Origin of the sequence: Geomonas silvestris (genome assembly GCF_014193515.1) — a bacterium.
In the GTDB taxonomy this organism is placed as follows: Bacteria; Desulfobacterota; Desulfuromonadia; order Geobacterales; family Geobacteraceae; genus Geomonas; species Geomonas silvestris.
This window is the reverse complement of the sequence record NZ_BLXX01000013.1, coordinates 115343-160778: the sequence shown is the minus strand read 5'-3', so window position 1 is coordinate 160778 and position 45436 is coordinate 115343. Positions and strand designations below refer to the sequence as shown.

Here is a 45436-nt window from a genome sequence, read left to right as displayed (position 1 = left end):
GATGAGCTTAACCGTTTCAACCTTGAATTCCCTGGAATACGTCTTCCTCTTCTTTGCCATGACAGTCCCTCCGTGCTGCCGGTTTTAGCAGCTTTTCGGACTGTCCACAAGATCGGGGAAGATCCAGTTTAGCGGGAAACTGCGGGGGAGGGCGGGAGGCTCCAACAAAAATGCCGCACCGAAAAGCGGTGCGGCACCATGTGACGCCGGGGCGATGGGAAGCCCCTAGGCGAGCCTGAACTGCCCGACCAGCTTTTGCTGCTCGTCGGCGAGCTGGGAGAGCTTGAGCGCCGAGGACGCCGATTCCTGGGCGCTCGCCGCGGTCTCCTGGACCACCTCGCTTATGGTCTGGATGTTCCCGGTGATCTCGCCGGTGGTGGCGGTCTGCTCCTCGGCCGCCGTCGCGATCTGGTTCACCTGCATGGTGAGTGCGCCGATCTGCTGCAGGATCTCCTCGAGGGCGCCTCCCGACTGCTCCGCCTCGGCGCTTCCCTGTTCCACCTCGCGCACCCCCGCCTCCATGACCTTGATCGCCTCCCGGGTCTCCGACTGGACCGCCTTGATCAGCTCGCCGATCTCCTTGGTGGCGCTGGCGGTGCGCTGCGCCAGGGCGCGCACCTCGTCGGCCACCACCGCGAAGCCACGCCCGTGCTCGCCGGCGCGCGCCGCCTCGATGGCGGCGTTCAGGGCGAGCAGGTTGGTCTGGTCGGCGATGTCGTTTATGGTGCACACGATGCCGCCGATCTGCTCGGACTTGGTACCCAGGCTCCCGATGCTGGCCGCCGATTTCCGGACGTTCTCCGCGATCTGGGTCATGCCGCGCACCGTCCCCTTGACCACCTCGGCCCCGGCTGCCGCCGCTTGGTTTGCCTGCTGCGAGCTCGACGCCGCCGAGGTGCAGTTCTGGGCGATCTCGTTGGAGGTGGCGGCCATCTCTTCGCTGGCGGTCGCGACCGTGTCCGCCTGGCCGGCCACCCGGGCGGACCCCGTCGCCATCTGCTCCGCGGCAAGCGAGAGCTGGGTCGAGGCGGAGGCGACCTGGCGGGTGTTCTCGGCAACCCGCGAGATGACCTCGTGGAAGTGCACCACGATGTTGTTGATGCTGCTGCAGATCGCGCCGATCTCGTCGTTGCCCGCGGAAGCGATCCGCCTGGTGAGGTCTCCCTGGGCGATCCCCCGGGTTGCCACCATGGCGTGCGCCAAGGGTTTCGTGATCGAGGCGATGATGCGCAGGCTGATCAGCAGCGAGATAAGGGCGACCAGGAGCGACACGCCAATCATCACGAAGGAGAGGGTGGTGGCGTTACGGACCGCCTGGCGCACCCCGGCGAGGATCTGCTGCTGGTTCTCGCCGATGCTCTTCACCTGCTCCTCACTCTTAAGTGCCTGCTCGCGCGAGATTCCCCGCGCCGAGTCGAGCGCCTTCTGCATGGCGGCGTTACTCTTGATGACGCTCAGCTTGGTCGCCTCGATCCGCCCGATGGAGGCGGCGGCGTGCTTGATGATGCCCGAGACCTGCCCGATGTTGTTGGCGAGCGCGGTCTGGCCGGACTGCTGCAACAGCTTGCGCGCCAGGGCGATGTTACCGTCGATGCGCTTCTCGGTCTGGGTAAGGGCCCCGGCGATTCGAGCGACCTCCGCCTCGCCGGAGCTCAGCATGATCTGGCGTACCCCGGAGTTGAGTTCCTTCACGTCCACGCTGATCGCCGAGCCCGCCTCCATGACCGCGGAGGCCGCGTTCTGGAAGCCGAGCGAAGCCACCACGTTGTTGCGGTCCTTGACGATCTGCAGCTCGAGGGTGTCGATGGTATTGAAGATCTTTCGGCTGTTCTCCTCGAGCGGCTTCACGATCTCCTGGATCTTGGCGGCGTACTGCTCGGTCTCGGTCTTCTCCGGGGTGCTCAGGATCTCCAGCCTGAAGGGGATGAGCCCTCCCTCGTCGGCGCCGATCTTGTTCAAAAGGTCGAGCGCCACCCCCTTCACCTCCTTGATGGCCGGGTTGTCGCCGTTTTCCACCTCGATGCTGCGGGTGAGCTCGACGGCGTTTTTCAGGCGCTCCCGCAAGGGGCCGATCTTGAACTTGTTCTTGATCAGCTCTAGGTCGCTCAAGATGATGCTGATGTCCTTGAGCCGGCTTTGCAAGGTGAGCAGTTTCTTGATGCTCGAGTTCACCTGCAGGTTCGCCGCCTGCGAGGAGTTGATAGCGCCCAGGGCCGAGCTCCCCAGCTGGCTGATGCTCTTGCGCATCTCTGCCACCCCGGCCTCGGCCCGGGTCAGCTCGCTGTTCACCGTGGCGATCTCCCCCCTGAAGAGCGCCATGTCCTTCAGGCGCTGCGAGGCGACCTGGACCACCGTCTGCTCGATCCCCCGCAGTACGGCGGTATCCACCCCCGAGGAGTCCGCGCCGCCCTCCCGGATCTCCTCGTTCAGGGCCTCCATGCGGCGGATCCGGCCGGTGATGGTGTCGGAGAGCTTCGCCACCTCCGCCGGTTCGGTGGTCATCTCCAGGCGCATGAAGTCGGCGGAGACCTTCTCGACGGTCTGCTGCAATTCCAGCATCTTCAGGTGCAGCGGGGTCGACTTGCCGGTGAGGATTTCGATGCTCGAACGCACCTTGCCGATGGAGAAGAGCCCGATGCCGGCGATGATGGCGATGCCGATGATGGTCAAGGCGACGTTGCTGAGCAGCTTGCTTTTGACGGTCATGGTGCCTCTCCTGCTGCTAGTTCTTGAAGGAGTTGAAGGGGACCAGCTTGCCGCCCCGGACGATCTCCAGGTAGACGTTACTCTGCCCCTGGTGGTTTCCCGGCGAGAAGTTCAGCTTGATCCCCCCCAGGTCGACGTCCTTCATCGCCTCGTAGGCCTTGAGGAGCCCTTCCCGGGTGGGCGGGGTGCCGGCCTTTTCCAGCGCGAGCACCATCGACTTCGCGGTCAGGCACCCCTCCAGGGTCACCGCGTTGAAGCTGACGTCCTCCGGGTTCTTCTCGATCGCCTCCTTGCACTCCTTGGTGACCGGGAGGCTCAAGTCGTCCAGGTGGGGGACCACTTGGGACATGAGGAGCCCTTCGGCGGCTTCCCCGGCCGCCTGGACCAGGTTGGAGCCGCCGGCGAAGGAACCGGTGGCGAGGTAGCTCTTGAGCCCTTCTTTGCGGGCTGCCTTGGCGAACTCGGCACCCGGCCCGTAGATGGAGCCCAGGATGATGGCGTCCGGCTTGGCGGCGATGATGGAGGCGAGAGCCGCGGTGACCGCTTGCGTCCCGCGCTCGAAGGCCCCTTTGGCGACCAGGGTCAGGTTGTGCCGCTTCAGCGCGTTCTCGGTGCAGTTGAGGACGTCGGTGCCGAAGGTGTCGTTCTGGTAGAAGATGGCGAAGCGCTTGGCGCCCCCTTCCTTGACCAGGAGATCGACCAGCTTGTCGAGTTCTTCCTGGTGGCTTGCGCGGATGTTGATCACCTCGCGCAGCACCGGGGAGCGGAAGTTGGAGGCGCCGGAGCGCGGTGCCACGAAGGGGAGCTTGTACTCCTTGACGATGGGGAGGATGGAGACGCCGTTGGAGGTGCCGATGGTGCCGATCACGGCGAAGATCTTCTGCTCCTCGATCAGCTTGAGCAGCCCGTCTACCGTCTTGTCCGGCACGTACTGGTCGTTGGCGTTCACCAGCTCGATCTTCCTGCCGTTCACGCCACCTTTCTCGTTGACCGCCTTGAAGTAGGCGTGGACCCCGACCTTCATGGATTTGCCGGCTCCCTTGTTCGGGCCGCTCTGGTCGTTTACCATGCCGATCTTGATGACTTCCCCTGCGGGTTCCGCCGCGAGTGCGGTGCCGGCTCCCATGGCCAGCAGTGAAACGAGCGTGATGATCGTCTTCATAGGTGCCTCCTTTTAATGTGACGGCTGCGGCTACACTGAGGTTCGACTGGCAGAATTTGTCAGGTAGCTGTTTTTACATAGGTGGACCGAGGTGGTAGCCCATGGTTATTGGTATCGGGACCCATCGGAGGAAACTTTAATTGATTTTAAATAAAACAAAATAATTGAAGCGCAAGGCAGACAGGTGCTCTCACGTCCTCCCCTTGCGAAGGGGGGAACGAGAGTTCGGCCGATCGGCGCATGACGGACTCAAACGGCTGCTTGAGCTAGATCATGTGGGAGCATTTTCGTTGGGGAGCAATCAAGATCTTGAAAAGGTGAGGCAAAGGTTTGTCGGATCGGTGGGGATGAGAGCCCGAGAGAAAACGTGGAAAAAGAGGAATGGAGAGGAATGGAGAAGAATGGAGAGGAATGGAGAGGAATGGAGAGGAATGGAGAGGAATGGAGAGGAATGGGCGCGGGCTAGCCGAAGATGCGCTTGAAGAGCCCCTTCTTCTCGGCTTCGCGGCGCTCGTTGATGAGCCGCATCCCGGCCTGGGCCAGGCGCTCGCGGCTGTTCAGCCTGAGGGCCTTCTGGAATTCGGACTCGGCGAGCCCGTCGCGCCCCTCGTCCAGGAGCATCCAGCCGCGGAACGAGAAGGCCTCGGCGCAGCGCCCCATCTGCAGGCTCTTGGAGAGGAGCATCCGGCACTTGTCCAAGCTGGTGCGGGAGCCGGTGTTTGCCGGGTTCTTGTAGATGGCCCAGGCCAAAAAGGCGCAGGTCGGGGCATCGTTGGGATCGAGGGTGTAGGCGTCCTGCAGCGCGCGCTCGGCGTTGGGGTAGTCCTCCATCTCAAGGAACACCTTACCGGACTGGAACTGGATACGGGCCTGCAATTCGTCGTCGCGCTGTCCGCCGACCCCCACGCTGTTCGCGTTCAGGATCTCGTCGTAGCGCTCCTTGGCGATCACGCTGGAGAGGGTGTTGTAGGCGTTGGCGTAGTGGGACAGGACGTCTTGGGCCCGTGAGAGGGTCGCCCCGGAGAGCTCCATGAACTTCTCCGCCGAGTACTGCCTGGTCTTCGAGAAGTAGGCCTCCTTGAGGGCGCCGAAGCTGAAGGAACCCTGGGAGAGCCCGAAGATCTCGTAGTAGTTCTTGTCCTGGATCGCGGCGTAGTCGCGCTGCACCTCCTGCTCGAAGTCGATCTCGCCCGCGGAGAGCGGCGCGGCCATCCCTTCTTCGCCTACCACGAGTTCCACCGATCCCGAGACCTCGTCCACCAGGTCCTCGAAGCTCAGCGGCGCGGCGTCGGCCTCGCGCACCTCCTCGATGGGGCGGTTGAAGAGCCGCTTCTGGGGGAAGTCGGGTCCCTGGTCGGCAACCGGCGTGGGGTGCAGGGCGAGCATCCCCAGGCGCACCAGGAAGTTTAAAAACGACGCGGCAGCGTTGCGGTCGGCGCTCGCCGTCACGATCTCCTCGACGCGGCGCCCGCAGGAGAGCAGCTCCAAAAGGTCGATGTCGTCGCGCCCCAGGGTTAACAGGTTGCTGCGCCGGAAATAGTGCGCCGTCTTCGCCGGAAAGAGCCGGCCGTACTGTGCGAGGTACTCCGCACCGGAAAAGCGTGCCGCGCTGGAGCGGGAGGCCTGGTAGAGGAGCCGGGGGAGGGAGACCGGGCAAAGCGGCAGCTCGGGGGGGAAGAGCTCGTTGCTGAAGTGTGCCTGGTTCCCCGCTTCCAGCGCGTCGCTCAGCCGCTTGGTGAGGAAGAGGCGGGACTGCTCGACCAATTCGTCGTAACTTAAGAGGCCCGCCTCGGTGAGCGTCAGCCGGGGCGCGCCGTCGGGGAAGAACTTCCCGCGGTCGGCGGCACCCAGGTGCCCGGTGGCCACCAGGTAGTTGATGAACTCCCCGGAGACAAAGGAGACCGGCTCCCCCTGGACGAAGGTGATTCGGGTCCGGTCGGCGAGTAAGAGGGTACCGGTGGCGCGGCCGGTGTGGAGTTCCACCAAAAGCCCGGCCAGGTCCTCCCCCGTCGGGGGCGCGGGAAGAGAGGAGCGCACCGCTTCCAGGAAGGCCTCGCGGGTGAACGGTTTTTCCAGGTACGCCTTCACACCGAGCTTTTCGGCCGCGGCGGCGTACCCCGCCCCGCGGTAGACGCCGGTCATCACGACGACGGGGAGCTCCCGCAAGGCCGGCGTGGTGCGCAGCTTTTTCAGGATTTCGACCCCGCCGATACCGGGGAGCTTCAGATCCAAAAGGACCAGGTCGATCCCGCCGCGCTCCAGGGCTGCCAGCGCGCTGATCCCGTCCGCTGCGGCGACCACCTGGTGCCCCTGCGCAACCAGGAAGGTCTGCAGCATCCCGGCAAGCCGCTGGTTATCCTCCGCGAGCAGGATCCGGGCCGCCATCAGGGAGCCTCTGCGCTGACGGTACTGGATCTGAGAAACTTGTGCACCGCGGCGTTGTGGGCGGTAAGGTCGCTGCTGAACTGGTGGCTACCGTCGCCGCGCGCCACGAAGTAGAGATAGGGGACCGTGGGGTGGCTCAGGACCGCCTCGATGGCGTCGCTGCCGGGGTTGCCGATCGGGCCGGGGGGGAGGCCGGCGATGAGGTAGGTGTTGTAGGGGGTCGGCTTCAGGATGTCCTGGCGCGAGACCTTCCCCGCGAAGGCGCGGATCCCGTACAGGGCGGTAGGATCACTCTGCAGGCGCATCCTCAGCTTGAGGCGGTTCTCGAACACCGCTGCAATGGTCGGCTTCTCTTCGGCGCGGACCGCTTCCTTCTCGACCATCGAGGCCAGGGTGAGCAGCTTCCCGAGAGAGAGGCCGGCCTTTTCGGCACGGGCCTGGTAGCCGCTTTTCAGCACCTTCAGCTGGCGCTCGACCATCTCGCGCACCACCTGGTGCTCGGTCCGCCCGGGAAGGATGTTGTAGCTCCCCGGGAAGAGGTACCCTTCCACGCTCGAGCCGTCGATGCCGAGCTGGTCCAGCAGGGTGCGGTCCCGGCAGGCGGCCAGGAACGCCTCCTTGCGGAAGATGGCGTGCTTCTCGAGGATCTCGGCAACCTGGTACATGGAATAGCCGGGAGGGAGGGCGAAGATGCGCTGGTAGACGTCGCCGGCCAGCATCTTGTCCAGGATCTCGAAGGGGCGCATGCCGTCGCTCAACTGGTAGTAACCCGCCTTGACCCGCGCGTCCCCACCCTTGATGCGGGCGTAGAGCGCGAAGAGCCGGGCGCTGGAGACGATGCCGCGCGACTCGAGTACCCCGGCGAAGCTGCGCAGCGAGGTCCCTTTGGCAAGCTCGACGATCTCCAGCTTCTTGCCCTTTCCGGCAGGGGCCTGGATGAACAGGTAGAAGCGCCCCAGGGGGATCATAATGAGGATGATAAGGACGAGGAGGGCGGCGCGGCGCCGCCGGCGGAGCTTACGGTAAAGACGTGTGAAGGCGGAGAGTGCGATGGGAGTACCCTGTTTAAAAACGGTGCTTTAGCGAGACGCTACCGCTAGCTTTAGGGCAAATCTCGAATGATGTCAAGGGTAAATGCCTCAATGGGGTAAGGAAAAGCGTGGAAAATTCTAGCACGTTAATAATAATTTTTTTAGAGACAGCCGGAAAAATACCATGTATTATTGCCGACTGGTGCACGCCGGCAAGCGGTGCGCCTGAGCCAGTGCCAATCCCCGCGAGGTGTCTTCATGAAGCAACGGCTGATTAACTCGGATTATTTTCCTTTCGATATCCCCATTTCCGCCCGCTGTGGCGAGCGGGTCGAGCTGCGCACCCTCCTCGAGCAGTTGGGGAGCGCTCCCGGCATCATTTACGCACGGCGTCTGGCGGCGCAACTGAACCGGCAGCTTATTTCCGGGGAGCCTGCGGTGCCGCCGGGCCTTTTGCATCTCTACTCGGTGTTCAACAAGGTGTACCGTTTCCTGGTAGCCGAGTACTGCCGGCAGCAGCCCGGGGTGCTCAACGCGGCCATGGCCCAGGCGGGCTACCCCGGGTACCGCGGCGACGCGGCGCAGGCGCTCGCCCGCTTCACCGAGCTGTTCCCCTCGCAGGAGATGGTGCAGGGGAGGCAGGCCCCGCAGCGCTACCTCTCCGGCGACGATGCCTCGCTTTCCCGCCGCTCTGGACTGGCCGCCGAACTCTTTCTGCTGCGCCTGGGGGACGAGAACCGCGCCCTGGACGGGCTGCGCCGCATCTTCGACAGCGTGGAGCTGGCCGCCAGCTCGCCGTACCCGACGGTCTCCGGGAAGCTCGACGAGCGCCTGGCCCAAGGGCCCGGGTTCCAGCCGCTCAACGTGCCGCTCCCCGAGCTGTTGCGCGCCCCCCTGAAGGCCTCGCCCACCTCTCTTGCCGGGCAGATCGCCTACATAAAGGAGCACTGGGCCGGCCTGCTGCCCGGCGAGATCCTCACCGAACTCATCACCGCCATGGACATCGTGGCCCAGGAGGAGCGCTCCTTTGCCCAAGGGCACGGTCCCGGCGAGGCGAAGGTCCTCTTCGGCAAGGGGTGGCTCAGGCGCACGGGGGGGGACGAGTATCCGGAGTACGAGCGTTTCTCGCAGGATGCCGACTGGATGGCCAACGTGGTGATGATCGCCAAGATGGTCTACGTCTGGCTCGGCCAGCTCTCGCGCACCTACGGCCGCGAGATCCGCACCCTGGACCAGATCCCGGACGCCGAGCTGGACAAGCTGGCGCGCTGGGGCTTCTCCGGGCTGTGGCTGATCGGCATCTGGGAGCGCTCCCCCTCTTCGCAGCGCATCAAGCACATCATGGGTAACCACGAGGCGATCTCCTCGGCCTACTCGCTCTTCGACTATGTCATCGCGCAGGACCTGGGTGGGGACTGGGCGCTCGACAACCTGCGCCAGCGCTGCGCCGCGCGCGGCATCCGGCTCGCCAGCGACATGGTCCCCAACCACACCGGCCTCTTCTCGAAGTGGACCCTGGAGCACCCGGACTGGTTCGTCCAGCTCGACTACCCGCCCTACCCAAACTACCAGTTCAACGGCCCCGACCTCTCCTTCGATGGCCGCATCGGGCTCTTCATCGAGGACGGCTACTGGGACAAACGCGACGCTGCGGTGGTCTTCAAGCACGTCGACCGGGACACCGGGCGGGCGCGCTACATCTACCATGGCAACGACGGCACCTCGACCCCCTGGAACGACACGGCTCAGCTCAACTACCTGATCCCCGAGGTGCGCGAGGCGGTGATTCAGACCATCCTCCACGTGGCGCGCCAGTTCCCCATCATCCGCTTCGATGCCGCCATGACGCTTGCCAAGAAGCACTACCAGCGCCTGTGGTACCCGCTCCCGGGACACGGCTCCGGCGTCCCCTCGCGCGCCGAGCACGGCATGGACCGCCCCTCCTTCGACGCCGTCTTCCCCAACGAGTTCTGGCGCGAGGTGGTGGACCGGGTGGCGGTGGAAGCGCCGGACACCCTGCTTTTGGCCGAGGCATTCTGGCTCATGGAGGGGTACTTCGTGCGTACCCTGGGGATGCACCGGGTCTACAACTCCGCCTTCATGAACATGCTCAAGATGGAGGAGAACGCCAAGTACCGCCAGACCCTGAAAAACGTCCTGGAGTTCGAGCCCGAGATCCTGAAGCGTTTCGTGAACTTCATGAACAACCCCGACGAGCGGACCGCCGTGGAGCAGTTCGGCAAGGAAGGGAAGTACTTCGGCGCCACCGTGCTCTTGGTGACCATGCCCGGGCTTCCCATGATCGGCCACGGCCAGGTCGAGGGGTTCCACGAGAAGTACGGCATGGAGTACAAGCAGGCGCTGTGGGACGAGCCGGTGGACCAGGCGCTGGTGGCGCGCCACGAGTCGAACATCTTCCCGCTCATGCGCCGGCGCCACATCTTCTCGGGGAGCGAGAACTTCGTGCTCTACGACTTCTACGCCGGTTCCAACGTGGACGAGAACGTCTTCGCCTACTCGAACCGCTACGGCAACGAGCGCGGCCTCATCCTGTTCCACAACCGCTACGCCAACACGGCGGGGTGGATCCGCTACTCCTGTGCGGCCACCCGGAAAAACGGCGACGGCAGCGCGGCGCTGGTGCAGCACAGCCTGGGCGAGGCGCTCGATTTCAACGGCGACGGGCGGCACTACTACTCCTTCAGGGACTACGCGACGGGGCTCTCTTACCTGAGAAACGGGCGCGAGCTCTGCGAGCAGGGGCTCTTCGTGGAGCTGGCGGGGTACGAGTACCACGCCTTCCTCGACTTCAAGGAGATCTGGGACGACGACTTCGGCACCTGGGGGAGCCTCTGCTACAAGCTGAACGGGGCGCCGGTGGAAAGCCTTGAGGAAGAGGTGAAGCAGGTGCGCTGGGCCGGGGCCAACGACGCCCTGAGGGCGCTGCTTGCCAAGGTGATCGCCGCGACCGACGAGCCCGAAGCCGAGGCACTCATGATGGTGCCGCTTTTGGAGCCGCTGGTGGCCGCCTTCTACAAGACGCTGGCACTCCAGGCCAAGGAGAGTTCCCTCCGCTCGCTGCTGGTCACTTTCGGTGCCGAGATGAACCAGGCCCTGAAGGCTCCGGCTCCCGAGTTGACCCTCGATCCCAGAAACCACCTGCTGCTCTGCGCCTTCCTCGCCCTGCACCGCATCGGCGAGCTGACCGAGGTCGAGTCGGCACCCCTGTTCGACCACTTCGGCCTGGCGCGCCCCGTGGTGGAGGCCTTTGCCCTGCTCCCCGATGCGGAGGAGGCCGGCGAGACCCTGCAGCCCTGGGCGTGGGGAGACCTGCTGCGGGTGCTTCTGCGCCACGAGTCCCTCCTGGATGAGTTCGAAGAGAAGGGGGCGTTGGTGAGTCTGACCGGGCTCTTCGCCGACCAGGCGGCGGCCGACTTCCTGCAGCTGCACGAAAGCGGCGGCGTGGAGTGGTTCAACAAGGAGCGCCTGGAACTCGTACTTACCTGGCTGTCGCGTATCGCCCCGTACGGTGCGGGCGGGGTGCCGCAGCCCCAGGCAGCCGTGCAGCGCTCCTGCGCGCTGGTGCTGAGGGCCGCTGAGCAGGCCGGCTACCGCCTGGAGCTCCTTTTGAGAAGCTTCGACACCTCACAGCCGGAGTAAGCGCCGGCATTCCAAGATGACGGGGTGGGGATCTCTCCACCCCGTTTCCTTTTCTCCGCACACTCAGGTCCTAGCTGCTTCCTCACCGGTGACACCCGCCACTGTTTCGGCGAGCTGCACTCCTATGCATCCTTCCCCTTCTGTCTTACCAGGGCGGGGCTTCGGCCTGGTCGAGCCCGCGCCTGTCCTCCGAGAGATCCGCCACTCCTCCCACCGCGTTCGTTGCTTGTTCAAGTCGCCTTGCTATACTTGGCTGTGGATTAAATTCAGCTAATGTCTCGAGCCGGCCCGCTGTTGACTTGGCCCGGTCGGCGCTGGAGCTTTCAGCCGCCCATTCCCTGCAGCACAGAGCAAAGTGGTGAAGCCATGGTACAGACGCTCATAGAGAATCCTCTGCTGCTCCTCTTTCTGGTCGCCGCGGTTGGCTATCCGTTGGGTCGCGTGAAGGTCTGCGGCATGAGTCTCGGTGTCGGGGCAGTGCTCTTCGTCGGCATCGCGGTCGGTTCCCTGCATCCGGACCTCAAGTCCCCTGAGATCGTCTACGTGCTGGGGCAGGCGTTGTTCGTCTATACGGTCGGCCTGGCCGCGGGCCCGGCGTTCGTGGCTTCGCTTCGGCGTGACGGGATGCGCAACAACGTGCTGATCGCCTGCGCGCTCCTCGGCGCGGGGATCCTCTGCCTGGTGCTCAAGAAGACCCTGGGGCTGAGCGCCGGCGTGGCGGCCGGGATGTTCGCCGGCAGCCTCACCACCTCGCCGGCCCTGGCGGCGGTCCTCGACACCATCAAGCAGACCGCGATGTCCGAGCAGCTGGACCGGCTTCTGGCCGAACCGGTGGTCGGCTTCTCGGTCACCTACCCGATCGGGGTGATCGGCGTGGTCCTCGCCATCATGCTGGCGCAAAGGATCTGGAAGGTCGACTACCAGGCCGAGGCCGCGAGCCTGCGCGGCCACGAGGACGACACCAGCAAGAACGTCACCTGCACCTTCAAGATCCACCAGCTCGCCCCTCCCGGCTCCACGGTGGCCGAGCTGGGCGCGCTGCACAGCTGGAAGGTACTCTTCGGCCGCATCAAGCGCGGCGACGAGTTCTTCATGGCGACGCCGCACACCAAACTCGCCGACGGTGACCTCGTCATGGCGGTGGGGGACCCCGAGGAGCTGGCCCTGGTCGCCAAGGCCTTCGGCGAAAGGCGCCGGGACATCCGTATCGACCGCACCGAGTACGAGTACCGGCGCATCTTCGTCTCCAACCCGACCGTGGTGGGGCAGACCATCGGGCAGCTGAACCTGAAGGAGCGCTTCGGCGAGGTGGTGACCGAGGTGAGGCGCGGCGATGACGCCTACCAGCCCCGCGCCGAGATGGTGCTGGAACTGGGGGACCTGGTGCGCGTACTGGCCCACCGGGACCACATGGAGGAGGTCTCCGCCTTCTTCGGGAACTCCTACCGCAAGGTGAGCGAGGTCGACATCATGACCTTCAGCTTCGGCCTGGTCTTGGGGCTCTGCGTCGGCTTGATCCCGTTCCCCTTCCCCGGCGGCGGCACTCTTAAGCTCGGCTTCGCCGGAGGCCCGCTCATCGTGGCGCTTATCCTGGGGACCTACGGCCGCATGGGGGGGATGGTCTGGACGCTTCCCTACAGCGTCAACATGACCGTGCGCCAGATCGGGCTCACCCTCTTTCTGGCGAGCATCGGCACCCGGGCCGGCTACACCTTCTTCCAGACCTTGAGCCGCGGCGGCGGGCTCTCCATCTTCCTGGCCGGCGCCGCCATCACCTTCCTCGCCTCTCTCACCGTGCTCTTCATCGGCTATCGGTTCATGAAGATACCGATGAGCTACCTCTCGGGGATGATCGCCGGCATGCACACCCAGATAGCGGTTCTCGGGTACGCCAAGGACCAGACCGGCAACGACTTCCCGGACCAGGGGTACGCCTCGGTGTACCCGGTCGCCACCATCGGGAAGATCATCCTGGTGCACATCATCGTAAGCTCCCCCTGGTAACGGCGCCAGACGGCGCTGCAGGTTCAGGCTGAAACGGCACTGAAGAGCCTGCCGGAGAAAACCTGGTACACTTTGTGGCGGCTCTAAAAGAGAACGTCTGCTCAGCTGTCCGGAAGGTTTTCTTGCGCCGTAAGAAATACAACTACACTTGCGGCGCTTCCGACCGATACGTTGACACCGGAGCCCTGTTCCCGAGCCTCACTTCGTCAACCAAGGAGAACCTTCCAGATGGCACTCATAACTACCCAGCTGCAGGACAATATAGGAACCATCACCTTCAACAACCCAAAGCACCGCAACGTGCTGAGCAGCGCCGCCATCTCCGAGATGATCCAGGCGATCGCCGCCTTGCAGAAAGGGAAGATGCGGGTGCTGATCCTGCGGGCCCCGAAAGGATCCAAGGTCTGGTCCGCCGGCCACGACGTCCATGAGCTCCCCATGCCGGGGCGCGACCCGCTCGCCTACAACGACCCGCTGGTCACCATCCTGCGCTCGATCCAGAGCCTTCCCATCCCGGTCATCGCCATGCTCGAGGGGAGCGTCTGGGGCGGCGCCTGCGACCTGGCGCTTTCTTGCGACATCCTGATCGGCTGCCAGAGCTCCTCGTTCTGCATGACGCCCGCGAAGATCGGGGTACCCTACAACGTCTCCGGCATCCTGCACTTCATCAACATCATGGGGGTGAACTTCGCCAAGGAGATGTTCTTCACCGCCGAGCCGCTCTCGGCCGAGCAGGCCGCCAAGGCCGGGCTCTTGAACCACCTGGTGGACGTGGAGAGCCTCGAGGACTTCACCTACGAGATGGCGGCCAAGATCACCCGCAACAGCCCGCTCAGCATCGGCGTCATCAAGGAGCAGATCCGGCTTCTGGCGAGCGCCCACCCCTTGAGCCCGCTCACCTTCGAGCGCATCCAGGGGCTGCGCCGCACCGTGTACGACAGTAAGGACTACGGCGAGGGAATCACGGCCTTCCTGGAGAAACGCACGCCGGTCTTTACCGGGGAATAGCGCGCGAAGACGCACTCGCACCTGATGCCTGCAATTTTTCAATGCACGATGAAATACACTAGAACGTCCCCTCTCCCCTTGCGGGACAGGGTGAGGGGGAATGGGCCATCTCGTTGCAGCTGGCGGCTTCACCCACACCCTATCCCCCTCCCGTCAAGGGAGGGGAGACCTGAGGATGCCGCGAGGCTCCACCACAAAAAGACCTCTCACCGTCGGTGAGAGGTCTTTTTGTATCTGCGCACTGTCTCGCTTGCAGGATCCGGCGGCTGGTTCTTACTCGGTCTTCTCGAAGTTCCCCTTCTCCTGGCACTGGGGGCACTTCTGGGGTTTGCATCTTCCTTCCTTGGTGAAGCCGCAGCTGCTGCATTTCCAGGTTGCCATCTTTTCCCTCCTATTGGTTGTTGTTCAGCGTGATATTCTGCACGGTCCCGAAGACCGAGAGCGGCTGGTCGAACTTCTTGGCATCGCCGACCACCACGAGCTTCATGGCGTCGGGATGCAGGTACTTCTTCGCGACCCGCAACACGTCCGCCTTGGTCACCTTGGCGATGCTGTCGCGGTAGTTCTCCAAATACCCTTCCGGGTAGCCGTAGAACTCGAGGCGGGCCCGCTGGTTCACCACGGCGTCCGAGCGGGCGAAGCCGAAGATGAACGAGTTGATGATGGCGTCCTTGGCGAGCTTCAGTTCGCGGTCCGAGACCTCCGCCTTGGTCATCCCGGCGATGATGGAGCGCATCAGGGTGGTCGCCTTCACCGTGGTCTCCGACTTCGTCTCGGTCTCGGCGACGAAGGGGGCGCGGAAGCGGCGCCCGGTCTCGAAGTAGCTGTCCACGTTGTAGGCGAGCCCCTGGTTGGAGCGGATCTCCTGGGTGAGCCGCGAGGTGAAGCCGCCCCCCAGGATGAAGTCCATCACCTTGAGGGCGTAGAGGTCCGGGTTGTTCTTGTCGATCCCCAGGTGCCCCATGCGGATCACCGACTGGTTCACGTCCTTCTGCACGAACAAGACGGCCGGAGTGGGATCGTCCTTGGGTGCCGGCACGCTGGGAAAGATCTTGGGCTGGTTCTGCCAACCGGCGAAAATCTGCTCCAGGGTCGCTAAAAGCTTGGTGCGGTCGAAGTCGCCGGCCACTGCGATGATCGTGTTGGCCGGGTAGAAGTAGCGCCTCTGGAAGTCGATCATCTCCTGACGGGTCACCGAACTCACCGAGGCGATGGTGGGGACGCTGCTCAAGGGGCTGTTGGGGTAGATGGCGCGGCTCAGCTCGCGGTTGGCGATCGACTTCGGGTCGTCGTTCATGCGGCGCACCCCTTCGATCGTCTGCAGCCGGGCGAGCTCGACGCGGGACGGGTCGAAGGCCGGCTGGGTCATCACCTGCCCGAAGAGCTCCAGGGTGCGCTCCAGGTTCCGGGCCAGCGTCGAGACCGATACGCTGGCGTGGTCGGTGTTGATGCTCGACTCGATGGACGACGCCATGAACTCGAGCTCGCTGTCCAGCCGGTCCGGCGGCGTGGAGAGCGTGCCGCCGCTGCGCATAACCGCGCCGGTCATCCCGGCGAGCCCCACCTTGTCGTCGGGTTCGTAGATGCTGCCGGCGTTAAGATAGGCGGTCAGGTTCACGATGGGGAGTTCGTGGTCTTCCAAAAGGTAGACCACCATGCCGTTTTTCAGCTGGACCCGCTCGGTCTTCGGGATCTGGAAGTGAAGCGGCGGGAAGGTCATGGTGCGCGGGTCGGCAAGCTGCTGCGCGGCAGCGGACTTAGGCGCGGCAGCAGCGGCTTTCTTGGCCTGGGCACCCTGCGCCGAGACCACGCCGGTCATGAGGAGCAGCGACCAGCTTATCACTAAGAGCCTTTTTAATCGTTTCATGCGGCGTAACCTCTCGAAGAGTGAAGTCGGTGCTAGTGTGCGGAGGCGGAGACGGGCGCCGCTGCCGCTTCCTTCTTGGTGATGAACCCGACGTTGCGGTTTTCGCGGGTGAAATACTGCTTGGCGACCCGCATCACGTCGGCGGCGGTGATCTTGGCGACCTTCTGGCGGTGTTCGATGAGGTAGCGCCAGGTTCCGGCCACCGCCTCGTACTCGGTGAGGTTACGGGCCAGGCCGCCGTTGGAGGCCATCTGGCGGGACTCCTCGAACTCCAGGTGGTTCAGGATCTGCTGCAGCTCACGCTCGGTCATCGGCTCGGTCTTCAGGCGCTCCAGCTCCTGGTAGACGGCACTCTCCACCTCGGCCACCGTGTGCGGCGCGCGCGGCGTCGCGTTGATGATGAAGAGGTTCGGGTAGCGGCTCCCCGGGGCGGAGAACGAGGAGACCGACGTGGCGAGCTTCTTCTCCTGCACGAGCGTCTTGTAGAGTCTCGAGGTGCGGCCGTTGGTGAGCAGCATGTCGATCACGTCGAAGACGTAGTCGTCCGGTGCGGGAAGGGTCGGCTTGTGGTAGCCGATCATCAGTTCCGGCTCGGCGTCGCCCACCACCTCGGTCCGCTTCTCACCCTGCTGTACCGGCTCCTCCACGGCGACCGGCGGCACCGGCTGGCCCGGCGGGATCTTGCCGAAGTACTTCTCGACGAGCGCGATGGTCTTTTGCGGGTCGATGTCCCCCACGATCGCCATGATGGCGTTGTTGGGGGCGTAGTACTTGTGCAGGAAACGCTCGGCCTTGGTGCGGGTCAGGTTGTCGATGTCGGACATCCAGCCGATGGTCGGCTGCCCGTTGGGGTGCGCGTTGAAGGCGTCGGCCAAGAAGGTCTCCCAGAGTTTTCCCTCGGGTTCCGCGTCGTAGGAGCGGCGCCTCTCTTCCTTCACCACCTTCATCTCGGTGTAGAACTCGCGCAGCACCGCGTTCTGCATGCGGTCCGACTCGATGGACGCCCAAAGCTCCATCTTGTTGGCCGGCAGGTTGATGATGTAGGTGGTGCCGTCCTTGCTGGTGAAGGCGTTGTAGCCCGAGCCGCCGTTTTTGGCGTACAGGTCGGCAAACTCCTCCTTGACCACGTACTTCTCGGCCGCCTTCTCCAGGCGGTCCAACTCCTTGGTGAGCCGGGCCACTTCCTTCGGGTCGGCCTTGTCCTGCTTCAGGTTTTCCGCCATCAGCTTCTGGGCGGTCGCCTCGATCTGGTCCAGTAGCGGTTTCTCTTCTTTGTAGTTGGTGGTGCCGAGCGTCGTGGTCCCCTTGAAGAGCATGTGCTCCAGAAGGTGCGCCAGGCCGCGCTCGTCGCTGCGCTCGTCCACGCTCCCCACCTTGAAGCGGATCCAGGCGGCCACGGTGGGGGAGGTGTGACGCGGCACCATGAGGAGCTTCATGCCGTTTTTCAGGGTGTACTCGTGCACCTTCTCCTCGAGCCCCTGGGCAAATACGGTGGCGGCGCTCAAGGAAAATGCGAGCACGACAACAATGCGGTGAAGTATTTTCATGACGGCCTCTGAGTCTGGTATAAAAATGAATAACGCAAAAAAAGATAGCACCAAGACGTGGGCATTGCAATGTGGAAACGCCGTGGATTAATTACTGTTCAGGGCATTCTGTCTGTAGGGTGGCAAAATGGAGATATCGGATCGATCTGATTGTGTGGCAGCTCGTCCAGGGCTCGGACTATGACAAAAATCCTGTCAGGAGGGGTGTTTTTTTCCCAGGATCTGTTTTATAAGATCGTGTCTGGCCGGCACGGATTCTTTTCGGCGTGGTGAATGGCCGAGATCCGATGGGTCCCGCTACGGTCGCGGTCGTGCCTCGGGCGGTATTTCGTGTTACGCGGTATGAGGGGGGGAGAGAGATGAAATTGAAGAAGATAGCTCTGGTGCTGCTGGTGCAGCTCTTCTGTTCTGCGGTTGCTTATGCACAGGCGGACCCGACTCTGGAAGAGACGGCGCGCTACTTGGAGAGTACCATGGCCGGCGGCACCTCGGAGGCGCGCAAGGAGAGTTACCGCTACGTGAGGGTTGACGCCTGCTCCATGACCTACAACGTGCTCGGAACCTACCCGTCGGGAGGCGCGTACGACATCACCTACCAGGATCTCGATTTCTCTGCGCTGGAACCCGGCGAATCCCGCTTCGGGCACGATTACACCTCGTTCGTCATGCTCTACTTCAACAAGCCGGTGCGCTACCAGCAACGCGGCCAGGAACTCAAGATCAGGACGGTGGTGGTGAACGTGTCCGACGACGAGCGGGCCGGCCAACTCTTCGCTGCCTTCCTGCGCCTGGCGCGCCTCTGCTCCGCCGGGAAAAACTCTCTTCCGTAACAGGTTGGTTGCGGTGAGGTCCCCTCTCCCCTGGCGGGAGAGGGTCAGGGTGAGGGGGAATGTGCCACCTCAGCGCAGCTGGCAGCTTCACCCACCCCCTCAGCCCCCTCCCGTCAAGGGAGGGGGAGATTGTGGAAGAACAAAAAAGGCCTTGGAAGCCCAAGGCCGTAACTACGCATCCGCACATCCTGCCGAGTCAGCCCCTCCCGAGCAGCTCTCCCTAAAACCGATTTCCGATCTTCGTCTCCCCCCTCCGCACGTTCCCGTTCCGACGGGCCTCTGTTGTCGTCCTACGCTAGGAACGCTGTTGTCCTGGCTATTTTGGTGCGGGGTTTTTGAAGCGCCGGTCGGTGGCGACCAGCACGCCGGCGCAGATGATCGCCCAGGCTGCCAGGTACAGCGGAACGGCGAAACCGCCCTGGCGGTCCGCGAGGAACCCGGCGATCGAGGGGCCGATGACCTGCCCGGTCCCGAAGGCGGCGGTGAGCAGCGCTGTGGCCCGGCGCCCCTGCGGGCCGGCGCGACGCCCACCTTCTGCCATGACGAGGGCCACGATCCCCAGGAAGGTCCCCCCGAAGATGACCGCGGCCAGGCAGGCGCGCCAGGCCTCGCTCGCCCCAACACTCAAAAGGATCCCGCCGGCCTGGAGCAGGTAGGCGAGGGTGAGTGCCGGACGTACCCCGATGCGGCCGGCGACCCGCTGCCAGACGATGGTCGAGGGGGCGGCCGCCAACCCGACGGCGACCCAGCTCCAGGGGGCAAACGTTGCCAGCCCCGGAGTCTTCGCGATGATGGCGACCAGGAAGGTGGCGCTTACGATATAGCCGAGTCCTTCCAGGAAGTAGACGAAGATGAGCCGTGCCAGGACCGTGAAGCCGGCCCCTTGGGAGGGGAGTGCGTCGGGGGTATCGACGGACGCTGCGCGCTTGCCGGCAATCGTCACCCCCGCTCCGGCGAGTGCCAGCGAGAGCGCTCCCATACCGAGCCAGGCCCCGCGCCACCCCCCCAGCTGATCGAAGAGCGGGACGGTAAGGCCGCTCAAGGCGATCCCCAAACCGACGCCGCCATAGAGTGCGCTGCTCCAGCGGCCGTGCTGACTGCGCAACAGCGTCTCGGTGACCTCTACTGCAATGACCACGAAAAGTATCGCGCTGGCCAAGCCGGCCCACAGTCTGAGTGCCCCCCAAAAAGCAGGCGAGGTGGTGTAGGCCATGAGGAATGTCGTGCCGATGCTCGAGATCAGCGCGGCGAGGTTCACCGCTGTGCTGCGCAGGAGCCTGGGCCAGATGGCACAAACGAGCGCCCCGGCTAGGTAGCCGACGAAGTTGAGCGAGGCGAGGGCGCCGGCCAGGCTGTGGCTCATGCCGAGGTCGCGCTGCATGAGGGGGAGGATCGGGGTGAAGGCGAAACGGCTGATCCCCATGGCGAGCATCATCCCCATGATGCCACCCACCAGGACGCGCAAGGGGGAGCGCCCTTCTGCCGCCGGGATCCTGCTGCCGTCTCTGATCGAAGCGCCGGGCGTGGTTGTCATGGGATGCTACTTTCGGAAGGATGCCAGGGGTGCGGGACCCGGGTTACCCGGGAGTCGTCGGCGCTGGCCGTGCGGGAAAAGGCCCGGGAGGCTCTGCGAGCCGGAAGCTGCCGGCAGCGGGATCTGAGGCTGGAGGGTTCGAGAGCCTCTGCGCCTGCATGGTTGGCGGCAGGGAGGAAGGGGAAGCGCGGAAGGGAGAGGTCGGTGCGGGCCTGCCGGCGCCAAGGCAGTTCTCCCGGATCTTGGAAGAACTGCCTCAGCTGGTCTTGTGCAACGCTCGCCGACATGTCGGGGAAAGCCTTTCTGGGCGCGGGGCCCGCGGGGTTACTTCAGGGCGTGCTTCAACACCTCGCGGACGTCGTCTACGAAGATGAACTGCAGTTCCTGCTTCACGTTTTCCGGGATGTCATCCAGGTCCTTCTGGTTCTTGGCAGGTGCGAGCACCTTGGTGACTCCGGCGCGCCGGGCCGCCAGCACTTTCTCCTTCAGGCCGCCGATGGCGAGCACCCGGCCGGTGAGGCTCATCTCGCCGGTCATGGCGACGTCGCGGCGTGCGGCGCGACCCGAGAAGAGCGAGACGATGGTGGTGGCCATGGTGATCCCGGCGGAGGGGCCGTCTTTGGGGATGCTCCCCGCCGGGACGTGGATGTGGATGGTGGTGTTGTCGAATTCCTTGCGCTCGATCCCCAGTTCCTCGCAGTTCGCCTGTACGAAGGAGACCGCGGCGCGGGCGGATTCCTTCATCACGTCGCCCAGCGAACCGGTGAGGATCAGGTCCCCCTTGCCGGTCATCTTGGTCGCTTCTACGAAGATGATGTCGCCGCCGCTCTCGGTCCAGGCGAGCCCCGTGGCCACGCCGACGCGGTCCTTCTCCGAGGCGACCTCGTCGAAAAACTTGGGCGGCCCCAAGAGTTCGGCAACGTCCTCCGGGGTTACCACCTTGCGTGCCTTCTTGCCCTGCGCCACTTCTTTCGCGATCTTGCGGCAGATCGAGGCGATGCTGCGCTGCAGGTTGCGGACCCCGGCCTCGCGGGTGTAGTCGTGGGTGACCCGGTAGATGGCTTCGTCGGTAAAGGTGGGAGGCATGGTGGCGAGGCCGTTCTCCTCGATCTCGCGCGCCACCAGGTAGGTCTGGGCGATGTTCAGCTTCTCCTCGTCGGTGTAGCCCGAGAGGGAGATCACCTCCATGCGGTCCTTTAACGGCGCCGGGATCGGATCGAGCTGGTTCGCCGTGGTGATGAACATCACGTTGGTCAGATCGAAGGGGACGTCAAGGTAGTGGTCGGTAAAGGAGAAGTTCTGCTCCGGGTCGAGCACCTCGAGAAGCGCGCTGGCGGGGTCGCCGCGGAAGTCGGCACCGATCTTGTCCACCTCGTCCAGCATGAAGACCGGGTTGTTGGAGCCGGCGCGGTTGATCTCCTGGATGATCCGGCCGGGGAGGGCGCCGATGTAGGTGCGCCGGTGCCCGCGGATCTCCGCCTCGTCGCGCATGCCGCCGAGGGAGACCCGGATGAACTTGCGCCCCAGGGTGCGGGCGATCGACTTGCCGAGGCTCGTCTTGCCGACCCCCGGGGGGCCCACGAAGCAGAGGATGGGGCCCTTCATCTTCTCTTTCAGCGTGCGCACCGCCAGGTACTCGAGGATGCGCTCCTTCACCTTCTTCAGGTCGTAGTGGTCTTCGTTGAGGACCTTCTCCGCCTGGTTGATGTCCTTGTTGTCCGGGGTGCTCACCTGCCAGGGGATCGCGGTCAGGTAGTCGAGGTAGGTGCGCGAAACGGTGTACTCGGGAGAAGCCGGGTTGATCCGCTCCAGGCGCTTCAGCTCCTTCAGCGCGATCTTGTAGACCTCCTCGGGCATCTTGACGTTTTCCACCTTGGTCCTCAGGTCGTTGGCCTCGCCCTGGCGGCTGTCGTCCTCGCCGAGTTCCTCCTGGATCTGCTTCATCTGCTCGCGCAGCAGGAACTCCTTCTGGCTCTTGCCTACCTTCTTGGTGACCTCGGCCTGCACCTCGCCCTTGATCTGCAGCCGCTGCACCTCGTTGGTGAGGTGCATGTAGACCTTCTTGAGCCGCTCCAAAGGATCGGTCGTTTCCAGGAGTTTCTGCAGCTCGTCGATGGGGAGGTTCAGGTAGAGGGCGACCAGGTCGGAGAGGCGCGCCGGGTTGTCGATGAAGTCGATCATCTTCATGACGTCGTCGGGAAGCGGCCGGCCGTAGGAGAGGGCGATCTTCAAAAGGGCGTTCAAGGAGCCGACCAGCGCCTCGGAGACCATCGACTTCTCGGCGAACTCGCGCACCGGTTCCAGGCGGGAGAGCGCCACCGGGGTCTGCTGCACGATGGCGAGCACCCGCACCCGGACCACACCCTCGAGCGTTACTTTGATCCCCCCCTGCGGCAGCTTGCTGATCTGCATCACCTTGCACAGGGTGCCTATCTCGTGCAGCGCCGAGAACAACTCACCCTGCGGCTCCTGTTTCAGTTTCACCAGGGCGACCAGGTTGTTGAACAAAACGGCCTCTTCAAAAGGGGCCATTTCCTCGGGCTTCAGGAAGATAGTGAACACCATGTAGGGAAAGGCAATGATCTCCCGCAGTGGATAGAGAGGGACGATTTCTGGCATGTTGATCGTGATATTTTCAGTCATGGGGCGTCATACCTCGGGAGGGGGCTGAATTGCCACCTATAGAGTACATTAGCCCCGCAAGCTGTCAACACGGTGAAACCGCTGGAATCGCTGGCTGGAAGCCGCGAAGGCGCCAGGAAATGTTGGACTTTTTGGAACGGGCGGGAGGGGTGGGAAGGGTGAGTCGGAAGGTCCCGGACAGTCTCATTGGCACGAGGTGGGATACTGGCGGACTCTAGATGCAAGAGCGAGGGAGTGCCCGCCTCGGGAAGTTGCGCGTGTCGGGAACAGCCTGGGCACCGGGGAGTGTCCGCGCGAGGGGAAGGTCCTGCGGGGCGGCGTGCGCCCCTGCGGCTAGGCGCTCTCCCAGTCCTCGTAGAGCTTTGCTATCTCGGCGCTGAGCGCGGTATGGCGCTCGCCGGCAACTCGTGAGGCCTCCACGTCCTTGAAGAAGTCGGGTGCCGCCATCTCTTCTTCCAGCGTGGCGAGTTCCGTTTCGCGCTGGGCGATGCGGTTTTCCAGGTCGGCCATGGCGCGCTCGCGGGCGCGCTCCTCTTTCTGGCGCTGTTTTTCCTCTTCGCGCAGCCGCTGGCGCTCTTCCTTGGAGACCGGCTCCTGGCTCAGCTGGCGGGTGGCAGCGGTCTCCTTGGATGCAGCCTGGTGCACCGGAGCGGTCCCCTGGCCGGCTGTCCCGGCCTCGCGCTGGGCGCACTTCTCCAGGTAGTACTCGTAGTCGCCGTGGAAGCTTTCCAGCTTGCCGCCCCCCACCTCGACCACGCGGGTGGCCAGGCCGTCGATGAAGTGGCGGTCGTGCGATACGAAGACCACCGTCCCCGGGAAGTTCCTGAGCGCCTCGAGGAGCACTTCCTTGCTGAAGAGGTCCAGGTGGTTGGTCGGTTCGTCCATGAGCAGGAGGTTGGAGCGGCGCAACAGGATCTTGGCGAGCGCCAGCCGATTGCGCTCCCCTCCAGAGAGCACGGAAACCTTCTTGTTGATGTCGTCGCCCGAGAAGAGGAAGGCACCCAGGATGTCCCGCAGTTGCGGCACCATCTCGAAGGGGGCGTCGGCGTAGAGTTCGTCGTAGGCGCTGCGGCTGCCATCGAGCTCCTGGGCCTGGTCCTGGGCGAAGTAGTCGAAGATCACGTTGTGGCCCAGGGTTACCGTGCCCGCGCTCACCGCCCCGCCGGCCAGGATGCGCATGAGCGTCGACTTGCCGGCGCCGTTGTGCCCCACCAGCGCCACCCGCTCCCCGTTTTCGATGGTGAGGTCGATCCCGTTTAAGACCACGTTGCTGCCGTAGGCCTTGTGTACGCCGCTAAGTTCCATCACGGTCTTGCCGCTTTTGGGGGGCGTCGGAAAGCTGAAGCGGATCCGCTTGCGCTCGGGCGGCAGGATGATCCGCTCAATCTTCTCCAGCTGCTTGATGCGCGACTGTACCAGGGCGGCCTTGTCGGTCTTGTAGCGGAAGCGCGAGATGAAATCCTCGATCTTCTCGATCTCCTCGTCCTGGCGTTTCTTGGCCTCGCGCAGGGCCGAGACCCGCTCCTCACGCAATACCAGGTAGCGGCTGTAGTTGCAGTGGTAGTCGCTGATGTCGTGGTTCCAGACCTCGGCGATGCGGGAGCAGACCTGGTCCAGGAAGAAGCGGTCGTGGGAGACCAGCATGACCGAGAAGGGATACCCCTGCAGGTACCCCTCAAGCCAGTTGCGCGCCTCGATGTCCAGGTGGTTGGTCGGCTCGTCCAGCAAAAGGACGTTCGGTTTCTTCAGAAGCAGCTTGGCGAGCGCGATGCGCATCTGCCAGCCGCCGGAGAACTCGCCGCACTCCTTCTCCCAGTCCGCGGGAGAGAAGCCGAGACCGGTGAGGACGTTCCCCACCTCGCTCTCCATGGCGTAACCACCTTTGAGCCGGAACTCCTCCTGCAGCGCGCCGAAGCGGTCCAGAAGCTGCTCGTGCCCCGGTGCGTCGTGCGGTTCGCGCTCCAGGCGGGCGGTGAGCTCGGCGATCTCGCGCTCGATGGCCTGCAGTTCGCTGAGCGCCGTCATCACCTCGGCAAAAAGCGGCAAACCCTTGGCGACGATGCCGTCCTGCGGCAGGTATCCGACGGTGCCACCGCGGGTGAGCTGGATCTCGCCGCTGGAGCTTTCCACCTCGCCGGCGATGATGCGCATGAGCGTCGACTTGCCGGCGCCATTTTCGCCGACCAGGCCGACCCTCTCGCCTTTCTTGAGGTGCCAGTTGAGGTCGGTGAAGAGCGGTTTTCCCGCGAAATCCTTGGAGAGTTTCTTCAGGTGCAGCATGGGGAGGAGATTCCTTCTATGGGGAGTCGCGCGGCCTGCGACTATCTACGACAGGCCGGGCGCTGGCTTTTTATCGGATCCAACGGGGCATTGTAGGTGGAGAGGTGCGGCGTTGTCAATTTTGCAATGCAGGAATCTACCGGAAGCGCACCTCGAGGAGGGTTAAGTCGTCTTCCAGGCGGATGCCGTTGGAGTAGGTGAGGAGCGCCTCCTGCAGCGCTTCGATCGGGATGCCGGCCCGCGGGTAGCCGAGACCCTTAAGCTGTCCCAGAAGTCCCTCTACCTCGAGCAGGTTCCCCTCTTGGTCGGCAATCTCGATGGCGCCATCGGTGAACATGAGCAGGGCGTCTCCGTGTGCACAGCAGACCTCGCGTTCCTCGTAGGATGCCTGGGCGATGAGCCCGAAGGGGAGGCCGTCGGCGCTCAAATGCTCGGCGCTGCCGTCGGGATGGACCACCACCAGGGTCGGGCCGCCCGCCGAGGCGATGCGCACGGTGCGCCGGGAAGCGTCGATGACGCCGCACAGCGCGGTTGCAAAGGATTCGTCGCGCACGACCTTGCAGAGGTCCCGGTTCAGGAATTGGGCGAACTGGGCGGGGCGCACCAGGGTGCGGCAGTGCCGGTTCCACAGGGCGCTCAGCTCCATGGTGTGCAGCGCCGCGGCGACGCCATGGCCCATGACGTCGGCCAGCATGAAGCCGTAGTGATCGCAGTCGAGCTGGCGGATGGCGAAAAAATCCCCGCCGATCAGGTCGTGCGGGAGGTAAAAGGAGAAGAACCCGATGCGGGGATCTTCGGGGAGGTCGTGCTCGAGCGAGAGGGTCTGGATCTGCTTGGCGCGCTCCAGGTTGGCGTAGGATTCCGAGAAATCGCGGAAGGTCTCCACGCCGCCGATGACCGTGCCGTTTTCGTCGTGCAACGGGGCGACGGTGACCGCCATGGGGAGCCGGCCGCCCGATTTGGTCAGGCCGAAGATGATGGCGGGCGAGGCGCTGGGGCGGTCGGTGACCATGCAGCGCCGCAAGGGGCAGAGCTCCTCGCCGCACAGGTGGCGCCCGTCGATGTCCACGTGGTTCAGGATGTTGTCCATGCAGCGCCGGCCCACGACGTCGGCCGCGTTCCAGCCGGTGAGCCGCTCCGCCGACTTGCTCCAGTAGACGATCTTGCGGTCGGTGTTGCAGACGTAGAGTCCGTCGTTGAGAGAGTCGAGGATCACCTTGGGGAGGAGCAGGTCTGCTTCTGACATAACCACCTTCGTCTGCCGCGGTACGGCTAGCTTTTCTTGTCTTTTCCCGCCAGGTAATCTGCCAGGATGGTGCGGCTGTGCTCGTCGTCGTGACAGTAGACGCAGAGGTTTTCCCAGTTGCTGCCGTCGGGGGGATTGTAGTTGTGGTTGCCGTCCTTGTGGTGCACCGTCAAAAGGTGCAGGTTGGACAGCTCGAACTCGCGGCCGCACTTGGCGCAGATCCAGCCGTGCAGCTTGAGGGAGCGTTCCCGGTAGTTCTCCGGGCGGGTCTGATCGTCCCGTATCTTGCGGACGATGGCGTCGACTTCTTCGGCGCTTTTCAGGGGGACGGTGCGCGGCCCCCGCGAGCGAAACGACATGGTGAACCTCCTGGTGTCGCCGGCCCTTCGCACCGGGGACTGGCTACGCCAGGTGCCTGTCCCCTTGTGCTTTCGGGAAAGAGCGGAGTTCCAGGATGTTCCGTCACTCCGCTCATCGGTCTTTTACACGTTTCCCTTGAGGCCAATCGCCTCGGCCTCGGTGCGCATCCCTTCGATGGTGTCGCCGATCAGCTCGTTCAGCTCGACCCCCAGCATGGCGGCGCCCTTTTCGATGACCGAGCGGTCGGCACCCGCGGCAAAGGCCTTGTCCTTCCACTTCTTGGTGACGCTCTTCACCGGGATGTCGAGGATGCTCTTCGAGGGGCGCACCAGCGCAGCGGCCGCAACCAGCCCGGTCAATTCGTCGATGGTGAAGAGGGTTTTCTCCAGGTGGCTTACCGGCTCGACGTCGGTGCAGATCCCCCAACCGTGGGAGACCACCGCGCGGATGTACTCTTCGGGCCAGCCGGCCTGCTTGAGGATCTCCGGGGCGCGATGGCAGTGCTCCTCGGGGTAGCGCTCGTAGTCGATGTCGTGTGCCAGTCCCACGAGACCCCACATCTCCTCGTCTTCGCCGGCCTTGCGGGCAAAGTAGCGCATCACGGCCTCGACGGCCAGGGAGTGTTTTCTCATCTGTTCGCTGGGAAGGTATTCCTGTACCAACTCCCAGGTTGCTGCTCTGGTCGGCTTGCTGCTCATGTTCTCCCCTCCACTTCTCTCATAGTAAGGTAGATCAATCTCATAAGGTGATGCAACTTCCAAAGCTGAACCACGGGGGACACAGAGGAAAGGTTAAAGAAGCTGCGCCGGTTTCCCTGCCTCGATCTGTTTTCCGATTTTGTGTGATCCGGGCAATCCACGCCTGCGGGCGAAGCGCGGAGGCGTGAAGGTGTCGTTACTACTGGCGCCGCCGATGGTACCTGAACCCTCCCGGCGCTGTCAATGCAGCCGGTTATCCTGCTTCCGGCGGTACGATCGGTTCCGGCATCTTGGGCTGCAGGCGGGCGATCTTCGGTTCGTGGCCTTTCTTGTAGACCATGAGGGTCCGCTTGAAGGTGATCACCACCGTGCCGTCCTGTTTGAACCCGGTCGTCCGGACGGTCACGATCCCGATATTGGAGCGCGACTTCGACTCGCGCTTGGAGAGCACCTCGGACTGCGAATAGAGGGTGTCCCCTTCGAAGAGCGGGTTGGGGAGGGTTACTTCGTCCCAGCCGAGGTTGGCGAAGACGTTTTGGGAGATATCGGTGACGCTTTGGCCGGTCACCAGGGCCAGGGTGAGGGTGGAGTCGACCAGCGGCTTGCCGAACTCGGTCTGGGCCGAGTAGTGGTGGTCGAAGTGGATCGGTGCGGTGTTCTGGGTGAGCAGGGTGAACCAGATATTGTCGGTAGTGGTGATGGTGCGCCCCAGCGGGTGCGGGTAGACGTCGCCTTCCTGGAAATCCTCGAAAAACCTGCCGCGCCAACCTTCCTTGATGGTCATGGTGCCTCCAAAGATGAAGTTATAGGTTCTATGTTCAACGTTCTAAGTTACCACCCCTAGCCCCTAGCCTTCCCCCACCGTCTGGGAGCGGACGTAGAGCGCAAGCCCGACCACCGACAGCACGATCCCCTCCGCACCGGCCACACCGGGGAGAGAGCCGTGCAGTAAGACGATCTCTCCCACAAGCGAGAAGAGCACCTCGGTCGACTGGGTAGCATCCACTGCCGAGAGTTCGAACGGTGTCTTCGCCAGGTGGCGGGCCTTGAAGAACAGCGAGGTCGCGATGACGCCGGAAAATACCGCAACTGTTGCCGTGTTGATCAACTGCCCGGTGCTGGGCGCTGCCGGTCGGGTGACCAGGATCAGCAAAATCCAAAAGGGGAGGGATCCCAGCACCATGATGAGCACCCGACCCAGGCTGTCGTCGAGGACCGGATCCCGGATGCGCGGCAAGAGCGGGTTGCTGCCGTGGCGCACCTCCCAGAGCAGCTGGTTCCCGATGGGATAGGCGAAGGCTGCTCCAAGTACCGGAAGCACCCCGAGCAGCACCTCTTTAAGAGATGCCGAGGTCGCCTGCTCCACTGTCACGAGCACGATGCCCAAGAATATCAGCAGGGTGAAAAAGATCCCGCGCCGGGGGACTTTTTTGCCGAAGAGAAGGAGCACCACCGGCGTCGCCAGGATGGTGGACTGCCAGGTGGTGGCGACCACCCAGCCGGGGGCAAACGAGGCGCTGAAACTCAGGAGCGCGTAGAAAACGCCGAAACCGATGCCGCCGGCTACGGTCCAGAAACACCAGTTTCTGCAGAACGCGGCCACGACTCCCTTCAAGACCCGGGTGCGGCCGGCCAGCACCAGCCATCCGGCAAGCAGGATCAGCATGTAGAAGTAGCGCAGGCTCGCGGTCCAAACCCAACTGCCACCCTGCAGGCTCATGGCCCGGTTCAGGACGAAGGTGCCGCTGAAGAAAAATGCGGAGAGTACGCCAAGAAGTATCAGTCGGGTCACAGGTTCACTCTGAGTCGTCAGGGAGATGGTAGGCAATGAGGGCCACGATAAGGGCGGCAGTCAAGGTGATCCAGCCGAGGGTGATGCCCAGAGCCTTGCCGTGCCAAAGGCCGGCGAACCACTCCATGAACTGGGCAGCCAGAAGGTTGGCCCGACCGCCGTACATCTCAAGGCTGCGCCGATAACTCTTCGACTCTTCGAGTGGATTCCCCAGCGGTGCGTCAAGTGCGACGTCGGACGCGGAAACGGCAATCAGGGCAGAGCAGGCAAGTCCGAGGACCAGGATAACGGCTGCGGCTGTATAAAGGCGGGTGCGGCGCTTTGCTGGTTTCATCTTTGGCACCCAGTTCGCTATCTGGTGGTGGATCGGCAAGGACGGCAACACATCGAAGGGGCAACTTTTTCAGATCAAAGATCCCGCCGATTGGTTTGTGAGCAGATAAAATCGCGGTAGAGACTTGAAAATGGGAATAATAGTATAAATTTTTTGCCGCGGCAAGGCTGCAAAACCTTACTCAACGAACGCGGGCTGACTACAGAGGCTGACACGGCGCACTGTACCTGGTTTTGTTTACGTGATACTCAAACAATGACCGGTCAAGGCTTAAATCGACGCAACCTGCCGTGATTCCGGTACTCGCGCCGATTAAACCGGTACCATTCTGCGTTGACAAGTGTTGTCTAAGATGTTACTTTCCGACACGTTCGGCCATTTTTCATCTAAATCAGCTCCGAAAGGTTCAACACGTGCATTTTTATAAAGTTTTCCGTGCCTCGGTCCTGAGAATCCTAGCTGTATTTCTCCTCGTTGCGGTTCTCCTGCCTGCGCCTGCGTTTTCCCTGGATTCAGAGGACTCGCAGATCTTCATTTCCGGCTTCAACGCCTACCAGCGCAAAGACTTCAATGCAGCAATCGACAACATGTCGACGCTGCTCAAGAAGTATCCGGATACGCCGCTCAAGGACATGGCGATCTTCTGGTTGGCCCGCGCCAACTACAAGGCCGGCAACCAGCGGGACGCCGGTAAGTACATGGCCCAGTTCCTGCGCGACTACCCTGAGAGCCCGCTGAAGGCGACGGTTGAAGAAGGGCTGATGACGCTGGCCGAGCGCTATCAGAAAAACGAGCTGACCGACGAGGGGGCTGCCAAGGCTCCTGCCGCTGAACTTGCTGCCAAGGCTGCCGCCGACAAAGCCGCCGCCGAGAAGGCTGTAGCCGAGAGGGTTGCTGCCGAAAAGGCAGCAGCAGAGAAGGCAGCAGCAGAGAAGGCCGCCGTCGAGAAACTGGCGGCACAACGTGCTGCCGCAGAAAAGGTAGCCGCGGAGCAGGCCGCCGCCGAACGCGCTGCAGCTGAGAAAATCGCTGCAGAAAAGATCGCCGCCGAGCGCGTTGCCGCCGAGCGTGCTGCTGCTGAAAAGGCTGCTGCCGAGAAGGCTGCTGCCGAGAAGGCTGCTGCCGAGAAGGCTGCTGCCGAGAAGGCTGCTGCCGAGAAGGCTGCCGCTGAGAAAGCTGCCGCTGAGAAGGCTGCTGCTGAGAAGGCTGCTGCTGAGAAGGCTGCCGCTGAGAAAGCTGCCGCTGAGAAAGCTGCCGCTGAGAAAGCTGCCGCAGCCAAGAAGGCGGCGGCGGAAAGAGCTGCAGCTGAGCGTGCTGCTGAAAAAACTGCTGCCCAGAAAGCTGCCGCTGAGCGCGCTGCCGCTGAGAAAGCCGCCGCCGAAAGGGCTGCCGCCGCCAAGGCCGAGAAAGCTTCCGTTTCTGGCGACCTGCGCGACAAGGCGATTGCTGCTTACAAGGATGTCATCGACCGCTACCCCGGCACCGCGGCCGCTTCCAGCGCCACCGCAAAGCTGCACCAGATGGGGATCGAGTACCCGACCCAGCAACGGCCGGTCAATATCGCTCCGCAGGGTGAGATCACCCAGGTGTACAACCTGGAGGTCGCCCAGTACGCCGACGTTGACATCCAGCTTGGCCCCGCGGCGGAAACCGAAGAAGCCGGCAAGCGCTTCGTGATCCCCTTCGACATCGTCAATGCTGGCAACGGCAACGACAGCTTCACCCTCGAATCCGGGTTCCCGCCCGAGTTCGACTTTCACTTTGCTCCGGCCAAGAACCCGGAGACTGCAATTGCCAACACACCGGTCCTGGGCGTCGGCGCCAAGTACCGCGTCCTCGCTGTCGGCTCCCTCCCGCGCGGCAACATCGACGGGCAGCGCAACGTGTACCCGATCAAGGTGATTTCCAACTACTCCAACGACACCTCGCAGTCCAAGGAGATCGCACTGGTTTCGTCGGCTCCGCTGCTGCGTGCGGTGGTCAAGACTGACAAGGCCAAGTTGCTGCCGGGTGAGCGGATTGCTTACCGGATCTCGCTGCTCAACGTCGGCACCGCTGCCGCGCGCGGCGTGACGGTAAGACTCAACTACCCCCCGCAGTACGAACCGGTCGGCGAGTTGCCGCCGGGATTCAAGCAGGAGACCAAAGCATCGCTGGTGCTGGACGGCATCAGGCTGCGCTCCGGCGAGAGCAACGACTTCAACGTAACCTTCCAGCTGAAGGACGAGGCACTGGCCGAGCAGGAGCTCTTCCTTCGGGCCGATGTCATCAACAACGACCTGGACAAGAAGGAATCCTTCGTTTCCAGCACCAGCGTGGTGCAGCGGGTAAGCGGCGTTGCCGCCCGTACCACCGCCGAAAAGTTGGTGGTGATCCCCGGCCAGGTGGTCGCCATCCCGCTCATCGTGACCAACACCGGCAACCTGCGCGAACTCTTCACGATCAAGGCCAACGTCCCTAGCAGCGCCAGCTACAGCTTCTTCGACGACCTGAACCGCGACGGCAAGCGCCAGTTCAACGAGCCGATCATCAACCACGTCGGGCCGCTGTCGCCCAAGGAAGAGGCCTACGTCGTGATGGAGATCAGCACCCCGGCGAGCGCCCATGACGGCGCCATCGCTCCGGTTTCGGTGGTTTTCGAATCCGAGAACGTGGCCGAGAAGACCGCAGGCGTGCACCTGCAGCTGACCTACTCGCGTCCGATCCTCGAGCTCGGCATGGCCGGCAAAGGTGGGAGGCTGAAGCCCGGCGAAGTATCCTCGCTGGAGCTCAACTGCGTGAACCGCGGCTCGAACATGGCGAAACAGGTGACCCTGCAGAGCATCATCCCGTCGCAGCTGGAACTGGTGGCCGCGGATCCCGCCTTCACCAAGTCCGACAACGGCGTGTACTCCTGGCGCTTCGAAGAGCTGGGTGCCGGCGAAAAGCGCAGCATCAAGGTCTCTTACCGTGTCAAACCGGGAATAGCGGTGGGCACCAGCATGCAGATGAAGAACCTGCTAAACTACCAGGATCAAATTGGAAACAGGTACTAGCATGAATAAGGCGACTCTCCTGACACTCCCCTGCCTGATCGCGACGCTTGCGACGCCGGCCGTCTGCGGCGCCGAAGAGTTCCTTCTCTACACGCCGAAACCCGCCGGCGCCGAGCGGCTGCCGGCCGGCCCGGATGAGGGGGTGTTGGTCAGGAGCATCACCATTAAGCGCGGCGACACGCTCTCCGGTCTCTCCAAGATGTACCTGGGCAAAGGGACCTGGTATCCCGAGCTGCTGGTCTTTAACAGAATCAAGAACCCGGACCTGATCTACACCGGGCGCACGCTCCGCGTTCCGGTTCCGCCCGAAAAGGGTGTCGAGGCCGCAAAAGAGGCCGGCGAAGAAAGACCCGCGAAACCCGTGAAGGCAAAGCACGGCAAACGGGGTGCAAAGAAGCAGGCCGCGCCGGCCAAAAAAGCTCAGCCTGAAAAGGCAGCCCAGCCCGAACAAACGGCTCCGGCAACCAAGGCTCCCGAAGCCGTGCCGGAAGTAACGCAGCCGAAGACCGCTGCCAAGATGAAGGCGCAGCCGGCAGTAAAGGTACAGCCGAAAACCCAGGCGAAGCAGGGTCGGACCAAAGCAGCCACCAAAAAGCCGGTCGAGCCTGCCGAAAAACAGGTTACGCGCACCGCGCCCGAGGAGTTGGAGAGCTACCGGAAGGCGAAGCAGGCGTACCTCACCGGCGAGTACCAGAAGGCGATGGAACTCTTCTCCGACTTCCTCCAGAAGTACCCGAACTCCACCTCTTCCGCCGATGCGGCGCTCTACCGCGCTGACAGCATGATGCACCTCTCCGACCAGTAGGCCGGGAACGACACCACTACAGCAGGCCCAGAAGACCCGGCGCACAACGCCGGGTTTTTTGTTGCCTGCACGCCCCTCGGCCCAACGCACACTTTTTTAACCACACCCTGGAAAAATTCGTTGACAGTTTTCGGGGAAAGGGGTACAAGAAATCTACTAACTTGATGGGATAGCTATATGTTGTCGAAAAAGACCAAATACGGGCTGAAGGCCCTCATCTACCTCGCGCGGCAGTACGACAAGGGACCGATCCTGATCGCCGACCTCGCGCAGGAAGAGAACATCCCCAAGAAGTTTCTCGAGGCGATCCTGCTCGCCCTGAAGAATAACGGCATCCTGCAGAGCAAGAAGGGGAAGGGGGGCGGCTACTACCTGGCGCGCAGCCCCAAGCTGATCACCTTCGGACAGGCCATCCGGATCATGGAAGGCCCCCTGGCGCCGGTTCCCTGCGTCAGCGAAACCTCCTACGCCAAATGTACCGAGTGCGGCAGCGAGGAGACCTGTGGCATCCGCATCGTCATGAAGGACGTGCGCGAGGCCATGGCGAAGATCCTCGACGGCACCACCCTCGCCGATGTCCTGGAAGAGATCGACAAGGCCGAGGAAACACAGAAGGGCGTTCTCAATTTCTGCATCTAGATAGGCATGCACTTTTTTTTGTCCAATCAGTCTACTAAAACCATAGGCTAAATATGAAAATGGAGGTCGCACATGAAGATCAACCGTCGCTTGATTCCCGCCGCCCTGTTCCTGATCGGTTCCCTGCTCCCGCTCTCGGCATTCGCACAGGAGTTCCTCAACGTCTCATACGACCCGACCCGCGAGCTGTACCAGGAGTACAACAAAGCGTTTGCCAAGAAATGGAAGCAGCAGTCCGGGCAAGAGGTCACCTTCAAGCAGTCCCACGGCGGCTCGGGAAAACAGGCACGCTCGGTCATCGACGGCCTCGATGCCGACGTCGTGACGCTGGCCTTGGCCTACGACATCGACGAGATCCACGACAAGGCGAAGCTGATCCCGAATAACTGGCAGAAACGGTTGCCGCACAACAGCTCGCCCTACACCTCGACTATCGTGTTCTTGGTACGCAAAGGGAACCCGAAGCACATCAAGGACTGGAACGACCTGGTGAAGCCGGGCGTCGCGGTGATCACCCCCAACCCGAAGACCTCCGGCGGTGCCCGCTGGAACTATCTGGCCGCCTGGGCCTACGCGCTGAAGCAGAAAGGTGGGAGTGACGCGAGCGCTAAAGCCTTCGTCGCCAAGCTGTTCAGGAACGTGCCGGTGCTCGATTCCGGTGCCCGCGGAGCCACCACCACTTTCGTGCAGCGCGGCCAGGGCGACGTTTTGCTGGCCTGGGAGAACGAGGCCTTCCTGGCGGTTAACGAACTGGGGCGTGACAAGTTCGAGATCGTAGTCCCGTCGCTGAGCATCCTCGCCGAGCCGCCGGTCTCGGTCGTCGACAAGGTGGTCGACAGAAAAGGGACCCGCAAGGTCGCCGAGGAGTACCTGAAGTATCTCTACTCCCCGGAAGGACAGGAGATCGCCGCCAAAAACTACTACCGTCCCCGTGACAAGAAGGTGGCAACCAAGTACGCGAAGCAGTTCCCCAAGGTTAAGCTGGTGACCATCGACGATACCTTCGGCGGTTGGCGCAAGGCGCAGAAGACCCACTTCTCCGATGGCGGCGTGTTCGACCAGATTTACAGCGCCCGTTAGACCAAACGGTAATCCCGCAAACGAGGTGGAGCATGGCCGATTCGCCAACCATACCCGCCGGGCGGCTGACAGGCGAGGTGGAGCGCGCTCTGCGCGAAGCCCTGCGCAGCATCCGCTTCGGTACCGTGACCCTGGTGGTCCAGGACGGACGGGTCATCCAGATCGAACGTAACGAGAAGTTCAGGTTCAAGAACGAGCACCGCGACGGAAGCGGAATCTAGAGACAGATTGATGGGGAAGGTGCCACCTCGTTGCATGGTGGCAGCTTCGCCCATCCCAGTCCCCTCCGGGGAGATGATGCTCCGGGAATGCGGAAGAACCTCAGAAATAGCAAAGGCTCCGCTCACGACGGCAAAGGAGGATCGCCATGCGCATAGCGCTGGTAGGCGGCATCGACAGGTTGCAGACGCACTACCGCCAGGAGGCGGCGAAGCTCGGCGTCGAGCTGCGTATCTTCAACCGCTCGGAGACGGACCTGCAGGCGAAGCTGGGGCACAGCGAAGCGGTGGTGCTCTTTACCGGAAAGGTTTCGCACCGCGCCCGCCTGCAGGTGATGGACGCGGCCCACTCGCGCAACATCCCGGTGCTGCAGTGCCACAACTGCGGCGTCTGCGCACTGAGGAGCTGCCTCGCCTGCGTGAAAACCGGTATCATGGGGGAGGGTGAGGCTGCGGCCTGAGGGCCCGCGGAGCAGGCGGCGGGGAAACTATCCAGCATCCGTTGAATTTCCTGGCTGCAGTACCAGCAGCAACGACACATCAGGCAGGGAGCAGGTATGGCAGCAGAACATCTCATTATCACCGGGAAAAGCGGCGCAGGTGTCTCCACGACTGCGGTGAACCTGAGCGCGGCACTCGCGGAGCATGGGTACCGTGTGGCGCACCTGGGCTACGACCGGCGTCACCTCTCGTCGGCGCTGCTGCGCGGTGACAGCGCGCTCGAGACCGGGTGCGGCTTCGCGGGTGAGGCCGCCTGCCAGGCTGCACGGCTGCAGTGCGCGCAGGGGTACCGCGACATCCTCTGCGTGGAATGCGGCGCCGCGGCGGATAACGATGCCACTCCCGAGTTCGGCGCCCTCTGCCGCCTGGAACTGCTGGACCGTTACCGTCCCGACTTCGTGGTGCACGACATCTCGGGCGAGCCCACGGACGTGCTTCCCTTCCTGCGCACCGAGGGGGAGGCGGCGCGGGTCATCGTGGTGGTCTCGGCGGATTTCGGCGCCCTCACCACCTTAAATCTCTTTCTCGAGTTCTTCGCGGCAGGTGCCGCTTTGGGGTGGCGCTACGGAGGCCTCGTAGGGAACAACATCACCGGATCGTTCTTCGAGTCCATCGTCGACGATTTCTTGCGCCGGACCGGCACCAGCGCCTTTGCCTCGATTCCGCACTCGCTCATGGTATCGGCAGGCGAGTACCTGAAGCAGTCGGTCGTCGAGTCGGCACCACAGTCACATCTGAGCAGCGTGTACCGCAAGCTCGCCCGACTGGTGGCCCAGGGACTCGTTCCTGCTGTGCCGCAACCGTTTCCCCCGGAAGCCTTTGCCGGTTGGCTGCAGAAATGGAGCGAGATAACCGAAGAGCTGGAGTGCGGACTGGTACGTGACGGCGCCGCGATTTGAGAACAGGCAGGAGTGTACGATGACAGCAGGTGCGGCAATGGAAGAGATCCATATCCCATCGTCGGTGGACGGCTCACCGGAACCGGCGCTGTGGTTCCATCCGGGCGGTCCGGATCCGGTCCCTCTCGTGGTGGGGCTGCATACCTGGAGCTACGACCGTTTTAACCAAGTGGAAGGGATGCTGCCGCGCTGCCGGGAACGCGGCTGGGCTCTGTTGCTTCCCGAGTTCCGCGGCCCGAACCTGAGCTCCAATCCGCGGGCCCAGGAGGCCGCCGGCTCTCCTGTCGCCGTCCGCGATATCTACGACGCCGTCGAACTGGTGACCGGGCGCTCTGCGGTGCGGGATGACGCCCGCTTTCTCCTGGGCGGTAGCGGCGGCGGGCAGATGGCCCTCTTGACCGCTGCCGCCAGCCCGAAATCCTGGAGAGGGGTGAGCGCCTGGGTGCCGATTACCGACCTCGCCGCCTGGCACGCGGAGAACCCGGAGTACGCCGGGCACGTGGCGGCCTGCTGCGGCGAAGTCCCGGGTGGCTCCGGGGAATTGAGCGACCGGTACCGTGAGCGCTCACCGCTTCACTACCTTGAGGACCTGGCCCAGGTGAACCTGTCAGTGCACCATGGCCGCCATGACGACGTAGTCTCTTACCACCACAGCTGGAAACTGGCGCAGGAGCTGGAAGCGCGTGGAGCAGAGCACTTCTTCTTCGAGATCTTCGACGGTGCGCACGACATCCACTACGATACCGCCTTCACCTGGTTCAGTAACCAACTGATGAAAGAGCTATCTCAGGCCGGCCGGCTTACCGGGTGACTGGCAGAAAGATTTGTCTTGACCTGTTCGACAGAGTTCTGATATAAGCTAGCCTATCGATTAGGTAGAGTTGTTGTCCCCACACCCAAAAGGCTGACCAGAAAACTGGAGGCCAGATCCCACCGATGCAGCGGTTGGATCTGGCCTTTTTTCGTCTCGTGGTGCCATTTGGGTCCGGGACAACCTGTGCAGCACCAGCTCTTTGATAATTGGTATTGAAATTGTAAATGGAATGCATCGTAAATGTCGATTTAATCCATTGGACTTCCTCTGACAAGATTTGTTAAATTGCCGCGGCCTTCCGCCGGTTCTGTATCTGCGGATGGCACAAGCATCATCCCTGCGGGAATTTTCTGAGTGAGAGGAGCGGTTCAATGAGAGGTGTAATGTTTCGATGTGTGATGCTGGTGCTTGCTGTGAGTGTGGCAGTACTGGCCGGATGCGGCAGTACCGTTACCGACAAGACGGGACAGTCACAGGACGTGCGTCTGGTAGCGGCATCTACCGAGTTTCCCAATGCAGGACTGTTGGTCACCGGGGAGTCGCTGCACAAAGCCTGGGGAAGGGGCTGGTGATTATCGATACCCGTTCGGCAGCGGCGTATGGCGCGGGGCACATCCCGGGCGCCATCAACTTCAGCACAGTGCCTTCTGGACCAAGGGGAGCGGCCTCAAAGACACCACCGTCGTGGCTGGCATGTTAGGTGCTGCCGGCATCGACCGGGACAAGAAGATCGTCGTCTATGACGACACCACCGCATCGTGGGGATCCGCCGGACGGGTCTTCTGGATGCTGGAATACCTGGGGTGCCGGGATGTCCATATCCTGAACGGCGGCTGGGGCAAGTGGAGCGCCGAGAACCGCAGCATGCAGACGACCGCGGTAACCCTGCCGGCCGCCACCTTCACGCCGCAGCTGAACGCCGCCGCCAAGACCGACTCGGCCCACATCGCCACCAGGCTCTTTGATAACGACTTTGCCGTCATCGATACCCGTACCGACGAGGAGTACCTGGGGTGGCAGCTCTACGGCGAGACCCGCGGCGGGCATATCCCCAAGGCGGTGAACATCCCCTACGGCTGGTTCTACAACTCCGACAAGACCACGCTCAGTTACACGGCGCTGAAGAGCCTCCTGGAGTCCCACGGCATCACGCCGGACAAGGAAGTCACCGCACACTGCACCGCAGGTATCCGTTCCGGGTATGCCTACTTCCTTTTGCGCCTGATGGGGTACACCCGCTGCTCCAACTACGACGCCTCGATCTGGGACTGGGCCGGCAACACCTCGTACCCGATGGAGAAAGCGCCCAACTACGCGACGGCGGTCTACCCGGCCTGGGTCAAGGCGCTCATCGACTACCACAAGCCGGGGAGCACCAGCGCAGCACCACCGTGGTGGTCTACTCGGACAGCAGCATCTTCGCCGCCCGGCTCTGGTGGATCCTGAAGTACGCGGGGGTAACCGACGTCCGTTTCATGAACGGCGACATGACCCAGTGGAAAGCCGCCGGCTACCCGGTCGAGACCGCCGTTAACCTCCCGGTGCCGACCAGCTACACGGGCAGCATCGATCCGTCCTTCATCGCGAGCACCCCCTATGTCGAGGCGAACTACGCCTCCACCGGCACGACCCAGTTGGTCGACGTGCGCTCCGGTGGCGAGTACGCGGGGCTCTTAAGCGGCTACGGCTACCTGGTGAACAAGGGGCGCATCCCGAACGCGGTCTGGGCCTCTAACGCCGACGACAGCTCGCACATCTACCGCGACGCCGACGGCACCCTGCGCAGCTACGAGGAGGTGAAGGCGCTCTGGAGTTCGCTGGGGATCACCTCGACCGTGGATCCGACCAAGCTCGACAAGGAGGCGATCTTCTACTGTGGCGGCTACCGCTCCAGCCTCGCCTTCTTCTACGCCTATCTCATGGGCTACAGCAACATCCGCAACTACTCCGACGGCTGGTCCGGTTGGAGCACCACCTATATCGAGGATCCGAGCTACCTGAAGGATCCGCTCATCCCGGGGAGCACCGACGGCTGGCGCCAGTTGCCCTCCGGGCGGCCCTCCCTGACCGGCGGTCTGTAGCCGGAGACGGCACGGGCTAACGGGATACGTCTGTGATGTACCGCAGGGCGCCACGCAGGGGGCGCCCTGCTATTTTCCATTTGAGGAAGGGACCAGTATGAACCACGTTTTGTTTCGCTTGTCGGTAACGCTGCTCATCACCGCCGCAACCGCGGCGACCGCCCTGGCGGGAGCCTGGACCGCCCCCAAAGGCGGCTACTACGAAAAACTCTCCTACAACTACTATTACGCGCACCAGGAGTTCAGCCGGTTCGGCGGCCGGCACGAGATGGCCAACGATGGACGCTTTTCCGACAACAACATCACCAATTACCTGGAGTACGGTCTCACCGACCGGCTTACGGTAATCAACTCGCTTACCTACAAGTGGCTGAGAAACGAGGACAACTCGACGCTGACCAAGGGGCACGGCCTTGGCGACGTCGACCTGGGTGCGCGCTACAAGATCCTCGACTCCGACAAGGGGATTTTCTCGAGCCAGCTCCTGGTGAAAATCCCCGGCGCCTACAGCAAGAACGATCCGCTCCCTCTGGGCAACGACCAGACCGACGTCGAGCTCAGGTTCCTCTACGGCCTGTCGCTCTACCCGGTGCTTCCGGGGTACGCCAACGTCGAGTTCGGCTATAGGTGGCGCGATCAGGATCCCTCCGACGAACTGCGCTACCTGGTTGAGGTGGGAGCGGATCTCGGTGCCAAGTTCTACACCCGGGCGAAGCTCGACGGGATCACCAGCCTCAACAACGGCAAAAGGCTCGACGCAAACGGCAACCCGACCGCCACCAACAACTTCGACCTGGGCAAGCTGGACCTGGCAGTAGGGTACAAAGTTGCACCCAGCTGGGGGATCGAGATCGCCTACGTCCCGGCGCTCTACGGCCAGAACACCGCCGCCGGCGCCACCTACACCGCAGCGGTGTATTTCAAGGCACCGTAAAACCGCTGAAGCTGGTTTTAGGTTCTGCGTTCTAGGTTCTACGTTACAGGGGCCCACATCCCCCCTCCCTTGACGGGAGGGGGCCAGGGGGGGGTGAAGCTGCCATCGGCAAATGATATGGCGCCTTCCCCCTCACCTTATCCCTCTCCCGCAAGGGGAGAGGGGAGCCACCAGCACGGCTTTCCGGGAATTCCCCGAAGAACCAAGTAAAAGAGGTACTTAGATCCATCGGGAAAGGAAACGTATTAACCATGGCAACAACTACCAACGCCGGCCGCGCACTGGATGCGCGCCTCGGCGACATCCTCACCGGCTGCAACGACTGCGGCGCCTGCGTCAAAGGGTGCGCCTTCCTGAAAAGGCACGGCACGCCCGGTGCCATCGCCCGCGCCTGCACCCCGCCAACTTCGGAGGCTCTCGCCAAGGGGTTCGAGTGCAGCCTGTGCGGACTCTGCTCCGCTGTCTGCCCGAAAGGGCTGGACCTCGAGGGGTTCTTCCTGGAACTGCGTCGCGCCGCAGTGGAGCGGGGCGAGGGGAACTACCCGCAACACAAACCGCTCTTGAACTACGAGCGCCTGGGTACCTCGCGCCGCTTCACGCTGTACCGGCTCCCGGACGAATGCCGCAGTGTCTTCTTCCCGGGGTGCTCGCTCTCCGGTACCAGCCCCGCGGGGGTGCAGCGGGTCTTCGACGAACTCAAGAAAAGCGATCCTGCCGTCGGCATCGTCTTTGACTGCTGCCTGAAACCCTCGCACAGCCTGGGGCGTGCCGACTACGTGGATTCCCGCTTCTCGGAGATGAACCGGTGGCTGGTGCAACTGGGGGTGCGGGAGGTGCTGGTTGCCTGCCCCAACTGCCAGGCGATGTTCCAGAAGTTCGGCAGCGGGCTCAAGGTGCGCACGGTATGGGAGGCGCTGGCGGAATCGGATCTGAAGCCCCGTCCGGCTGCGGCGACCGTCACGGTCCACGACCCCTGTGTGATCCGCTTTGAGGCACCGGTGCACCAGGCGGTGCGCACCCTGCTCGCGCGGCAGGGGGTGAAGGTCGAGGAGATGCGCCACTCGGGACGGCGCACGCTCTGCTGCGGCCAGGGGGGCGCGGTCAATCTCCTCGATCCCAAGCTCGCTGCGTCCTGGGGAGAGCTGCGCAAGAAGGAAGCCGACGGCAGGCGCATCGTCACCTATTGTGCCGGCTGCACCCAGGCGCTCGGTAACCACACTCCGACAAGCCACCTGGTCGACGTCATCTTTACTCCCGAAAAGGCGCTCGCGGGGAAACGGCTGGGTGCCAAGGAGCCCATGACCTACCTGAACCGGCTGCGCTTGAAGAGGACATTTCTTGCCAAGGAGGGTTTTGCCGTGACACGTGAAAGGGATGCGGAATCGCCGGATGCCGTGCAAACAACCAAGCGCCGCAAACCGCTCGTCCTGGCGGCGGCCCTGATCGCCCTGGTGGCGGCCGTGCAACTTTCGGGGGCGGGCCAGTACCTGCAGCAGGACCAGCTGCGTGCGGTAATCGGCTCCTACGGTGCGCTGGCTCCCGCCGTGTACGTACTCATCTACGCACTGGCGCCGGTGCTGTTCCTCCCGGGGCTTCCCATCACCATCGCCGGCGGCGTCCTTTTCGGACCGGTGTGGGGCGTGGTGTACGCCATCAGCGGTGCGACCATCGGCGCCTCGCTCGCCTTCCTGGTGGCCCGCTATGTCGCGCGCGACTGGGTGGCCGCGAAGTTGACCGGGCTGCGCTGGCAGCGGCTGGACCGTGAGGTCGAGCGGCACGGCTGGAAGGTGGTCGCCTTCACGCGGCTGGTCCCCGCCTTCCCCTTCAACCTCTTGAACTACGCCTTTGGGCTCACCAAGGTCCCTTTCCTCCACTACCTGGTGGTGAGCTTCTTCTGCATGCTGCCGGCCTGCATCGCCTTCATCGTCTTCTCCAGCTCGCTTTTGGGACTGATCGGCGGTAAGGTGTCGCCCACTACGCTCCTGGGGATCCTCCTCATAGCAGGCGTCTCCCTCATCCCGGTTCTTTACCGCAGGGTGAAGGCGCGCCGCGAGCCGGAACCGGTGACCGACTGATGCCGGCCGTTCTCGACATTGCCCTCATCATCCCGGCGCGCAACGAGGAGTTGAGCCTGCCGCTGGTGCTCGTCAAGGTTCCGAAAGAGATCACCCGCGTCCTGGTGGTGGATAACGGCTCCAGTGACAGGACGGCAGCGGTGGCAGCAACGTTCGGTGCACGGGTGATCCGGGAGCCGATCCCGGGGTACGGGAGGGCGTGTCTGGCGGGGCTTGCCGCACTCGAGGAGGACCCGCCGGACCTGGTCGCTTTCGTGGACGGCGACGGCTCCGACGACGTGCCGCGCCTCTCTGACCTGATCGCTCCGGTTGCGGCGGGGGATAAGGACATGGTATTAGGATGGCGCATCCCGGTAACAAGCGCGGCGCTCAGTTTCCAGCAGCGTTTCGGCCACTGGCTGGCAACCGGGCTGATCCGGCTGTTCTGGCGGCACCGCTTCCACGACCTGGGGCCGATGCGGGTGGTCGGCTGGCACTCGCTCCAGCGCCTCGAGATGAGTGATCAGGCCTTCGGCTGGACCGTGGAGATGCAGGTTAGGGCGCTCAAGACCGGGCTGCGCGTCCAGGAACTGCGGGTCCCCTACTTCCGGCGCGCGGCCGGCGTCTCCAAGATCAGCCGGACCCTATCCGGGACGCTGAAGGCGGGGGGCACCATCCTCTGGGTGATCGGCCGGGAGCTTGTTTCCGGGCTCCCTGGCGCTCCCCGCGCAGCCGGAACGCAACCTGAAATGAAGAACGAGACATTATCCAACAGGAGAGAACTGCCGTGCAGAAACTCGCATCACGCCTGATTTCCCATTCCGTCCGTAGTGCTCCGTTCCGGCTTTTAGGAGCCGCCGCGCTTATCCTGATCACCGCTCTCACCTGCGCAGCCGCCGACCTGGGGCTCGTCGACGCCGCTACCCTGAAGGGGAATGCCGGCAAGTGGACGGTGCTCGATGCCCGTCCCAAGGCGGAGTGGGAGGCCGGACACATCCCGGGTGCGATCCCCTTTTACTGGGAGAGCTACACCCGCACCGACGCCAAAGGGGTGAAGTACAGCAGCTTCCCGCCGCAGGAGCTCGCCCAGGCGCTCTCCGGGCTGGGGATCGACGAGAAGACCCCGCTGGTCATCTACGGCGACGCGGACAAAAGCTGGGGGAGCGAAGGGTACGACGCCTGGCTCTTTTCCTGGCTCGGGCACAAGGGGCCGATCCGGCTTTTGAATGGCGGGATCCAGGCCTGGAACGGCAGCAGTTTTCCGCTGGTGAAGGGGAGCGAGCGGCAGCAGGCGCGCAAGGTGCACTACCAGGCAGATCCCAAGCCCCAGTACCTGGTCTCCACCGAGGAGGTGCAGCGTAAAAACGGCCTGCAGTTGGTGGACGTCCGCTCCACCTTCGAGTGGTTCAAGGGGCGCATTCCCGGTTCGGTGCACATCCCGTGGGAGGATTTTCACACCGGGAAGGATCGCCACCCGCTGCCGCCGGCCGAACTGAAGAAGCTCCTGGTGAAGCACGGCGTCGATCCCAACAAGCCGGTTGCCTACTACTGCCTGGGTGGTGTGCGTTCCGCTTACGCCTGGACCGTGCACCAGCTCTCGGGGTTGCCGGAGGCGCGCAACTACAAGGGGAGTTGGGCGGCCTGGGAAAAACGGGCGCAGTAGCGGGGCCGTCATGCAGAAGCTGAATCGCAGCGGGATGCCGTCGCTCCGAAGTCTTTTGCTGCTCCTCATCATGCTGGGGGTGACCGGAGCGGCAAACGCCGCCGCGCCTGGCGAGGCTGCGGGGAACCTGGCGACCGGAACCGGTAAGAAGAAGCTGCTTCTCTTTGCCAAGGACCCGGCCAACTGGCAGATCGTCAGGGGAGGGGCCAGCGGGAAGCTCATCTACCGCGAGTCGCGCGGCAGGTTCACCCTCAGTGCCAAAGGACTCAAGCCGCGCGCTGCGTATGCGCTGGTGCGCATCGAGGAAACGCCGCCCGGCGGGCAGGTGCTGGCGCGCGGGATAAGCGACGGCCAGGGCAGGATCGAGTTGGGCGGGATCTGGCGCGACTGGACCAGGAAGTTCTGGCTGGTAGCGGGCGAGGACGTCTCCGGTGCCGTCGGCGGGCCAGCGGCGCTGCGTGCCTGGCACCCCAGCCGCTACCTCTTCGAGGAAAAACCCCTGGGTGTCCCCTGCGACTGCCCCGAGCCCGAAGAGCCGTAGCCGCGCACCAGTCGCCACGCTTTCCGACTTCATCGTCAATTGTCAATTGTTCATTATCCATTGGTTCCTATGTCCATCCTGCTCCCCATTCTCACCGCACTCCACTTCGCCGCCCTTTTGGGGCTCTCCCTCTACGGCCTGCACCGGATCTGGCTGCTGCGCTGCCTGTATTCCGCGCGGACCGAGCCTGGGGCGCCGCTGCACCTGAAAGCGGGGAGGGGAGCTGCGCCGGAAGACTACCCGCTGGTCACGGTGCAGCTGCCGCTCTACAACGAGCGCTTCGTGGCACAGCGGCTACTGGACGCCACCGCGCAGCTTAGTTGGCCGGCCGGGCGGATCGATATCCAGGTGCTGGACGACTCCGACGACGATACCCGGGAACTGGTGGACGAGAGGGCCGCCTGGTGGCGGGCGCGTGGGGTGGAGCTCACGGTGGTGCGGCGCGAGGGACGCGAGGGGTTCAAAGCGGGGGGGCTGGCGCACGGGCTTGCCCGGGCCAAAGGGGAACTGGTGGCGGTCTTCGATGCGGACTTCATCCCGCCGGCCGACTTCCTGGAACAGACCGTCCCCTGGTTTCGGGACGAAAAGGTCGGCATGGTGCAGACCCGCTGGGGATTCTGCAACGCGGAGTACTCCTGGTTCACCGGCATCCAGTCGCTCTTGCTCGGTCCGCATTTCAGCATCGAGCACCGGGTGCGCTACCTGCGCGGGCTCTTCTTCAATTTCAACGGGACCGCCGGGGTCTGGCGCCGCGCCGCCATCGACTCGGCGGGGGGCTGGCAGGCGGACACCGTGACCGAGGACCTCGACCTGAGCTACCGGGCGCAACTGGCCGGCTGGCGCTTCGTGTACCGCGAGGAGTGCCAGGTCCCCTCGGAGCTGCCGGTCACCATGGCGGCCTTACGCAGCCAGCAGCAGCGCTGGGCCAAGGGGTCGATCCAGACCGCCCGGAAGATCCTGCCGCGCCTTTTGCGCGAGCGCCTGCCCCTTGCCGTGAAGCTGGAGGCGCTCGCGCACCTCATGGCCAACATCTACTGGCTTTTGGGGCTGGTGGTGCTGCTCACCCTCTACCCGGCGGTCACCTG

At 63.5% G+C, this 45436-nt stretch carries 37 protein-coding genes (1 of these 37 only partly in view); 21 read left to right on the top strand and 16 right to left on the bottom strand.

Features of this window, described 5'->3' with window-relative positions:
- Positions 1-225: 225 nt before the first annotated feature.
- The 4 genes from GMST_RS18390 to mltG all read right to left on the bottom strand — a co-directional run bounded on the left by GMST_RS18390 (position 226) and on the right by mltG (position 7233).
- Positions 226-2706: a methyl-accepting chemotaxis protein gene (locus tag GMST_RS18390; RefSeq protein ID WP_183356166.1), complete on the bottom strand. Its 2481-nt coding sequence runs from the start codon at positions 2704-2706 to the stop codon at positions 226-228.
- A 16-nt stretch (positions 2707-2722) separates the two neighbouring features.
- Positions 2723-3868: an ABC transporter substrate-binding protein gene (locus tag GMST_RS18385; RefSeq protein ID WP_183356165.1), complete on the bottom strand. Its 1146-nt coding sequence runs from the start codon at positions 3866-3868 to the stop codon at positions 2723-2725.
- A gap of 462 nt (positions 3869-4330) precedes the next feature.
- Positions 4331-6253 carry a response regulator gene (locus tag GMST_RS18380; protein ID WP_183356164.1) on the bottom strand — a complete coding sequence of 641 codons (1923 nt, stop codon included), beginning with the start codon at positions 6251-6253 and terminating at the stop codon, positions 4331-4333.
- On the bottom strand, positions 6253-7233 hold the full coding sequence (mltG, locus tag GMST_RS18375) for an endolytic transglycosylase MltG (RefSeq protein ID WP_281380071.1): 981 nt from the start codon (positions 7231-7233) through the stop codon (positions 6253-6255). Before mltG ends, GMST_RS18380 begins: the two co-directional genes overlap by 1 nt.
- Positions 7234-7542: 309 nt before the next feature.
- Here mltG and GMST_RS18370 point away from each other — a divergent pair, with 309 nt between their 5' ends.
- The 3 genes from GMST_RS18370 to scpB all read left to right on the top strand — a co-directional run bounded on the left by GMST_RS18370 (position 7543) and on the right by scpB (position 13956).
- Positions 7543-10944 (top strand): alpha-amylase family glycosyl hydrolase, encoded by a 3402-nt coding sequence (locus GMST_RS18370; protein WP_183356162.1) that lies wholly within the window; start codon positions 7543-7545, stop codon positions 10942-10944.
- Positions 10945-11310: 366 nt separating this feature from the next.
- A complete protein-coding gene (locus GMST_RS18365; RefSeq protein ID WP_183356161.1) occupies positions 11311-12948 on the top strand; it encodes an aspartate:alanine exchanger family transporter in 1638 nt (545 codons plus the stop codon).
- A gap of 228 nt (positions 12949-13176) precedes the next feature.
- Positions 13177-13956 (top strand): methylmalonyl-CoA decarboxylase, encoded by a 780-nt coding sequence (scpB, locus tag GMST_RS18360; protein ID WP_183356160.1) that lies wholly within the window; start codon positions 13177-13179, stop codon positions 13954-13956.
- Positions 13957-14229: 273 nt separating this feature from the next.
- On the opposite strand, the gene GMST_RS18355 is transcribed toward scpB, so the two are convergent.
- From GMST_RS18355 to GMST_RS18345, 3 genes are read right to left on the bottom strand one after another with little or no spacing between them, the layout of a single operon-like run.
- The gene (locus tag GMST_RS18355) at positions 14230-14337 is read right to left on the bottom strand and encodes an RCKP-type rubredoxin-like domain-containing protein (protein WP_183356159.1); all 108 of its coding nucleotides are present in this window, start codon (positions 14335-14337) and stop codon (positions 14230-14232) included.
- Positions 14338-14347: 10 nt separating this feature from the next.
- Positions 14348-15823, bottom strand: coding sequence for a M16 family metallopeptidase (locus GMST_RS18350; RefSeq protein WP_371873140.1), 1476 nt, complete (start codon positions 15821-15823; stop codon positions 14348-14350).
- A 32-nt stretch (positions 15824-15855) separates the two neighbouring features.
- Positions 15856-17370 carry a M16 family metallopeptidase gene (locus GMST_RS18345; RefSeq protein WP_183356158.1) on the bottom strand — a complete coding sequence of 505 codons (1515 nt, stop codon included), beginning with the start codon at positions 17368-17370 and terminating at the stop codon, positions 15856-15858.
- A gap of 359 nt (positions 17371-17729) precedes the next feature.
- Between GMST_RS18345 and GMST_RS18340 the strand changes: the two genes are divergently transcribed.
- Positions 17730-18200: a hypothetical protein gene (locus GMST_RS18340; RefSeq protein WP_183356157.1), complete on the top strand. Its 471-nt coding sequence runs from the start codon at positions 17730-17732 to the stop codon at positions 18198-18200.
- Between the two features lie 316 nt (positions 18201-18516).
- On the opposite strand, the gene GMST_RS18335 is transcribed toward GMST_RS18340, so the two are convergent.
- The 9 genes from GMST_RS18335 to GMST_RS18295 all read right to left on the bottom strand — a co-directional run bounded on the left by GMST_RS18335 (position 18517) and on the right by GMST_RS18295 (position 29087).
- Entirely contained in the window at positions 18517-19734 is a 1218-nt protein-coding gene (locus GMST_RS18335) for a YbfB/YjiJ family MFS transporter (protein WP_183356156.1), read from the bottom strand.
- Positions 19735-20058: 324 nt separating this feature from the next.
- Positions 20059-22377: an endopeptidase La gene (gene lon, locus GMST_RS18330; RefSeq protein ID WP_183356155.1), complete on the bottom strand. Its 2319-nt coding sequence runs from the start codon at positions 22375-22377 to the stop codon at positions 20059-20061.
- Positions 22378-22710: 333 nt separating this feature from the next.
- Positions 22711-24657, bottom strand: a complete 1947-nt coding sequence (locus GMST_RS18325) for an ABC-F family ATP-binding cassette domain-containing protein (RefSeq protein WP_183356154.1) — start codon at positions 24655-24657, stop codon at positions 22711-22713.
- A gap of 136 nt (positions 24658-24793) precedes the next feature.
- Positions 24794-25903 (bottom strand): SpoIIE family protein phosphatase, encoded by a 1110-nt coding sequence (locus tag GMST_RS18320; protein ID WP_183356153.1) that lies wholly within the window; start codon positions 25901-25903, stop codon positions 24794-24796.
- Between the two features lie 26 nt (positions 25904-25929).
- Positions 25930-26262: a YajD family HNH nuclease gene (locus GMST_RS18315; RefSeq protein WP_183356152.1), complete on the bottom strand. Its 333-nt coding sequence runs from the start codon at positions 26260-26262 to the stop codon at positions 25930-25932.
- A gap of 123 nt (positions 26263-26385) precedes the next feature.
- Positions 26386-26961: an HDIG domain-containing metalloprotein gene (locus GMST_RS18310; RefSeq protein WP_183356151.1), complete on the bottom strand. Its 576-nt coding sequence runs from the start codon at positions 26959-26961 to the stop codon at positions 26386-26388.
- 253 nt (positions 26962-27214) lie between these two features.
- A complete protein-coding gene (locus tag GMST_RS18305; RefSeq protein WP_183356150.1) occupies positions 27215-27745 on the bottom strand; it encodes a MaoC family dehydratase in 531 nt (176 codons plus the stop codon).
- A gap of 63 nt (positions 27746-27808) precedes the next feature.
- Entirely contained in the window at positions 27809-28753 is a 945-nt protein-coding gene (locus tag GMST_RS18300) for a DMT family transporter (RefSeq protein WP_183356149.1), read from the bottom strand.
- 4 nt (positions 28754-28757) lie between these two features.
- Positions 28758-29087, bottom strand: coding sequence for a hypothetical protein (locus GMST_RS18295; protein ID WP_183356148.1), 330 nt, complete (start codon positions 29085-29087; stop codon positions 28758-28760).
- Positions 29088-29674: 587 nt separating this feature from the next.
- Between GMST_RS18295 and GMST_RS18290 the strand changes: the two genes are divergently transcribed.
- From GMST_RS18290 to GMST_RS18210, 17 genes are all read left to right on the top strand, one after another.
- Entirely contained in the window at positions 29675-32122 is a 2448-nt protein-coding gene (locus tag GMST_RS18290; protein ID WP_246399835.1) for a histone H1-like repetitive region-containing protein, read from the top strand.
- A 1-nt stretch (position 32123) separates the two neighbouring features.
- Positions 32124-32927 carry a LysM peptidoglycan-binding domain-containing protein gene (locus GMST_RS18285; protein ID WP_183356146.1) on the top strand — a complete coding sequence of 268 codons (804 nt, stop codon included), beginning with the start codon at positions 32124-32126 and terminating at the stop codon, positions 32925-32927.
- Positions 32928-33104: 177 nt separating this feature from the next.
- The gene (locus tag GMST_RS18280; protein WP_183356145.1) at positions 33105-33566 is read left to right on the top strand and encodes an RrF2 family transcriptional regulator; all 462 of its coding nucleotides are present in this window, start codon (positions 33105-33107) and stop codon (positions 33564-33566) included.
- 72 nt (positions 33567-33638) lie between these two features.
- Entirely contained in the window at positions 33639-34646 is a 1008-nt protein-coding gene (locus GMST_RS18275) for a sulfate ABC transporter substrate-binding protein (RefSeq protein WP_183356144.1), read from the top strand.
- A gap of 32 nt (positions 34647-34678) precedes the next feature.
- Positions 34679-34867 carry a YezD family protein gene (locus GMST_RS18270; protein WP_183356143.1) on the top strand — a complete coding sequence of 63 codons (189 nt, stop codon included), beginning with the start codon at positions 34679-34681 and terminating at the stop codon, positions 34865-34867.
- Between the two features lie 146 nt (positions 34868-35013).
- A complete protein-coding gene (locus GMST_RS18265; RefSeq protein WP_183356142.1) occupies positions 35014-35325 on the top strand; it encodes a DUF2325 domain-containing protein in 312 nt (103 codons plus the stop codon).
- A 96-nt stretch (positions 35326-35421) separates the two neighbouring features.
- Positions 35422-36264 carry a division plane positioning ATPase MipZ gene (locus GMST_RS18260; RefSeq protein ID WP_183356141.1) on the top strand — a complete coding sequence of 281 codons (843 nt, stop codon included), beginning with the start codon at positions 35422-35424 and terminating at the stop codon, positions 36262-36264.
- Positions 36265-36283: 19 nt separating this feature from the next.
- Positions 36284-37075 (top strand): alpha/beta hydrolase family protein, encoded by a 792-nt coding sequence (locus GMST_RS18255; RefSeq protein WP_183356140.1) that lies wholly within the window; start codon positions 36284-36286, stop codon positions 37073-37075.
- A 394-nt stretch (positions 37076-37469) separates the two neighbouring features.
- Positions 37470-37778, top strand: a complete 309-nt coding sequence (locus GMST_RS22660; RefSeq protein WP_371873139.1) for a rhodanese-like domain-containing protein — start codon at positions 37470-37472, stop codon at positions 37776-37778.
- Positions 37772-38524 carry a sulfurtransferase gene (locus GMST_RS22480; protein WP_183356138.1) on the top strand — a complete coding sequence of 251 codons (753 nt, stop codon included), beginning with the start codon at positions 37772-37774 and terminating at the stop codon, positions 38522-38524. The genes GMST_RS22660 and GMST_RS22480 overlap by 7 nt, the downstream gene beginning before the upstream one ends.
- The gene (locus GMST_RS18240) at positions 38470-39159 is read left to right on the top strand and encodes a sulfurtransferase (RefSeq protein ID WP_183356137.1); all 690 of its coding nucleotides are present in this window, start codon (positions 38470-38472) and stop codon (positions 39157-39159) included. The genes GMST_RS22480 and GMST_RS18240 overlap by 55 nt, the downstream gene beginning before the upstream one ends.
- A gap of 97 nt (positions 39160-39256) precedes the next feature.
- Entirely contained in the window at positions 39257-40093 is an 837-nt protein-coding gene (locus GMST_RS18235; protein WP_183356136.1) for a hypothetical protein, read from the top strand.
- 251 nt (positions 40094-40344) lie between these two features.
- Entirely contained in the window at positions 40345-42168 is a 1824-nt protein-coding gene (locus tag GMST_RS18230) for a VTT domain-containing protein (RefSeq protein ID WP_183356135.1), read from the top strand.
- The gene (locus GMST_RS18225) at positions 42168-42959 is read left to right on the top strand and encodes a glycosyltransferase family 2 protein (RefSeq protein WP_246399834.1); all 792 of its coding nucleotides are present in this window, start codon (positions 42168-42170) and stop codon (positions 42957-42959) included. The genes GMST_RS18230 and GMST_RS18225 overlap by 1 nt, the downstream gene beginning before the upstream one ends.
- On the top strand, positions 42935-43810 hold the full coding sequence (locus GMST_RS18220; RefSeq protein ID WP_183356134.1) for a sulfurtransferase: 876 nt from the start codon (positions 42935-42937) through the stop codon (positions 43808-43810). Before GMST_RS18225 ends, GMST_RS18220 begins: the two co-directional genes overlap by 25 nt.
- A 10-nt stretch (positions 43811-43820) precedes the next feature.
- A complete protein-coding gene (locus tag GMST_RS18215; protein WP_183356133.1) occupies positions 43821-44351 on the top strand; it encodes a hypothetical protein in 531 nt (176 codons plus the stop codon).
- A 69-nt stretch (positions 44352-44420) separates the two neighbouring features.
- Positions 44421-45436, top strand: partial view of a glycosyltransferase gene (locus GMST_RS18210; protein ID WP_183356132.1) — the 5' portion only. It continues 472 nt past the right edge of the window; the window shows 1016 of its 1488 coding nt (coding positions 1-1016); it begins with the start codon at positions 44421-44423; its stop codon lies beyond the right edge, outside the window.

Excerpts from the sequence above, each read along its gene's own strand:
- GMST_RS18390 (WP_183356166.1), bottom strand. The coding sequence starts at position 2,706 with ATGACCGTCAAAAGCAAGCTGCTCAGCAACGTCGCCTTGACCATCATC.
- GMST_RS18385 (WP_183356165.1), bottom strand. The coding sequence starts at position 3,868 with ATGAAGACGATCATCACGCTCGTTTCACTGCTGGCCATGGGAGCCGGC.
- GMST_RS18380 (WP_183356164.1), bottom strand. The coding sequence starts at position 6,253 with ATGGCGGCCCGGATCCTGCTCGCGGAGGATAACCAGCGGCTTGCCGGG.
- GMST_RS18370 (WP_183356162.1), top strand. The coding sequence starts at position 7,543 with ATGAAGCAACGGCTGATTAACTCGGATTATTTTCCTTTCGATATCCCC.
- GMST_RS18365 (WP_183356161.1), top strand. The coding sequence starts at position 11,311 with ATGGTACAGACGCTCATAGAGAATCCTCTGCTGCTCCTCTTTCTGGTC.
- scpB (WP_183356160.1), top strand. The coding sequence starts at position 13,177 with ATGGCACTCATAACTACCCAGCTGCAGGACAATATAGGAACCATCACC.
- GMST_RS18355 (WP_183356159.1), bottom strand. The coding sequence starts at position 14,337 with ATGGCAACCTGGAAATGCAGCAGCTGCGGCTTCACCAAGGAAGGAAGA.
- GMST_RS18350 (WP_371873140.1), bottom strand. The coding sequence starts at position 15,823 with ATGAAACGATTAAAAAGGCTCTTAGTGATAAGCTGGTCGCTGCTCCTC.
- GMST_RS18345 (WP_183356158.1), bottom strand. The coding sequence starts at position 17,370 with ATGAAAATACTTCACCGCATTGTTGTCGTGCTCGCATTTTCCTTGAGC.
- GMST_RS18340 (WP_183356157.1), top strand. The coding sequence starts at position 17,730 with ATGAAATTGAAGAAGATAGCTCTGGTGCTGCTGGTGCAGCTCTTCTGT.
- GMST_RS18335 (WP_183356156.1), bottom strand. The coding sequence starts at position 19,734 with ATGACAACCACGCCCGGCGCTTCGATCAGAGACGGCAGCAGGATCCCG.
- lon (WP_183356155.1), bottom strand. The coding sequence starts at position 22,377 with ATGACTGAAAATATCACGATCAACATGCCAGAAATCGTCCCTCTCTAT.
- GMST_RS18325 (WP_183356154.1), bottom strand. The coding sequence starts at position 24,657 with ATGCTGCACCTGAAGAAACTCTCCAAGGATTTCGCGGGAAAACCGCTC.
- GMST_RS18320 (WP_183356153.1), bottom strand. The coding sequence starts at position 25,903 with ATGTCAGAAGCAGACCTGCTCCTCCCCAAGGTGATCCTCGACTCTCTC.
- GMST_RS18315 (WP_183356152.1), bottom strand. The coding sequence starts at position 26,262 with ATGTCGTTTCGCTCGCGGGGGCCGCGCACCGTCCCCCTGAAAAGCGCC.
- GMST_RS18310 (WP_183356151.1), bottom strand. The coding sequence starts at position 26,961 with ATGAGCAGCAAGCCGACCAGAGCAGCAACCTGGGAGTTGGTACAGGAA.
- GMST_RS18305 (WP_183356150.1), bottom strand. The coding sequence starts at position 27,745 with ATGACCATCAAGGAAGGTTGGCGCGGCAGGTTTTTCGAGGATTTCCAG.
- GMST_RS18295 (WP_183356148.1), bottom strand. The coding sequence starts at position 29,087 with ATGAAACCAGCAAAGCGCCGCACCCGCCTTTATACAGCCGCAGCCGTT.
- GMST_RS18290 (WP_246399835.1), top strand. The coding sequence starts at position 29,675 with ATGTCGACGCTGCTCAAGAAGTATCCGGATACGCCGCTCAAGGACATG.
- GMST_RS18285 (WP_183356146.1), top strand. The coding sequence starts at position 32,124 with ATGAATAAGGCGACTCTCCTGACACTCCCCTGCCTGATCGCGACGCTT.
- GMST_RS18280 (WP_183356145.1), top strand. The coding sequence starts at position 33,105 with ATGTTGTCGAAAAAGACCAAATACGGGCTGAAGGCCCTCATCTACCTC.
- GMST_RS18275 (WP_183356144.1), top strand. The coding sequence starts at position 33,639 with ATGAAGATCAACCGTCGCTTGATTCCCGCCGCCCTGTTCCTGATCGGT.
- GMST_RS18270 (WP_183356143.1), top strand. The coding sequence starts at position 34,679 with ATGGCCGATTCGCCAACCATACCCGCCGGGCGGCTGACAGGCGAGGTG.
- GMST_RS18265 (WP_183356142.1), top strand. The coding sequence starts at position 35,014 with ATGCGCATAGCGCTGGTAGGCGGCATCGACAGGTTGCAGACGCACTAC.
- GMST_RS18260 (WP_183356141.1), top strand. The coding sequence starts at position 35,422 with ATGGCAGCAGAACATCTCATTATCACCGGGAAAAGCGGCGCAGGTGTC.
- GMST_RS18255 (WP_183356140.1), top strand. The coding sequence starts at position 36,284 with ATGACAGCAGGTGCGGCAATGGAAGAGATCCATATCCCATCGTCGGTG.
- GMST_RS22660 (WP_371873139.1), top strand. The coding sequence starts at position 37,470 with ATGTGTGATGCTGGTGCTTGCTGTGAGTGTGGCAGTACTGGCCGGATG.
- GMST_RS22480 (WP_183356138.1), top strand. The coding sequence starts at position 37,772 with ATGTTAGGTGCTGCCGGCATCGACCGGGACAAGAAGATCGTCGTCTAT.
- GMST_RS18235 (WP_183356136.1), top strand. The coding sequence starts at position 39,257 with ATGAACCACGTTTTGTTTCGCTTGTCGGTAACGCTGCTCATCACCGCC.
- GMST_RS18230 (WP_183356135.1), top strand. The coding sequence starts at position 40,345 with ATGGCAACAACTACCAACGCCGGCCGCGCACTGGATGCGCGCCTCGGC.
- GMST_RS18225 (WP_246399834.1), top strand. The coding sequence starts at position 42,168 with ATGCCGGCCGTTCTCGACATTGCCCTCATCATCCCGGCGCGCAACGAG.
- GMST_RS18215 (WP_183356133.1), top strand. The coding sequence starts at position 43,821 with ATGCAGAAGCTGAATCGCAGCGGGATGCCGTCGCTCCGAAGTCTTTTG.